This is a genomic window from Sphingomonas sp. ID0503, from assembly GCF_048565625.1.
Lineage (GTDB): Bacteria > Pseudomonadota > Alphaproteobacteria > Sphingomonadales > Sphingomonadaceae > JBLZUR01.
On the sequence record NZ_JBLZUR010000002.1, the window covers coordinates 2982489 to 3038881 of the forward strand.

The following is a 56393-nucleotide window of genomic DNA, read 5'->3' on the forward strand; positions in this document are numbered from 1 at the left end:
GCGCGCCGCCGCGCGTGACGCGGGTCGGCAACGCCTTCTACGTGCCGGGGGTGCTGCCGGGCGAGGGTGAGACGCAGATATTCCTGCAGACGGCGGACAACCGGCCGGTCTCGCTTTCGATCCTGCGGCGCCCGGACGAGCAGCCGCGCTGGGCGGTGGCCTTGGGCGAGATGGTCGACGAGGCGGCCGGGCCGCCGAAGCCGGAGACATTGCTGTGGTATCGGCTGGCCTGCACCCTGCCCGCCGCCCTCCCCGCCAGCAGCGCGGCGAGCCTGGGGGCCGAGGAGGCGGCGCTGGCGCGGCGCGATTACGGCGTGGTGATCGCGGGGCTGGGCGCCTGCGAGCGCAAGCGGGTGAAGTAGACGGTCAAAGCGTCGGTACTGGGCCGGCGAAAGAGGCCATCTCCACGCCGACGCCCTCGCAATCGGGATAGACATCGGGCTTGCTGGTCTTGATGCGGAGGGCGAGCACGCCTTCGCGCCCGGCGAGAAGGGCATAGATCTCCCGCACGAAAGTCTCCTGCAGGTTGAAACGGCGGCCGGCGGCGAGGCGGCCGATTTCCGTGCGGAGGAAGTCGTAGTTCCAGGCGGCGGCGCGGCTGTCCTCGGCGGCGAAAGCGTCTTCCGTCACCCACACCTCGACCGAGACGAGCAGGCGCTGGGGCGTGCCGATCTCGAAATCGTGGAAGCCGATGTCGACGGGCAGGTCGTAGTTTTCGAGGAAGATGCGGAAGCTGCCCGGGCGCAGCGTGTCCGGCAGCGGGCCGTCGATCGGACGGGGGTTGGTCATTCGGACTCCATGTACTGCACGTCGCGGGGCAAGCCGAGGAAGCGCTGGCCCGCGTCGAGCGTGAGCGTCTGGCCGGTCATCACCGGGCTGGCGATGATGGTGCGAAGGGCGGCGACGACATCGTCCACCGTCACGCCGCGACCCAGCGGGTTCATCTTGTGGACGGCGTCGAAGTTCTCGCGGGTCTGCTTGCCGGAGACGAGGGTGACGGCGGGCGCGATCCCGCAAACGCGGATGTTGCGGGCTGCGAGCGCGCGGGCTGAAAGCTCGGTCAGGCCGGCGAGGCCGATCTTCGAGATGGTGTAGGTGAAGAAGTCCGGGTTGAGCGCGCCGAGCTTCGCATCGAGAAGATTGACGATCAGGCCGTTCGCATCGGCGGGTAGATGACCGGCGAAGGCCTGGGTCAGGAGCGCGGGGCCGCGCAGATTGACGTCGAGATGCGCGGCCCAGCCGGCGGCGTCGAAGTCCTCCAGCCGGTCATAGGTGAAGCGCGAGGCGTTGTTGACGAGCAGGCCGAGCGGGGGGAGTCCGTCGAGTGCCGCAAAGATGCGGGCGGGTGCGTCGGGATCGGCGAGGTCCGCCTCGACCACGCCAGCCGCGCCGACCTCCGCCGCGAGCGCCTGCGCCTCATCCAGCGAGTCGTGGCAGTGGATCAGCACCGACCAGCCGTCTGCCGCGAGAGCGCGGGTGATCGCCGCACCGATGCGGCGGCCGCCGCCGGTGACGATCGCTGTGCGCGGGCTGCCGAATTCGGGCGTCATCGGGCGCGCGGTTAGCCTCAAGGCGGCGCGGCGTCCACAGGCGATCCCACGACTGCTCACCTACCTGTCCACTTAACTGTCCACAGGCGGTCACATTTGCGCTTCACAGGGGCGGCGCGCAGCCCCATGGGACGCGCCCGTGTTTCCGTCGTCCGGAAAGCCGGACCGACAGAAGGACAGGCGAAGACTTGATCAGAGTGACCCCGATCGACCAGGCGCCGCCGAAGGCGGTGGAGGCGCTGCTCGACGCGGCGTTCGGCAAGGACCGGCACCAGCGCACCGCCTATCGCCTGCGCGAGGGTGCGAACCCGGTGCCCGAACTGAGCCTCGCCGCCTTCGACAATGCCAGCGCGCTGGCCGGTGTGCTGCAGAGCTGGCCGGTGGCGCTGGTCGATGGTGAAGGCGGACGGCACCCGATGGTGCTGGTCGGGCCGGTGGCGGTGCGGCCGGACCTGCAGCGCGAGGGCCTGGGGCGGCGGATGATGGAGGCGATGCTGGCGAAGGCGGATGCGGCGGCCGAGCCGGCGCTGATGCTGATCGGCGACCCGGAATATTACGGGCGGTTCTTCGGCTTCTCGGCGGTGCCGACACAGGGGTGGAGCCTGCCGGGACCGTTCGAGCGCCATCGCCTGCTGGCACGGCTGGCACCGGGGGTGACCCTTCCGGCCGAAGGATCGGTTGAGCCGGCACGCGCGGTTTTGCCGGCGGGATGCTAATCGCCTAAACGGCGGCATGGACCGGATCGATCCGACAGGCTGGCAGGAGACAGCGGGCCTAGCGACGCTGCTCGACGCGCTCGGCGGCGATAGCGGAGACACGCGGTTCGTGGGCGGGTTCGTGCGCGACACCCTGCTGGGCGTCGGCAGCAAGGACATCGACCTTGCCGCCCGATTTGCGCCCGAGGAGACGGCGCGGCGGATCACGGCGGCGGGGTTCAAGGCGGTCCCGACGGGCATGGCACATGGCACGGTAACGGCGGTGCTGCCGGGCGGACCGGTGGAGGTGACGACGCTACGCCGCGACGTGTCTACGGACGGCCGGCATGCCGAGGTGGCGTTCACCGACGACTGGCGCGAGGATGCGGCGCGGCGCGATTTCACCATCAATGCGCTGTCGGCTGAGCCGGCGGGCGCGGTGTTCGACTATTTCGGCGGGCTGGATGATCTGCGCGCGGGGCTGGTGCGGTTCATCGGCGACCCGCTGACCCGCATCGCCGAGGATCACCTGCGCATCATGCGGTTCTTCCGTTTCCACGCCCGCTTCGGACGGGGCGAGCCGGATGCGGCGGCGATCGCGGCCTGCACGGCGCGCGCGAAGGACCTGATGGCGCTGTCGCGTGAGCGGATCGCGGATGAGCTGCTGAAGCTGCTGGCGCTGCCCGATCCGGTGGCGGCGGTGCGGTTGATGCTGAGGAGCGGCGTGCTCGCGGCGGTGATCCCGGAGATCACCGCCGCCGACGGCCTTGCCGGTCTGGTCGGGCGCGAGGGGGAGATTGCGCCCGATCCGCTGCGGCGGCTGGCGGCACTTCTGCCGCGCGACCCGGAGAAGGCAGGGGCGGTCGCCGCGCGGTTGAAGTTGTCGAACGCCGCGCGCAAGCGGCTGACCGAGGCGGCGGCAGTGCGGGATGAACCTGCGCGGGCGCTTGCCTACCGGCTGGGAATGGACGGGGCGGTGGACCAACTGCTGCTGGCGGGCCGCGATGTGAGCGTTCTGGTCGGCTGGGAGCGGCCCCGCTTCGATCTGTCGGGCGGCACGCTGATCGGCATGGGCCTGACGCGCGGGCCGGGGGTGGCGGCGACGTTGCAGGCGATCGAGCGGCGGTGGATCGCCGAGGATTTTCCCGGCGAGGGCCGACTGGCGGAGATCACCGCCGAGGAAGTGGCTCAGGCCTCTCGGGCGAGCATATAGGCGAGCGCCTCGGCCGCCGGCAGCGGCTTGGCGAAATAATAGCCCTGCCCCTTGTTGCAGCCGAGCGCGGCGAGCTTCTCCGCGAGTTCCGCCGTTTCGATGCCCTCCGCCGTCGTCTCCATGCCGAGCGCCTCGGCCAGGCCGAGCACGGCGCGGACGATCGCCACCGAATCCTTGTCGGCGAGCATCCCCATGACGAAGCTGCGGTCGATCTTCAGCACGTCGATGGGGAGACGCTGGAGATAGGCAAGAGACGAATAGCCGGTGCCGAAATCGTCCATCGCGACCTTGCAGGACAGCGCCTTCATTGCCTCCAGCACGCGGGTCGCGCGTTCGGGATCGCTGACGATGACGCTTTCGGTGAGTTCGAGGGTGAGGCGGTTGCCGGGCAGGCCGGTCTCACGCAGCACCTCTTCGATCGAGGAGACCACGTCGTCGCGCGCGATCTGGATAGCGGAGACGTTGACCGCCACCGAGAGCGGCAGTTCGCGGCCGACCTGCGCATCCCATTGCTTCAGCGTGCGCGCGGCTGCGGCCGTTGCCCAGCGGCCGAGCGGGAGGATGAGGCCGGATTCCTCGGCCACAGGAATGAACTCGGCGGGGGAGACGAAGCCGAATTCGGGATGGGTCCAGCGGGCCAGCGCCTCGAAGCCGGAGACCTTGCCCGAAGCGAGATCGATCAGCGGCTGGAAGGCGAGGGTCAGCTCCTCGCGCTCGATCGCACGGCGGAGTTCGGTTTCCAGAGTGAAGCGGCGGCGGGCGAGCATGGCCTCGGCCGGCTGGTAGATCTCGATATGGCCGGTGGACTTGGCGTATTTGCAGGCGAACTGCGCATTGCGGATCAGCTCTTCCGACTGGCCCGAGCCTGCGCCACGCAAGGCGCAGCCGGCGACGCCGTCGATGCGGATCTCCAGGTCGGAGATGCGGAACGGGGCGGCGAGCGCGCTCTGGAGCCGTTGCGCGGCGCGGATCGCGTCGTCGCCCGATTCGCAGCCGCGCAGCAGCACGCCGAACTCGTTGCCGCCGAGGCGGGCCAGCAGGTCGCCCGAGCGGAGTGCGGAGACGAGGCGGCGCGCGACCGTGATGAGAAGCTCGTCACCGGCCATCGATCCGAGCGATTCGTTGATCCGGCTGAAGCGCGAGAGGTTGAGGATGAGCACGCCGAAGCAGCTGCCCGGCGCGTCGCCTTGCGCGGCCTCCAATGCCGAGTCGACCGCCTCGTCGAAGGCGACGCGGTTCGGCAGTCCGGTCAGGCTGTCGTGCATCATCTCGGCACGCAGTGAGCGGGCGGTCTCGACCTCCGCCGTGCGGTCGATGAGGGTCACCATGCAGCGCGCAGTCTGGCCGACGAAGGGACCCATGGGCGCCAGGCGGACGGTGAAGTGGCGGGCACCGATACCGTCGCCGTCGGACCAGGCGAACTGGCGCGGGCTGTCGCATTCGCCGAGGAAGCGCTTGATCTTATGGGCAAGCGAGGTGCGGCCGAGGACGGGCAGGCCGGCGAGCGAGGTGTCGGCGAGCGCGTCCTTGGACGTCTCGCAGAGGCGCGCGAAGATGCCGTTCACGCCCGAGATGACGTCGCCGGAGAGCGTCCGCGTGACGATCGCCGCGGCGATCGGCAGCGCTTCGAGATAGCCGTCCTGCACGGAAAGAAGGGGAACGATCGCCGGTACCGGCGTGATCGCGATCGCCTCCGCCGCAGCCTTGATCGGCAGCGACGCGGGTTCAGGAACCGGCTGGGGCTTCGATGAGCGCATGACTCTGCCCTAGGGGTAAAGGGTTAAGTCAATGTTGAGGAGGGAATCGGTTGTCTCTGGGGAAGCCGGTCGGCGGCATGCGCCCTCCCGCACCACGCGCGGTGCGCCAGGCGGACAGATCGGTTTCGGTTCGGGTCCGACCCGAATCGCCTCCCATTGGCCAGCTGAGACCCGCATCGAATCGGAAGGCGATGGCGTCGGAGAGACCGCCATCGCGGTAGCGCTGGATCTGAGCCCCCTGCCCGCGCGTCATCTCCGGCATCTCGGCCAGGGGGAAGACGACGAGCTTGCGGTTGTCGCCGATGGCGGCGACGTAGTCGGCGTCGGCGGGCACGGGCCGCACGATCTTCAGCTTCGCACCGCTGCGGACGTTAACGACCTGCCGGCCTTTGCGCGTCTCGGCGGTGATCTCCTCCGCCTTGACCACGAAGCCCTTGCCGTCGTCGGCGGCGAGGAGGAGGCGCTGGCCGGGGATGACCGGGATGAGCCCGGTGATCGGCACCTCCCCCTCCAGATCGATCATCAGGCGGACGGGTTCGCCGAAGCCGCGCGCGCCGGGCAGCTTGTCGGCGCCAAGCGTGTAGAAGCGACCGTTCTCGGCGGCGAGGAGGAGCTTGTCGGTGGTCTGGGCGTGGAACGAGAGCTGAAGGCCGTCGCCCTCCTTGAACTTGACTCCGGCAACCGTTGCCTCGTCGGCATGGCCCTTCATCGCGCGGATCCAGCCGCGTTGGGAGAGAATGACGGTGACCGGCTCGCGCTCGATCATCGCGGACCAGTCGATCTCCCGCGCGACGGTCGCCTCGGCAATGGTCGTGCGGCGGCGGCCGAGCGGGGTGGTCGCGGCATAACGCTGACCGAGCTTGTCGAGTTCGGCGCGGAGATGGCTGCGCTGCTTGGCGGGCGAGGCGACGAGGGCCTGGAGACGCTTCAACTCCTTGTCGAGCGAATCGCGTTCCTTCCTGATCTCCATCTCCTCCAGCCGGCGGAGCGAGCGGAGGCGCATGTTGAGGATCGCCTCCCCCTGCCGGTCCGTCAGGCCGAATTCGGCCATGAGGACGGGCTTGGGCTCATCCTCCTCGCGGATGATCTGGATGACGCGATCCAGGTTGAGATAGGCGATGAGATAGCCATCGAGCAGCTCGACCCGGTCCTCGATCTTGGCGATGCGGTGGTTCGAGCGGCGGACCAGCACCTCGATCTGGTGTTCGAGCCAGGCGACCAGCGCCTCCTTGAGGCTCATCACGCGGGGGGTGCGGGCGGCGTCGAGGACGTTGAGGTTGAGCGGCACGCGCACTTCGAGGTCGGTCAGCCGGAACAGGCTGTCCATCAGCATCTGCGGATCGACGGTGCGGGCGCGGGGTTCGAGGACGAGGCGGATCACCTCGTCCGATTCGTCGCGGATGTCGGCGAGGATGGGGAGCTTCTTCTCGTCGATGAGCGCCGCAACCTGCTCGATCAGCTTGGCCTTCTGCACGCCATAGGGGATCTCGCTGACGACGATGCGCCAGACGCCGCCCTTCTCCTTCTCCTCCTCCCAGCGGGCGCGGACTCGGAAGGCACCCCGGCCGGTGGCATAGGCCTCGGCGATGGCCGAGGGCGAGTCGATGATGACGCCCCCGGTGGGGAGGTCCGGCCCCTTTACATGCGCCATCAGCATGGCGTTGTCCGCCTCGGGCTGGTCGATCAGCAGGCCGGCGGCGGCGACCAGCTCGGCGACATTGTGCGGCGGGATCGATGTCGCCATGCCGACGGCGATGCCCGACGCGCCATTGGCTAGGAGATTCGGGAAGAGGCCGGGCATGACCTCCGGCTCCTCATCCTCTCCGTTGTAGGTGGGGCGGTAGTCGACGGTGCCTTCGTCGAGGCCGGCCATCAGCTCGATCGCCGTCTGCGTCAGCCGCGCCTCGGTATAGCGGTAAGCGGCGGCGTTATCCCCGTCGATATTGCCGAAATTGCCCTGCCCGTCGACCAGCGGGTAGCGGAGCGCGAAATCCTGAGCGAGGCGGACCATCGCGTCATAGACCGACTGGTCGCCATGCGGATGGTACTTGCCGATCACGTCGCCGACGACGCGGGCGCATTTCTTGTACCCGGAGGCGGGATCGAGACGGAGGAGGCGCATCGCCCAGAGGAGGCGGCGGTGCACCGGCTTCAACCCATCGCGCACGTCCGGCAGCGAGCGGGCCGTGATCGTGGACAACGCGTAGACGAGGTAACGCTCGCTGAGCGCACTGTCGAAGGGAGCGTCGACGATCTGGTCGAAGGGATCAGCGGTGGCGGCCATCAGGGGGGATTAGCAAGGGGGAGCGGAGAAAGTCACGCACGCAGCCTGAACCCATCCCTGTCCCGCCCGTTCTGGCGACCTTGGCGCCCGAGGCGTCGTGTTCTCCCGAGGAGTGGTGTGATGGAGTTCGATGGGCCTTCGCGGCGGATGGTTTTGGGTGGAGCGACGATCGGGATGGCGGCGGCGGCTGCACCCGGTTTTGCCGAGGCAGCGGGCGCGGGCGGCGGTGGCGGCGCGCCGGTGCTGCGCGATCCGCGGACCAAGTACACGACCGAGCCGTTCAAGGAGCAGCCGCAGCCCTGGCCGGCGCTGCAGGGCAAGATGGATCCGAAGCCCGACAGCGGCGAGACAAGTTACACGGGATCGGGCCGGCTGGCGGGGCGCAAGGCGCTGATCACCGGCGGCGACAGCGGCATCGGACGGGCGGCGGCGATTGCCTATGCGCGCGAGGGCGCGGACGTTGCGATCAACTATTATCCGACCGAAGAGCCGGATGCTCAGGAGGTCGCGGAGTATATTCGCAAGGCCGGGCGCAAGGCGGTGCTGATCCCCGCCGATTTGCGCACCCTGCCCGCCTGCGAGAAGATCGTGGCGGATGCGGTGAAGGGGCTCGGCGGGCTCGATATCCTAGTCAACAACGCCGCCTATCAGCAGAGCAAGGCCGACATCTCGGAGATCAGCGACGAGCAGTTCGTTCGCACCTTCGAGACCAACATCTTCGCGATGTTCCGCATCTCCAAGGCGGCGATCCCGCAGATGCCGGCCGGATCGGTCATCATCAATACGGGGTCGGTGAACTCCTATGACCCAGGCGAGGAACTGCTCGACTACGCCTCCACCAAGGGTGCGATCCTGATCTTCACCAAGGGGCTCGCCAAGCAGCTGGCGAAGAAGGGCATCCGCGTGAACATGGTGGCACCGGGTCCGTTCTGGACGCCGCTGCAGGTGGCGGGCGGACAGCTGCCCGGCACGCTGGGCGAGTTCGGGCAGGATACGCCGCTCGGCCGGGCGGGGCAGCCGGCCGAGCTGGCCGCGCTCTATGTGGCGCTGGCGTCGGACGAGACGAGCTTCACCACCGGCGGCGCATTCGGCGCGAACGGGGGCAAGGGCAACCCGTAAGCGGGTTCAGCGGCTCCACCGCGCGAAGATCGCGGTGGGGAGGAGGAGGCCGCGTGCCTCCTCCCGCACCGCCATCTCTCCGACCTCGACCTGTCCGCCGAGATGGGCGGTGGCCTGTTTCAGGAGTTCGCCGATGGCGAGCGCCGACATGCGCACGGCGTAGACGGTGAGGACGAGGAACTTCGACTTGTCGTCGAGGAGCGCCACGCAATCGGCGATCAGGCCGGGGAGCCCCTCCTCCAGCCGCCAGACTTCTCCATTCGGACCGCGTCCGAATTTCGGCGGGTCGAGCATGATGCCGTCGTAGCGGCGGCCGCGGCGGACCTCGCGCGCGGCGAACTTGGTGGCGTCGTCCACCATCCAGCGGATCGGTCGATCGGCCATATCGGAAAGGAAGGCGTTGGCCTTGCCGGCGTCCACCGACTTCTTGGACGCGTCGACATGGGTGACGCGCGCGCCCTTCGCCGCCAGCGCGAGGCTGCCGACGCCGGTATAGCCGAAGAGGTTCATCGCTTCGTCCCCCTCGGCGACCCTCTCCCGCATCCACGCCCATTGCGGGGCCATGTCGGGAAAGAAGGCGAGGTGGCGGAAGGGCGTGTTCTGGGCGAGGAAGCGGACATCCTCCCACTTCAGATGCCAGCCGCCATGCGGCACGTCGCGGGAGAGGTGCCATTTGCCGCCGCCCTCCTCATCCGACGCTCCGATGAAGTCGCCGTCTGCCTCCCAGTTCGGCGAAGCGGGTGTCCACATGGCTTGCGGTTCGGGGCGGATGAAGCGGAAGCGGCCGTAGCGTTCGAGCTTGCGGCCGTGGCCGGAGTCGATGAGGCCGTAGTCGGGCCAGGGTTCGGTGACGAGGGTGAGGAGGTTCACCTGCATCCTCCCCAAGCCTGCTTGGGGAGGGGGACCAGCCGAAGGCTGGTGGAGGGGGCGCCGCAGGCGCTGCGCGCCTCCCCTCCACCACTCGGCGGCGCCGAGCGGTCCCCCTCCCCATGTGCGATGGGGAGGATGGTCACGCCGCCGCCATCAGCTTGCCGCCGACGCTGGCCAGCGCCTCGCCGCCGGTGATGGCGCGAGTGCCGGCGGCACGGGCCTGGGCCAGGGTAACGGCGTCGATGTTGGCGACGATCTCGGCGGGGCGGACGATGCGACCGTGGATCTGGAGCTGGCGGGCGAGGTGGTCGCAGCGGGACTGGACGGATTCGAGACCCATGAGGAGCCCGGCCTTAGATTGGGCTTTGGCGCGGTCGAGTTCGGCCTGGGTGAAGTCCTCGGTGGTGCGGGCCATGACCTCTCGGGCGAGCGTCAGGGCGCGGGCGGCATCTCCGCGCGCGGCGGCGAGGTAGAGGCCGAGGACGCCGGCATCGTCATGCGACTGGCTCCAGGCGTAGACGGAATAGGCGAGGCCGCGCTGTTCGCGCAGCTCCTGGAACAGGCGCGAGGACATGCCGCCACCCGCCGCGCTGGCGAAGAGCGACAGGGCGTAGACGTCTGCGTCCAAGTGGCCGAGGCCGGGATAGCCGAGCGCGAGGTGGATCTGGTCGAAACGGCGGGTGTCGTAATGAACGCCGGGCGTGAAGGCGGCGGTGGCGGTCGCCGGGCGCGTGCCGGGCGTGAGATCGCCGAAGCGCGCCTCGGCGAGCCGCTGCAGCGCGTCCTCGTCCACCGCGCCCGCTGCCGCCAGGACGAGGCCGTCGGGGCGATAGTGGGTGGTAAGCCAGTCGTGCAGATCGAGTGCGGTGATGGCGGCAATGCTGGTCTCGTTGCCGAGCACGGGGCGACCGACCGGCTGGTCGCGGAAGGCGGCGGCCTGGAGGTGGTCGAAGACGATATCGTCGGGGGTGTCGCGCGCCTCGCCGAGTTCGGAGAGAACGACCTGCTTCTCCCGCTCCAGCTCATCCGCGTCGAAGCGGGGCGCGCGGATCAGATCGGCGATCATGTCGACAGCGAGGGTAAGGTCGGCAGGAAGGACGCGGGCGTGGAAGACGGTCGCGTCGCGCGAGGTCCAGGCGTTGAGGCTACCGCCGACATCCTCGATATCCTCGGCAATGGCGCGGGCGTCGCGGGGGCCTGCGCCCTTGAACACCATATGCTCGACCATATGAGCGAGGCCGGAGACGGGTTCAGCCTCGGAGCGGCTGCCGACATCGGCGTAAAGGCCGACGGCGACGGTTTCGACCGAGGCCATTGGCTCGACGGCGACCGTCAGCCCGTTGGCCAGCCGGTGAACGCGGGCGCTCACGGCTTCGGGGTCGCCCGCTGCGCGATGTAGTTGGACACGTCGCGGAGGGTCGCCGGCAACGTGACGTAGCGCTCCTCCTTGTCGAACAGGTCGGCGAGGCGGGCTGGGAGCGTGGGACGGATGCCCGTAGCGGCCTCCACCGCGTCGGGGAATTTGGCCGGGTGCGCGGTGGCGAGGGTGACGCAAGGTGCGCCGCCCTTCTCGATCAGCTGGTATCCCGCCATCAGGCCGATGGCGGTGTGGGGATCGATGATCTCGTCGGCGCGCTTGGCGGCCCATTTCATGCCGGCCGCCATCGTCTTGGCGTCGATTGCCTTGCTGACGAACAGGCTGGCGGCGTCGCCGCGCATCGACTGGCTGAGGGTCAGGGTCTTGTCCGCCTCGAACCCCTGCATCGCCTTTGCCAAAGCCACGCCGTCCCGACCGTGCAGGTCGAAGAGCAGGCGCTCGAAATTGGAGCTGACCTGGATGTCCATCGAAGGCGCATCGGTGGGTGTCACCGAGCCAACCGAATAGTCGCCGGCGGAAAGGGCGCGGTGAAGGATATCATTGGTGTTGGTGGCGACGACCAGCCGATCGACGGGTAGGCCCATCTTCGACGCCGCGTATCCTGCGAAGACGTCGCCGAAATTGCCGGTAGGCACCGCGAAGGCGACACTGCGCCAGGGCGCGCCGAGGCGGGAGGCGGCGTAGAAGTAATAGACGATCTGGGCCATCAGCCGTGCCCAGTTGATCGAGTTCACCGCCGACACCGCATAGCGGCCGGCGAAGGCCTGATCGGCGAAGAGCGCCTTCACCATCGCCTGCGCGTCGTCGAAGCTGCCCTCGATCGCGATGTTGTGGATGTTGTCGGCGAGGACGGTGGTCATCTGCCGGCGCTGCACCTCCGACACGCGGCCGGCGGGGTGGAGCATGAAGACATCGACCTTGGCCTTGCCCGCCAGCGCCTCGATCGCGGCGGAGCCGGTGTCGCCGGAAGTGGCACCGACGACGGTGAGATGGGTATCGCGGTTGGACAGGAAACGTTCGAACAGCAGGCCGAGAAGCTGGAGCGCTACGTCCTTGAACGCGAGGGTCGGGCCGTGGAACAGCTCCAGCAGCCAGTGCTGCGGATCGAGCTGGACGAGTGGGGTCACGGCGTCGGAGGCGAAGCTGCCATAGGCCTTGGCACAGAGGTCGCGGAGCGCCTCGTCATCCAGCGCACCGGCGACGAAGGGGCGCATGACGGTGACCGCGACATCGACATAGGGCTGCGTGGCCATCGCCGCGATCTCGTCGGCGCCGATCTGCGGCCAGCTTTCGGGCACATAGAGGCCGCCGTCGCTGGCTAGGCCGGCGAGGGTCACCGCCTCGAAATTAAGGGCGGGCGCCTGGCCACGGGTGCTGATGTAACGCATGGGCGCGCGCTTAGCCTTGGGGGCGAGAGCGGGCAAGGAATGACTCCTCGTACACACACCACCTCCGTTCGGGCTGAGCTTGTCGAAGCCCTGGTGCGACGGTTGATGCTGGCCCTTCGACAGGCTCAGGGCGAACGGCGTTGAGGGATGCGAGCGGTGTGGGACGTGTCTCTTGCCTTCGCCCGCGAAAACCCCGATCTCTCCCCGCGATGATGACGCCGACCCGTCGTGAGGCCCTGATCGCGCTTGGCGCGGCGGGTATCCTCCCCGCCGCCGCGCTCGCCGCGCCTCGCAAGGGCGCTGTCGCCTTCTCCTTTGACGCGTTGAAGCAGGACGCGATCCGACGCGCGACGCAGGCCTACAAGCCGGTGAAGCCGGTGCCGGGCGCCCACGCCATCGACTTCGATGCGGTGGGGGCGATCCAGTTCCGCGAGGCCAAGCAGATCGTGCTGTCGCCGGACACGCCGCCGATCCGTCTGTTCCCGATCAGCCGCACCGCCCCCAAGGCGGTTCGCCTGTTCACGGTCAAGGACGGGCGGGCAAGCGAGATCGTCTTCCACGCCGACTATTTCGACGTGCCGGCCGGCAATCCGGCGCGCAGCCTGGGCGACCGTAGCGGCTTCACCGGGTTTCGGGTGATGAACACCGATGCCGAGGGTGACTGGCTGGCGTTTCTCGGCGCGTCCTATTTCCGCACCGCGGGGGCGCTCAACCAATATGGTCTCTCCGCGCGGGGCATCTGCATCGACACCGGCGCGCCGCATCCCGAAGAGTTCCCGGAGTTCACCGCCTTCTACCTGGAGGCGGGCAAAATGGGCGAGGTAATCGTCAACGCCGTGCTTGACGGGCCGAGCGTCACGGGCGCCTATCGCTTCACCTGCCGCAAGGGGCCGGAGGGTGTGGTTCAGGACGTCGAGGCGTTCGTCGTGATGCGCAAGCCGGTCGAGCGGATCGGATTCGGGGTGCTCACCTCCATGTTCTGGTATGGCGAGGGGCATCGCGACAAGGCGATCGACTGGCGGCCGGAACTGCACGATTCGGACGGGCTTGCGCTCGCCACCGGCGCGGGTGAGCGGATCTGGCGGCCGCTCGGCAACCAGCCGAGCCTCAGCCTGTCCAGCTTCATCGACGAAAATCCGAAGGGCTACGGCCTTCTCCAGCGCGACCGGCGCTTTGACCATTATCAGGACGACGGGGCGTTCTACGAGAAGCGGCCGAGCCTGTGGGTCGAACCGCTGGGAGACTGGGGTGCGGGCGCGGTGATGCTTTTCGAGATCCCGACCAATCGCGAGACCGACGACAACATCGTCTCCTTCTGGACGCCGGCGGGACAGACCGTGGCGGGGCAGCGTTTCGACCTCAAGTACCGGCTGCATTGGGCGAAGAAGGAGCCCGATCCCGTCGTGGCGCGGGTGGTGGACACCTGGACCGGCGTCGGCGGGCGGCCGGGGGATGAGCCGGTCGCGACATCGCAGAAGGTCGTGGTCGACTTCGAAGGGCCGTCCCTCGCCGGTCTTACGCGGCAGAGCGATGTGAAGGCGGTGATTGATACGGGTGCTGCCAAGCTGGCCGCGTCGGCGGCCTATCCGGTCGTCGGCCTGACTAATCACTGGCGGCTCGTCATGGATTTGGAACTGCCCAAGGGCGAGGCGGTGGACATCCGCGCCTATCTGCGGCGCGGGGACGGTGCATTGACCGAAACCTTTCTCCACCACATCGCACCATCGGCGGTCAGAAGCGGTTAACGCCGGAACCGGTATCTTCGCTCACGGGTTAGCGCCCGAGCGCCTCGTGCGCACAGGGGTTCAGTTTTGAGATGACGGTAGAGCCACAGCACGCGGACACGGCCAAGAAGGCAGCGCCTTTCGCCGTCGCCGACCTGCCGCCTGAAGCGCCGATCGCGATGCCGGAACAGGCGCTCGATCGCGGGCCGGAGCATGTGCGCGGGGTGACGACCTCGCCCGCCGACATTTTGGAGCGGCGGGTTCTGCTGATCCTCGGCACCGGCCTTCTTGCCGTCGCCGCCAGCACGGAGATGCGGGTGTCGCTCGTCGGTCATGGCGGCATGAACCTGTGGGAGGGCGCGCTGCTGGTGCTTTTCTTCCCGCTGTTCGCGTGGATCGCCTTCGGCTTTCTCGGTTCGGCGATCGGCTTCTACCAGTTGATGCGCCAGCCGCGCCTGCTGCCGTCTGAGGTCAAGTCGCCGCCGCGCCCGCGCGAACCGACCGCCATCCTCGTCCCCGTCTACAACGAGGATATCGAGGCGGTGGCCGACCGCATCGAGGAGATGGCGCGATCGATCGATCGGCTTGGCCTGTCCGATCTCTTCGCCTTCTTCGTACTGAGCGACTCGAATGCGGCGGCCGAGGCAACCGAGCGCGCGGCTGTGCTCGCGCGGCGCGGGCGGACGGGGACGAGCATCTTCTACCGCCGTCGTCCGGTGAACCTGGCGCGGAAGCCGGGCAATATCGCCGATTGGGTGCGGCGTTTCGGCGGCGCTTACCCGAAGATGCTGGTGCTGGATGCCGACAGCCTGATGGGCGGGCAGACAATCGCGCATATGGCGGGCATGCTGGAGGCGAGCCCCGGCGTCGGCCTGATCCAGACGGTGCCGCTGATCCATTCCGCCCGCACCCTGTTTGCGCGCTGGCAGCAGTTCGCCAATCGCTGTTACGGGCCGATGGCGTCGGCGGGGCTCGCCTGGTGGGTGGGGTCCGAGGCGACCTTCTGGGGTCATAACGCGATCATTCGCACCGCCGCCTTCGCCGAATGCTGCGGTCTGCCGGAGCTATCCGGCCCCCCACCTTTCGGTGGTGCGATCCAGAGCCACGACATGTTCGAGGCGGCGCTGCTCCGCCGTCGCGGCTGGGCGGTGCATCTCGTAGAACTGCCCGACAGCTTCGAGGAGTACCCGCCAAGCCTGGTCGATCACGCCATCCGCGACCGCCGCTGGGCGCAGGGCAATCTGCAGCATATGCGCGTGCTCGACACTGCGGGCGTGCATTGGGTCAACCGGCTGCAGCTGGTGATCGGCGCGTCGGCCTTCATCACCTCACCGCTCTGGCTGCTCCTGCTGCTGATCGGCGTCGGATCGCAGTTCACGCCCGATCCGCTGCCGGTGACGCCGCCGGGCTGGATCCTGCCGCTGACCGTCATGCTGCTGTTCGGGCCGAAGATCATGGCGACGATCCTGACCCTGTCCGACGCGCGTCGCTGCGCCGGCTTCGGCGGCGCGCGGTCTGTGATCCTGAGCGTGCTGGCGGAAATCCCGCTTTCAATCCTGATGGCGCCGGCGACGATGCTGACGCAGACGATGGACATCATCGACATCCTGCGGGGGCGTCCGTCCGGCTGGCATTCGCAGCGGCGCGATGTCGAGCGGCTGGAGATGAAGGAGGCGGTGGCGATGTACCGGCCGCACCTGATCCTCGGCACGGTGTTCATGCTCTGCACGCTTGCGGCACCGGCGGGGACCTGGTGGACGCTCCCGGTCAGCCTCGGCCTGCTTGCGGCTCCCCTCCTCGCATCCTGGACGGCGCGCACCGACCTCGGCGAGCGGGCGCGGGCGCATGGCATCTTCCTGGTGCCGACCGAGGTGGATGTGCCGCCCGTCTTGCCGACCGCAGCCGCGCAGCGGGCGATCGCCTAGGCGCGGGTGCGGAACGGCGAGAAGTCGGTGCCCTGATCAAAAACGTCGAGACCCTCGCGGCGTTTCAGCCAGCCGACCACCACATAGGTGAGCGGGGTCAGCAGCACCTCCCAGCTGACCTTCAGCACCCATTGGGTGACGAGCACCCAGCCGACCTGTGCCGGCGTCCAGCCCTCCACACCCCAGAAGGCGAGCGGGTAAAATATCAGGCTATCGACGCCCTGTCCGAAGATGGTCGAGCCGATCGTCCGCGCCCAGAGCATCCGCCCGCCGGTCCATACCTTCATGCGGGCGAGGACGTAGGAGTTGACGAACTCCCCCGCCCAGAACGCGCAGACAGAGGCGAGGACGATGCGCGGCACCTGCCCGAACACCGCCTCATAGGCGGCCTGGCCGGTCCAGCCCGCATCGGGCGGCAGGGCCACGACCACCCAGGACATGAACACCATGAACAGCATCGCCCCGAAGCCCGCCCAGATGCAGCGCCGGGCGCGGGCGTAGCCGTAGACCTCCGTCAGCACGTCTCCGATTACATAGCTGACCGGGAAGAAGAGGATGCCCGCGCCGAAGGGCCAAGGGCCGAGCAGCGGCAGATCGATCACCGCCCGCTTGCCCGCGCCGAGGACGTTCGAGAGGAGCAAAATGGTGACGAACGCGGCCATGACGAAGTCGAAATAGCGCATCGGCCGATCGGCGATCGCCGCAGCATCGACCGCCCGCAGCCCGTCCTTGTCCCGATGCCCGCTCACGCGCCCAAGACTATCGCGGTTTCCGGCCCGCGCAATCCGCGCTATCGCGTCGCCTTGGGCGCCCGTAGCTCAGTTGGATAGAGCACGTGCCTTCTAAGCTCGTGGTCGCTGGTTCGAATCCAGCCGGGCGCGCCATACGTTCAAACCACCGCGAGACTCGTCATGCGGTAAGCAGACCCTTGGACATCGAGTACAGCCGACTTGATGCCGGCTGTACCCATGCTGCATCACGCGGTTCGGATCGTGCCCGTGCGCAAGCGCAGCCTGCCGCCGATCAGGCCGAAGCCGGCGATCAGCATCGCCCAGCTGGCGGGTTCGGGGACGGCCGGCGCGTCGATGGCGCGGACGTCGAAGGTGAGCTTGTCGAGGCCGACATCGTAGGAGTCCGGTCCCCAGGTGAGAACGAGGCCGTTTGACGAATAGAGCGTGTCGAGCGCAACCGTCGCATGGCCCGGATAGGCCGTCGATTGAGTGCCGTTGGTCACGGCGGCACCGGCGCCGTCCGTGACGGAGTAGCTGACCGTCTGGCAGCTTGCGCGGTTCTGATAGCAACCCGCCTCGAAGCTGATCAGCGAGATTTCGTAGCCGGCGATCGGCGTGAAGGTCCACTGACCACGGTAGTTCGCCTGATCGGCCCCGCCCCAGGCGATCCCGGTCAGATCGCCATAGCCGACATTCCAGTACTTCAGGCTCTGCTCGTACACCGCACCGCCGAGGGTCAGCGAGCGGTGCGAGACGTCGACGATCGCGCTGTCCCCCAGGCTCTGGCTGAGCGCTTCGTAGTCGCTGCAAGTGCCGTCGTCGCAGCTGCCCGAATTGATGTCGATGACCGTTGTCACCGCGCCGGCCGAGGCCGTAACGCCGAGCGCGAGCGCCGCCGCTAGGCCAAACAACACGAAATTCCGCATCACACTATCTCCCTCTTTTGGTTTGGCGGATGCGCGATCTCCCCACGCTCCATGGTCGTAAGCGATATCCCGTCCAAAAAAGGGTCAACGGGTCGTACATTTTGTTGGGAGGAAGTGGGTGGACTCGCATGAGCGAGAGCGGCACCACGCCTGCGTGGCGGCTGGCGAACCTCAGACCGAGGAACTGCTACTCGGATGGCGTGAGGGGCGCATCGCCTCGCGCGATCGCATCGTGGCGCGCATCCTGCCGGAGCTGAAGGCGATCGCCGCCGCCCGGTTGCGTGCCGAACCGCATGCATCGATGTCGACGCAGGACCTGATCAACGACGCCGTCCTGCGGATCACCGCCGCAGACGACCTGTCGATTGTCGATCGCGCGCACATCCTCGCGCTGTCGTCGCGGATCATGCGCAACATCCTGATCGATCATGCGCGCGCCAAGCGGACCGACAAGCGCCGTCACGAGCGGGTGGAACTGCACACGCGCATCGACGGGGACCAGCGGCTTGATCTGGTTTCGCTGGATGTCGCGCTGATCCGCTTGAAGGCGCTGGACGATGCGCTCGCGGAGTTGGTGGAGATGCGGTATTTCGGGGGGATGTCGGTGACCGACGTCGCGCTGGTCACGGGATTGTCAGAGCCGACAGTGAAGCGTCGCTGGCAGGTTGCCCGCGCCTGGCTGCTCGATGCGCTGGCGAACCCCATCGATGACTGACGCCACGGTCGATCGCGAAGCGATCCGGCTGTTCGAGGCGGTACTGGCCCTGCCGGAGGACGCGCGCGAGGCCTGGCTGGACGAGCACACCGCCGAACGGCCGGAACTGCGCGCGCGAGTCGAGGCGATGCGGGCGGCCGACCAAGCGGCGTCGCTGCGCACGGGCGGTGCGATCGGCGATGTCGAAGACGACGCGCCACCGCCCGAGCGGCTGGGTGGATATCGCCTGCTGGAGCGGATCGGCCGAGGCGGGATGGGATCGGTCTACCGCGCGGCGCGCGACATCGGCGACTTCGATCATGTCGCGGCGATCAAGATCGTCAAGCCGGGCCTCCTGTCGGAGGCTCTGGTCGATCGGTTCCGGCGGGAGCGGCAGACGCTCGCGCGGCTCTCGCATCCCGGCATCGCCCGCCTGTTCGGCGGCGGCGAGACAGACGAGGGCGCGCCCTACATCATCATGGAGCTGGTCGACGGCGTTTCCCTGCCCGTGTGGATAGAGACGACGTCGCCCGACCTGGCGACCCGCCTGACGCTGTTCCGCGAGGCTTGCGCCGCCGTCGCCTTCGCCCACGCCAATCTCGTCGCGCATCGCGACATCACGCCATCGAACATCCTGGTGACGGCGGATGGGCATGCCAAGCTGATCGACTTCGGCATCGCGCGCGGGCTGGACGAGCGCACCGCCGAAGGGGCTGGCGGTTCCGGATCGTTGAAAAGCCTGGCGCTGACCCCTGGCTTCGCCGCGCCGGAACGGCAGAGCGGCGAAGCGATCTCAACAGCGGCGGACATCTATTCGCTCGGCCGCGTGCTGAACCGGATCGTCGGGGCGGATGGCCAGGATGGCGAGCTGCGCGCGATCATCGCGCGGGCGACCGCGCCCGAGCCGGCTGATCGTTACCCGACGGCGGATGCGCTCGCCGCCGATGTCGCCGCCTATCAGGCGGGGGAGCCCGTCGCCGCTTACCCGGCCGGACGCGGCTATGCCCTTGGCAAGTTCGTGCGGCGGCACCGGCTGGCGGTCGGGTCGGCGGCGGCGGGCCTGCTACTGATCCTCGCGGCGCTGGCGCTCTCGCTGGCCCTCTACGTCCGCGCCGAGGATGCGCGGCGAACCGAGGCGGCGCGCTTCCAGCAGTTGCGGAGCCTTGCTCGCTTCATGGTGTTCGACCTCAACCCCCGGCTGGAACGGGTGGCGGGGACGGTGGACGCGCGGCTCGCACTTGCGGACCGGGCGCAGTCCTATCTGACCGCGCTCGCCGCCACGCCACGGTCTGATCCGACGCTGCGGCTGGAGGCGGCGCAGGGCCTGATTGCACTGGCCAAGGCGCAGGGTGTGCCCTCCCAGCCCCACCTCGCCCGGCAGGATGACGCGCGCAGGAACCTGACCCGCGCGATCGGCATGCTCCGCGCGAGTGAACTTCCCCCGAGCGAAAAGGCACCCGCGCTTGCGGACGGGCTCGCCGCGCTGGCGATGATGCAACTGCATGTCGACACCAAGCCGGAGGGTGCGCGGGGCACACTGAAGGAAGCGTCGGCTATGCTCGACACCGTGCCGGCGGCGGAGCGCGGCTGGCCCTGGTATGATGCGCGCAGCGGACTGCGCGCGGCGCAACTTGATGTCGCGCTGCTTGACCAGAAGCCCGACGAGATCGGGCAGCTGGCGGATCGGCTGGAACGGGAGATCGACGAATGGCCGGCGGAACGCCGCCACGGCGCGCGAGCGGCGTTCGACCGCGCCACGGCGGATTACAACCGCGGGCTGCGTGGCTACCTGACCGACGATCTGCAGGCGGGCGTTGCGGCATTCGAGCGCGCCGAGCGGCGGTTAGCAGCCATCGACGCGGTGCGACCGAACGATCCGCGCGTGCTCTACCTGCTCGCCTGGGTGCGATATACCGGCTACGGTACGGCTGACGGCATCGACCAGCCGCGCGCGAGCCGCTTCCTCGCCGATGCGGAAGCGACGATCGGCCGGTTGCTGGCCATCGAGCCGCGCGACAGTGCGCTGCTCGCCTTTTCCGGCAATATAGGCGGCGCCCGCGCGCAGTCGCTGAGCACCCAAGGCCAGCATGAACTGGCCGTCGCTACCCAGCAGCAGGTCGTGCGGCGGTACGCCGCCTCGCTCGCCGCCAAGCCGGCCCCGGCCACCCGCAACCGCCTGGCCTTGGCGCAGTTCGTGCTCGGCAACATAACGCTCCGGGCAGGAAGACAGGCAGAGTCATGCGCGGCGTATTCCGCCGCTCAGGCGACGGCCGCAACCCTGAAGTCGCGAGGCGAATTGCTCGGCTTCGTCGAGGAGGGCATGCCCGGCCTGACCGACAAGGTCGAGCGGTGCCGCGCTGACGCAAACCTGCGATAAGTCAAACAGGATCAACTATTTTCGGCTGCCGGTGATCCGTAACGGGCGGTCTCCGCGCTTTCATCCTTGCCGGCAGAGTGCCGGTGAGGTTGGGTGGGATAATCGACATGGCCGAGATCGCAGGCGGAACGGGTACGAGCGGCAATGACCTTCTTGTCGTGAATGCCTCGGCAGGGTTCGGGTCGATCGATGGAAAGGCCGGCGACGACACCCTCCGCCTCGATCTTTCCGGTGCCGCCGGCAACATCTACAACTTCAACAGCGGCGGCGTGATAGCCAACGACCTGCCCTCGAATGATCCCCTCTGGCTGAGCATCGGTCTGAGCGTAGAGCATCTGGATCTGAAAACCGGCGGCGGCAATGAAGACCTGTTCATGACCGCGACCGGCAACGACACCGTCTCGACCGGCGGTGGCGACGACGTGATCAACACGCGCGCGGGCAAGGCCGTGGTCAACGGCGGAACGGGCACCGATCGCTGGATCGCGGACTTCTCCACCGCGACCAGCAGCGCCAAGCTCGACCTCGCATTGGCGGGCAAGCAGTCGTTCCTCGGCGGTTCAGTGGTGAACATCGAAGCGATCGAACTGAAGCTTGGCTCCGGCAACGATCGCATCACCACGCTGGGCGGCAAGGTGGGACTCGGGATCGGCGACTGGATCGATGGCGGCGCTGGCAACGACACGATAAGCGTGGGTGGCGGTCTCGATACGATCTTCGGGGGAGCGGGCGACGATCTAGCGGTCGTCGACCTCTCACTGGAGGCGGGGGATTTCACCACCAGTCATAGCGGCGGCGTGATCAGCAACAACCTGGCGGGCGCGGGACAGCGCGGCGTGTTCCTCGGCGGCGTGGAGCATGTCAGCATCAAGACCGGCGGCGGGAACGACGCCTTCTTCCTTTTCGACGGGAACGATACCGTGTCAGCAGGTGCCGGGAACGACGTCATTGATACGCGCGCAGGCAAGGCCGTGGTGGATGGCGGCGCAGGTGTAGACCGGTGGATCGCCGACTTCTCCACGGCAACAAAGGCGGGCAAGCTGGATCTCAATTCGAACCGCACGCAGAGCTTCCTTGGCGGCACGGTTGTCCGCGTCGAAGCCGTCGAGCTTAAACTCGGCTCCGCGAACGACAGCATCCTGACGCTGACCGGCAAGGCCGGCCTTGGCGTGAACGACTATATCGATGGGGGCGCGGGCGACGACACGATCCGGGCGGGCGGCGGCCGGGATACCATTTCCGGAGGGCTGGGCAACGATCTCGCGATCGTCGACCTCTCACTCGAAGCCGGCGATTTCACGACCAGCCATAGCGGCGGGGTGATCAGCAACAACCTGGGCGGCGACGCGGATCGCGGCGTCTTCCTTGGCGGTATCGAGCGGGTCAACATCAAGACAGGCGGCGGCAACGACCAGCTGTTCCTGTTCGACGGCAGTGACACCGTCTCGACCGGGTCAGGCAACGACGTGTTCGACACGCGGACGGGCAAGGCTGTGGTCGACGGCGGTGCGGGGACCGACCAATGGGTCGCCGACCTTTCCGCCTTTCGCAGCGATGGCAGGCTGGATCTGACCTCCTCCACGAAGCAGAGCTTTCTTGGCGGCTCGGTTGTGAGGGTAGAGTCGGTCTCTCTGCAGCTCGGCTCCGGTGACGACCGCATCGTGACGCTGACCGGCAGCAAAGGCAGAGGGATCAACGACACCATCCACGGCGGCGCCGGCGACGACACCATCCAGGTCGGCGGCGGGCGCGATGTCGTGAACGGCGGCGAGGGTAAGGACACCCTCATCGTCGATTTCGCGTCGCAGGCAGGCGCCTTCACGACCGGCAACAGCGGAGGATGGGTTTCGAATGGCCTTGCCGGCAAGGAGCTGGCGGAGGTGTTCATCGGCGGGTTCGAACGGGTCTCGATGAAGTCGGGCAAGGGCGCGGACTATCTCTACGTCGCCAGCGGCAGCGATACGCTTGACGGTGGAGCGGGTGCGGACACGTTGTACGGGCGGGGCGGAAACGACCGGTACTATGTCGACAATGCCGGTGACGTGGTGAACGAATATGCGGACGAAGGAACGGATACGGTGTTCGCGTCCACCGGCTACACGCTGACGAACAATGTCGAGAACCTGACGCTTGCCGGCGGTCGCAAGATCAACGGCACCGGCAACGGTTTGAACAACGTCCTAACCGGCAATGGTGCGGCCAACCTGCTGAAGGGGCTGGACGGCAACGATACGCTTTCGGGTGGCGGCGGCAACGATCGCCTCGACGGCGGGGCGGGCGCGGATCGGATGACAGGCGGGCGCGGTGACGACACATACGTCGTCGATCATTCGCGGGATAAGGTCATCGAGACGTCGGGCCAGGGCACCGACACCGTTCTCGCCTCGGTCAGCTACTCGCTGGCCGGACAAAGCATCGAGCGCCTGACGCTCACCGGAGGCGCAGACATTTCCGCAACCGGCAACGGCGTCGGCAATGTGGTGATCGGCAATGGCGGCCGGAACACCCTGGTCGGTGGAGGCGGTGAGGACCGCCTCACCGGGGGCAAGGGCGCGGATACGTTCCGTTACGACGCGGTCAGCGACAGCAAGGCAAGCGCCGCCGATCGGATCACCGACTTCTCGTTGAAGGGGCAGGATCGCATCGACCTCAGCCGCATCGATGCGAGCACCAAGACGAAGGGCAACCAGAGCTTCGATTTCATCGGCAACGACGCGTTCCACAAGGAAGCGGGCGAGTTGCGGGTGATAACGAAGGGAGATCTGACGAGCATCTACGGGGACGTGAACGGTGACGGAAAGGCCGACTTCCGCATCGATCTCACCGGCAGGATCCAACTTGCGAGCGACGACTTCCTGCTCTGAAGGGCCGGAGGCCGACCAGACCACAGCCCTGGGAGCGAAGTCGATCGAGACTGTCGGCTCGCCATGAAACGTGACGGGGCGGACGCCGCTTCCGATCCGAAGTCAGTGCGTCGCCTTTGAGTACAGGTTGATTACCACCGTTCCGATCAGGATGAGCGCGATCCCGATCAAAGCCGGGAGGTCGAGCCGCTGCTTGTAGGCAAACAGCCCCACGACGGAGATCACCACGATGCCGATGCCGGACCATATGGCGTAGGCGACTCCCATGGGGATCGTGCGCAAGGCGACCGACAGGCAATAGAATGCACCGACATAGGCGAGGATCACGATCGTCGTGGGCAGCGGCCTCGAGAAGCCCTCGGCCGCCTTCAGCGCGGATGTGGCGATGATCTCGAGAGAGATGGCACCGCCAAGATACAACCAACTGTTCACGGGACGCCCTTCGATCCTTCCAGGATCGGTAGTCGAGGTCTTCGGTCCCGGCAAACGCAGATCTTCATGCAGGGTCGCAGTCTTCGGACGCGGCGGGTGCGCGGATAAGGGTGACTTGTTATAGCGAGCCATGACGTTCCTGCGTGCGCTGCTCCTCTCCCTTTGTCTCGCTCTCTCCTTTGCGCTGCCTGCCGCGGCGCAAGAGACGCATATTCGAGCCCGCCTTGTCGCGGAAAGCGAGCGCCCCGCACCGGGGCGGACGGTGATGCTTGCCTTCGAGATGTCGCCGGCTGCGGGCTGGCATGGATACTGGAAGAACCCGGGCGACTCAGGAGTCGAGACGCGCGCGGAATGGACGCTTCCGGAAGGCCTGACAGTCGGCGACATCGCCTATCCGGTGCCGCATAGATTGGTCGTCTCGGGCCTGATGAACTATGTCTACGAAGGACCGTACGCGCTGCTCGTGCCGCTGAAGGTGCCGGCGGGGATGTTCCCAGGGACCAGATTGCCGATCCGGGTAAAGCTCGATTGGCTGGCTTGCACGACCGAGGTCTGCGTGCCGGAAAGCGCCGTTCTTCCCCTCACCCTGGTGGTCGGAGACGGTGCGCCACGTGCCCGCGAAGCGTTCGATCGGTTCCGCGCCGCTCTGCCGCATCCGCTGGAAAGCGAGGGGCGCTTTGCCGTTGCGGGGGACAGGCTGCGGCTGGCGATCCCCTATCCTGCGGCGGGTGATGTGGAAGACGTCTACTTCTTTCCGCTTGTCGACGGTGCGCTGGACTATGCCGCGCCTCAGACAGTCGGACGGAGCGGCGACATGCTCGTCATCGAGACCAAGGCCGGGGCCGACGCCGGCGCGCTCGGTTCCATCGGAGGCGTCTTGCGGATCAACGAGGGCGACGGGCTGGCGGTCACCTTAAGGAAAGGAACCGTACCCGCCGCCGCTGTCCCGATCACCCCCGATGAGCCGGGGGACGGCGGCACGTTGTTGCTGGCGTTCGGCGGAGCGGTGCTCGGCGGGCTGATCCTCAACATCATGCCCTGCGTCTTTCCGATCCTGAGCCTGAAGGCCTTAAGCCTCGCCCGCTCCGGTGGGACCGAGGCCCAGGCACGCCGTGAAGCTCTCGCCTATACCGCGGGCGTCGTGCTGGTCTGCGCAGGTCTCGGGGCGGCCCTGCTGGTGCTGCGCGCGGCTGGCGCGGGCGCGGGCTGGGCATTCCAGCTGCAGGATCCGCGCGTGATCCTGATCCTCTTTCTGCTCGTCACCGTAATCGGATTCAACCTGGCCGGGCTGTTCGAGCTCGGCAGCCTTGCCGTTGGCGATCGGCTGACGCGGAGCGGCGGCTCGGCCGGCGCATTCTGGACGGGCGCGCTTGCCGCCTTCATCGCCACGCCGTGCACCGGACCGTTCATGGGCGCGGCTTTGGGCGCGGCGGTGCTGCTGCCCGGATGGGCGGCGATCGCGGTGTTCGTCGGCCTTGGGCTTGGACTGGGGCTTCCTTTTCTCATGCTCGGCTTCATCCCGGCTTTGCGACGCATGCTGCCGAGGCCGGGTGCGTGGATGGACGTCTTGCGGCGGATCCTCTCCCTTCCGATGTTCGTCACGGCCTTGGGCCTGGCCTGGGTGCTGGGCCGCCAAGCGGGGGTGAACGCGATGGTGACGGGATTGTTTGCGGCGCTTCTGCTTGCGGCAGCGCTCTGGTGGGTGGGCGTGCGCCAAGCGAGTGGCAAGCCCGCCGCCTGGGCACCGCTGCTCCCGGCGCTTGCGCTCGCCCTGGTGATCACCGCCGCCTTGCCGCGCGACGCGGCCGGAGCGGCGCCTGCCTCTGCCGGCGTGCTGAAGGCGGAGCCTTTCAGCGAGACGCGCCTTGCCGCCTTGCGGAAGGAGGGTCGCCCGGTCTTCGCTTACTTCACTGCAGATTGGTGCCTGAGCTGCAAGGTCAACGAGAAGGTGGCACTGGAGCGGGAGGAGGTCGCCAAGGCCTTCGCGGCGAAGAAGGTGGCTGTTCTGGTCGGCGACTGGACACGGGGTGACGCGGCGATCGGGCGTTTCCTGGCCGCGAACGGGCGGTCGGGAGTGCCGTTGTACCTGTACTATCCGCCGGGCAAGGCGGGGCAGGCCTTGCCGCAGGTGCTGACGCCATCGATGCTGACGGCGCTCTGATCGGCGCGAGACCTGTACCAACCGGCTGGGTTAAGCTGCTGATCTGACGACTGCCGCCGCGACGGAACTCACCTTTATCGCGGTCGATCGGCCGCGATGGAAGCGCTGCCGAAGCTGCGTGATAGCAGGACCTCCACCAACCTGAACCATGGTCGGTTACCAGACATAAAAAAGGGGAGAGCTTTCGCCCTCCCCCAGAGTCTGTCGATGCTTGCCTTGTTTAGAAACGCAGCGTCGCGTTCACGAAGAAGCTGCGACCCAGCACGTCGTAGACGTTCGGGTAGGTGTTGGACTGCTCACCGTTGCCGCCGTTCTGCGCGGAGGCCATCAGCGGCGGCTTCTTGTCGAACACGTTGTTCATGCCGCCCGAGAGGGTGAAGTTGTCGTTGGCTTCGAACGACGCCGCGAGATCGAAGTAGTTCTTCGCCTTACGCTTCTCCGACCAGTAGTCGATCGAGTCATCGTCGTCGCGCACCTTGCCGATGTAGCGCCACGTACCTTGGAGGGTGATCGCATCCATGGTGAAGCCGATCTTGCCCACATGCTTCCACTTCGGCGTCGGCTGACCGCAGTTGTTGCCGAAGCGACCGGCACACTCGTTGACGATCGGAATGCCGACGATCGGCGTGAAGTCATACTTCAGCAGACGGCTGCCGTTGAACGAGAAGAACACCTTGCTCTCCTCCGCACCGAACAGGCCGAAGTTCAGCGGCACGTTGTAGGAAACGCCCACGTCGATGCCGTTGGTCTTCAGACCGCCCGAGTTGAGGGAGGTGTCCAAGATCGAGTCGACCAGACCATCGGGAGTACGACCGATGCCGCCGCAATACTCCTGCAGGCCAGCATCGAAGCATGCCGCAAAGAGGTTGGCCTGACCCAGACGCGAGATGTAGCCGTCGATCTTGATGTTATAGTAGTCGACGGTCGCGCTGAACCGCGGGATGAAGCTGGGCGAGAGCACGGCGCCGACCGTCCAGGTCTTCGACTTCTCTTCGCGCAGGTTCTGATTGCCACGGATCGTCGTCGGCGGATTCACCAGATCCGGGTTGTTGAGGAGTTCGTTGCCAAGCTGAGCCAGGGGCACACCGTTGGCGAGACACTGATCACGCAGAGTGCCTGCGGCCGTTGCAGCGGCCGTACCGCACGGATCCGACGCGCCATCGAAGCTGACGGTCTGACCCAGGAAAAGCTCGTTCACGCTCGGCCCGCGGATCGCACGCTGGTACTGACCCCGGAACCCAATACCCTGAACCGGCTCCCACTGGCCGCCGGCGGCCCAGGTGAACACGTTGCCGACCGCATTCGAATAGTTCGAATAACGTGCCGCGCCGTTCAGTTCGAGGAGGTGAGCGAAGGGCTGATCCCGCAGAAGCGGAACGTTCACTTCGCCGAAGAACTCCAGAACGTCGTAGCTGCCGCCGGTCGGCGCGCCTGGGTTGAAGCCCGCGACGTTGCCCGAGGAAAGGTTCTGGTCAGGATCGGTGCGACCGCTCTCCTTGCGCCACTCCACACCGAGGGAGACGCCGACGCCGCCGGCGCCCAGATCGAACAGTTCCGAGTTGGTGATCGCGAAGCTCGCGACCTGGGTCGTGTACTCCTCGATGTTGGTCGCACCGAGCGCCAGGAAGTTCGCCTGATCAGACGTCAGGTTGCCGATGCCGAACAGGTTCGTCGGCACGCAGCCCGCGGCGCCGCTGGCGCAGACAAGGTCCCCACCGTTGGGCAACCCGCTGATATCGCCGGTGACCGGATCACGGAAACCCGTCGAAACGCCATTCAGGAAGTTCGTCAGGTTCACGTTGCCCGTCTGGCGCTGCGTATTCTTGGTCCGGGCATACATGTAGTAGCCGTCATAGTTCCAGCCGGACCCGATATCGCCCGACATACCGCCCAACAGGCGGAAGGCGTTACGCTCGTCCTGCTGACGACGCGGGCCGACGCCGACCGTGCGGAAACCGTAGGAGCTCACCGGAACGTAGCCGTCGCCATCCGCGTCCAGCCCAGCCAGGAACGACTGCGTGTCAGCGTTGAAGAACGGCGAGTAGACGTGAAGGTTGAACGCGCCGAGCGCGCGCTGGTTCGCGCCCGTGCCGAACGGCGTGCTGTTGCCGATCGGCGTGGCGGCCAGAACGCCGGTTACGCGGTTGTTGATGAACTGGCCCTCCAAATAGGGCTTGAACGCCGACGAGATCTCGTACTGCGCACGGGTGCTGATCAGGAAGCGCTCCTGCGGCACCTGCAGGTAATTGACGGGCGCGTAGTTGTACGCATCCGTCGGACCATAGGGGCTGATGCTACCGTCGGAACCGAAGTTGTAGTTGGCGCCGTTCAGGAACACGCGGCCCTGCGGGACCGAGCCCGAGCCGCCGAAGAACACGCCGCCCTCGCCGTCCTCCTGGAGGGCGTTGCGCGCGAACTTACGCGACTGGGCGAAGGTGCCGCGACGCTTGGTGTAGCCGACATGAGTGGTGACGTTGCCGCGATTGTCGGCGAAGTTCGCGCCGATGGTGCCGTTCACGTCCCAGTACTGGCTGTCGCCACGATCGGTGAGGCCATACTGGCTGTTCAGCTCCACACCCTCGAAGTCGTTCTTCAGAACGAAGTTCACGACGCCCGCGATCGCGTCCGAACCGTAGACGGCGGAACGACCGCCGGTCAGCACTTCGACGCGGTCGACGAGCGCGGACGGGATCGTGTTGAGGTCGACCACCTGCGAGGTGTCGAACGACACGTAACGGCGACCGTTTACGAGGACCAGGGTACGCTGCGTACCGAGGTTGCGCAGGTTGACTGTCGCGATGCCGCCACCCGGGTTGTTGTCAGTGCCGCTGGTCGAACCGGTGACCTGCGGGAGATCGTTCAGGACGTTCTCGATGTTCGCGGAGGCCGCCTGCAGGCGAATGTCCTGCTGGCTGACGACGGCGATCGGGCTTGCGCTTTCCAGATCCGGGCGGGCAATGCGCGAACCGGTGACGACAATGGCCTCGACTTCGTCGCCTGCGGTGTCCGCCGTCTGCGCCTGAGCCGGAGAGCCGAGTGCGATGCAGATCGCGAGCGGCGCAGCGCCGCCGAGGAAAATGCGACTACGCGTTTTCAAGTTAGTCTTCACGATAAGTCCCTTTTCGGAAATGGCTCTCGAGGCCAGTGTCCCACCCTCCCGGGCTTCGGTCGCGTTGCGCCTTAATGCACCGTTCAGGTATGCATAGGGGATGCACCATGCCTTACAGCGCTGTAAAGCTGGGGTTCATCAGGGAGCGATCTTGTTCGCCCCCTGTCACCAAAAGGCAACACGCGTGACCTTGAACCGCACCACAACGCCCACTTCCCTCTTCATCGCCGGCATCATCGTGGCAACCGGCGTCAGCGCGGCGCCGGCGCGTGCGCAAGGTTCGGGCGGCACACCCCCCGTCGCGCAGGCACTATTCGAGTGCCGAGGCATCGCCGATGATGCGGCGCGACTCCGCTGCTTCGACGAGGCCGCCGGCCGAATGGCCGAGGCCGAGAAGAAGAAGGACTTGGTGATGGTCGATCGCAGCCAAATCAGGGAGGCGCGCAGATCCCTGTTCGGACTGACACTTCCCGACCTGAAGATATTCGGCGGCGGGGAGAAAGACGAAAAGGAGGAGGGCGTCAGCGAACTGACCGCAACGGTGCGATCGGCCCAGCTCGGCTCGGACGGCAAGTGGCTCATCATTCTGGAAGATGGCGCCAGATGGAAGCAGACCGATGGCAAGCAACTCGCCGGAGATCCCCGTCCGGGCTCGACCATCCGGATCCGGAAGGCGGCGATGGGCAGCTATCTGGCCAACGTCGGGAAGCAGACCGCGATACGCGTTCGCCGGATGAACTAGACGGCGTTGGCGACGCGAATGACGGTCAGCCGAGGCGATAAGGCGTAAAGGACAGGGATACGATGAGGCGCCGCGCGGAACCCTGGAAGCGGCGCATGTCGACTCTCACCCAAGCCGGCAGCAACAGCAGCTTGCCGCTCGCCGGCCGCAGCACGGCTTCCTCAGCATAGCTTCTCGGCTGCGCTCCAAGACGCGTGCGCAGCCGCAGTTCGGCCGTTTCCATGAGCGGAACCGGCGAGCGGGGATCGAGCACCGCGAACTCGCCACCAGCGGAGGGGTCGAGTGCCCCCGCATAGCCATTCGCCACGGTATACAAGCCGCTCCAGAATGCGCTCGGTTCCATTCGAAAGGTCAGCTGCTCCCCCGGGTCGGCCAGATGGGCAGTCGCCTTGACCCGCCAGTGTACGGATGCAGCGACTTCGCCCGACGCGGTTCGCGTCAAGGATCTGACGCGTGCCAGCGCATCCTGAATCAGCTGCGTCGCGGGTTCGCCACCCCAGGTCTCGAACGATGTCTCGCTCCACCCTTCTCCAGCCACTCGGCGAGATAAGGATCGTTTCCACCGTTCTTCGATAACGGCCCTGAGCGCCGGCTGCACGGCAATCTCGTCAACGATCAGCGGCGTGGAGAACAGCAGGGTGACATCGGGTTCGGCAGACGTGATCACGGTGCGCGCTCCGTCACCACCATGTTGATCGCGATCGAGACGCGTTGGCCGGATCCGGCATATGGCCGGACGGAGTGGCCGAGGAACGAAGGGAAGGCGATCAGCAGGCCACTATAGGGCCGCACCCATGTTTCCTGCTCCTCCACACTGCCGTCTGCCTGGGCATGGCGCAGCTCCGGCATGCGCATGCGCAGATAGGGCATTCGGGGGTCGACGAAGACCAGTTCACCTCCGAGCGCACGGTCCTGAGAGCCGCCATAACCATCGTCCACATAATAGACGAGCGACAGGAAGGAGCCGGGATGCCAGTGGGTTTGGTTGGAGTGGCCGGGTTCGTTGATGTTCGCCCACATCTCGGGTTGCCACGCGAGCCTGCCGTCCGTGCGATCGAGGCCTGAAATCACGCGCCGGCACAAGGCACCGGCATGGTCGAGGAGCGTGCGCGCCGCCTCTCCGCCCCAGTCCATCATGCCCTTGTCGGACTGCCAGCCGCCGAGATTGGATAGCGCGACGCTCTGGCGATCGTGACGGCGGGCGAGGATCGCGGTTTGGAGCGCGCGCCCCAGGGTAGCGGCATCGGGCACAGGCATCGTGTAGACCGGCGTAGGGAAAAGAGCCGCGAACTGCCTCATTTCGCCATGGGCGGCACCAGCCGCTCCGGGTCCACCCGCTGGTCCTGCCACATCATCGCCCAGTGGAGGTGCGGACCGGTGGCGCGGCCGGTCATGCCGATCGCGCCGACGGGCTGGCCCTGGCGGACGCGGTCCCCCGGCTTCACGTCGATGCGCGACAGATGGAGGAAGGCGGAGTTCAGGCCCATGCCGTGGTCGATGATGAGGAGGTTGCCCTCCAGCGTGAAGGGTGATGCGGCGGCGAGGACGACGACGCCGTCGGCAGGAGCCGCGACCGGGGTGCCGCTCGGGCGGGCGATGTCGACGCCGGAATGGGGCGCCCCCGGCTCCCCAGCGTAGATGCGCTGGGAGCCGTAGACACCGCTGATGCGGCCGGTGGCGGGCCAGACGAAGCGTTGACGCCAGCCTTCGACGTCCGAGCGCTTGGCGCGGGCGGCGGCGATCTGTTCGAGTTCCACCTTGCGACGGGCGAGGAACTCGGGCGTGGGGGTGGTGCCCTTGGCGAGCGTCGGCAGCGACTGGATGTCCCAGCTGCGCGCCGCGACCGACACGTCGAGCGCGACCGAGCGGCCATCGCGCGCCCGCCCCTCGAGCCGCGCGGCGGCGGGCGCGTCACGGCCGAAGCCGATCATGAAGCGGCCATCCGGTGCGATCGGCACCGACCTGCCGTCGAGCGTGAGGCTGACGACACCGGCGGGTGCCTGACCGAGGATCAGGGCACCCTGCGCGGGCGTGCCGTCCAGCCGGAACGTACCGAGTGGCTCTACTGCCAGGGCGACGGGATCGACAGAAGCCGGCTTGGGGGGCGCAGCCGGCTGTGCGGCGCAGGCACCGAGCGACAGCGCCGCCGCCAGACCGCAAGCCGCCCTCACTGGCGCGGGTTGGCCTTGGTCGCGATCTCGGCGGAGGCATAGGCCTCCTGCTTGGCGGCGTTCCAGTAGCGGAGTTCGTCCAAGGGGATCGCCTCGCCCGTTACTGCGCAGAGGACGTGGTCGCCGGGGCTGAGCATGCGGAAGCTGCCGCTGAGATAGTGGAGGCGGGCCAGGCGGCCCTTGGAGAAGTTCAGCATCGGATTCGTCCTGTCAGAGCAGCCGCGGCTGCTCGGCCTTGGGGTCGACATATGGCCTGGTGCCGGGCTTCTCAACCCGCGCGTCGACCATGCCGTCGGCGAAGTGAAGCGTAAAGGCGACGGCACTCCGCGCTGCATCCGCCGTCATCAGCGTCGCCTTGCCGTCGCGCGTACCGACGCGGGCATAGCCGCGTTCGAGCGGCTTGTCGGGGTGAAGCTGGCTGGCGAGACGCCAGAGACCGGCCAGCCGGGCGCGATCGTCGGTGATGCGGCGGAGGAGGCGATCGGGGCGGAGCCGGGCATGATCGAGGCGAAGGCGGCACTGAAGGACACGGTTGGCGAGCAGGCGCGGGCGGAGTGCTGCCGAGGCCTCGGCAAGGTCGCGGCGACCCTCGGCAAGGCGGTGCCGGAGTGCGCGGGGGAGCCGGTCGGCAAGGTCGTCAAGCCGCTGGCGTTGCGGCGCGAGGACCGAATCCGGCGTCGGCAGGCGCGCGGCGATCTGGTCGAGGCGTTCGCGGCTGCGTTCGCGGGCGCGGTTGGTGCAGCGCGCGGTGCGGAGCGCCAGGCTATTGATATTGGCGAGGAGTTCGGCGCGGACCGGCACGGCGATCTCGGCGGCGGCAGTCGGCGTCGGGGCGCGCAGGTCGGCCGCGAAGTCGCAGAGCGAGGTGTCGGTTTCGTGGCCGACGGCGGAGATCACCGGGATGCCCGAGCCGGCGACGGCGCGGACCACGACCTCCTCGTTGAAGGCCCAGAGATCCTCGATCGAGCCGCCGCCGCGCGCGACGATCAGGAGGTCGGGGCGTGGCACCGGGCCGGTCCCGTCGAGACGATTGAAGCCGTTCACCGCCGCCGCGACCTGCGCCGCCGCCGTGTCGCCCTGCACCTGGACCGGCCAGACGATCACATGGGTGGGGCAGCGATCGGCGAGACGATGGAGGATGTCGCGGATCACCGCGCCGGTGGGAGAGGTGACGACTCCGATGACGCGCGGCAGGAACGGCAGCGGCCGCTTGCGCGCCTGATCGAACAGCCCCTCGGCCGCAAGCGCGCGGCGGCGCTGGTCGAGGAGCTGCATCAGGGCGCCGGCGCCCGCGATCTCCATGCGATCGATGACGATCTGGTACTTCGACCGCCCGGGATAGGTGGTGAGCTTGCCGGTCGCGACGACCTCGATCCCATCCTCGGGCCGGAAGCGCAGGGCGGAGGCCGCCCCCTTCCAGACCACGCCGTCGATCACCGCCGCCTCATCCTTCAGGCAGAGATAGCAATGGCCGGACGCGGCGCGCTTGAACCCGGAAATCTCCCCCCTCACCCGGACATGGCCGAAGCGGTCCTCCACCGTCCGCTTGAGCGCGCCCGAAAGCTCGGAAACGGACAAGGGCGGTGCGTTGTCGCCGGGGGCGACCTCGGCTAACAGCCGCGCTTCTGCGGGTGGAGTCGAAGACAAATGAACGTCCTGCTGCTGGGTTCGGGCGGCCGTGAACATGCGCTCGCCTGGCGCCTGGTGCAATCGCCGGGGCTGACGCGCCTCTTCGCCGCCCCCGGCAATCCGGGCATCGCAGCCGAGGGCGCAAGCTGCCTCAACCTCGACGTGACCGACCATAATGCGGTGCTGTCGTTCTGCGGCGGCAAGCAGATCAAGCTGGTGGTGATCGGCCCGGAAGCGCCGCTGGTCGACGGGCTCGCCGACACGCTGCGCGAGGGCGGCATCGCGGTTTTCGGACCCGATCGGGCAGCGGCGCAGCTGGAGGGATCGAAGGGCTTCACCAAGGACCTGTGCGCGCGGCATGGCATTCCGACCGCACCCTATAAGCGGTTCGCATCGGAGGCGGAGGCGCTGGCGGGGCTCACCTCATTCTCGCTGCCGGTCGTCATCAAGGCGGACGGGCTGGCGGCAGGCAAGGGCGTCATCATCGCCGGCACGGTGACCGAGGCCGAGGAGGCGATCCGCGACATGTTCGGCGGCGGCTTCGGCGCGGCGGGGGCCGAGGTGGTGATCGAAAGCTTCCTGACCGGTGAGGAAGCGAGCTTCTTCGCGATCACAGACGGACGGACGGTGGTGCCGTTCGGATCGGCGCAGGACCATAAGCGGGTCGGCGACGGCGACACCGGGCCGAATACCGGCGGCATGGGTGCCTATTCCCCCGCTCCGGTGCTGACGCCCGAGCTGGAGGCGCGGGTGATGGCCGAGATCGTCCAGCCGACGGTGCAGGCGATGCGCGACGAGGGGATGCCCTATTCGGGCGTGCTCTACGCCGGGTTGATGCTGACGGCGCGCGGGCCGATGCTGATCGAGTACAATGCGCGGTTCGGCGATCCGGAGTGCCAGGTGCTGATGACGCGCTTCACCGGCGACCTGCTGGAGCTGATGCTCGCCACGGCGGAGGGGCGTCTGAAGGGAGCGGCCAAGCCGGCATTCTCGGAGGATTATGCGCTGACCGTGGTGATGGCGGCGAACGGCTATCCGGCGGTGCCGGAGCGCGGCGGGACGATCGAGGGGATCGACCGGGCCGAGGCGACCGGGGCCAAGGTCTTCCATGCCGGAACGGCAAGGAACGGCAAGCTGACCGCCAATGGCGGGCGGGTCCTGAACGTCACGGCGCGGGGTGCGAGCGTGACCGAGGCGCAGGCGGCGGCCTATGCGGCGGTCGACCGGATCGACTTTCCCAGCGGGTTCTGTCGGCGCGACATCGGCTGGCGCGAGGTGGCGCGGGAGGCAGAGGAGTAGGGCGCGAGCGTCGGCTACGCCGCCCCTCCACCACCGCCTTCGGCGGCGGTCCCCCTCCCCATCTGCGATGGGAGGATGAGAGAAGAAGGAACTCGCCGGTCGTTCCGGCGTCATCATGGTTGAAGTGTTCGGAGACGTTGAGTTGGACAATACCCTGCTGATCGCCGTCATCGCGATCGTCGTGCTCGCCTTGGTGGTCTTCCTGTTCGTGCGGCGGAAGCCGGGAACGCGAGTGGATGCCCCCGAGACGCATGAGAGCACCGTCGGCCAGGGTGGCGCGATCGCGATCGAGGATGTCGCGGGCGAGTTCCTGGGCGTGGACGTCACGCCGGAGCTGAAGGTCGTCGAGGAAGGCGAGCCGGACGACCTGACCGTTCTCAAGGGCCTGGGGCCCAAGGCGGCGGCGCGGCTCAACGCGCTGGGCATCACCCGCTATTCGCAGCTGGCGGCGCTGAGCGGCAGCGATCTCGACGTGCTCGACGCCAAGATGGAGACGTTCAAGGGCCGGCTGGTGCGCGACCGCTGGGTCGAGCAGGCCGGGCACCTCGCCTCGGGTGATCGCGTGGGGTTCGAGGAGAAGTTCGGGAAGCTGGGTTGAGGCTCCGTCCCGTCCGTCCTGAGTAGCCTCTGCTCAGCACGGACGGGATCGGTTTATTACGCCGTCGCCGCAGCCTTCAGCCGCGCCGCGTAGCTCTTCCTGAACTTCTGCAGCTTGGGCGCGACGACGGCCATGCAGTAGCCGTTCTTGGAGCCTTCGCGGGCGAAGTATTCCTGATGGTAGTCCTCGGCCGGATACCATTCGCCGAGCGCCTCGATGGTGGTAACGATCGGCTTGTCGGTTTCCTCCTGCGCGCGGGCGATGGCGGCGCGGGCCTCTTCATCCTGCTCCAGGTCATGCGGGAAGATCGCCGAGCGGTACTGCGTGCCGACGTCGTTGCCCTGGCGGTTCAGCTGGGTGCCGTCATGGACATGGAAGAAGATGTCGAGCAGGTCGCCATAGGAGATGACCTCCGGATCGAAGCCGATGCGGATCGCCTCGGCATGGCCTGTGCGACCGGAGCAGACCTGTTCGTAGGTGGGGTTCGGCACCGTGCCGCCGATATAGCCGCTTTCGACCGTGTTCACGCCGGTGACATCGTCGAACACCGCCTCGACACACCAGAAGCAGCCGCCGGCGAGGGTTGCGAATTGCTCGGGCACTGAGGGTCCTTTCGATTGGGTTGAGCGGGATATGGGGAATGCCATGCGTTTTCACATCCCCACGCCGTTCGCCCTGAGCTTGTCGAAGCCTGTCCTGAGCGACTGCCGCAGGCAGGCAGTCGAAGGGGGCCAGAGATGAGGTTGGCGCTGGCGCTTCGACAGGCTCAGCGCGAACGGGGGGGTGGGTGCGGTACGAGGGAGGTGTGCGGGACGGGGGGGTGTCAGCCCGAGACCCGTAGGCCCAACCACAGCGTCCTCGGCGTCGCCCGTTCGATTACGCCGGTGCCGGAGACCGTCGCCTCCACCGTCTTGTCGAAGACGTTCTCCGCCCTTGCCTCCACCACGACACCGCGACGGAGCGGCATCGCGATGACGGCGTCGGCGGTCAGCGCGTCATCGAGGCTGCGGCTGTTCTGGTCGTCCTCGAACTGGCTGCCGATGTAGCGCAACGTCACCGCCGCGCGCGCCTCGGGCTGTGGCGTCCAGGCGATTGTGGCCGATGCCTGGTGCTTGGGGGTCTGGGCGGGGCGGAGGCCGTCGAGTGCGGCTGAGGCTCCGGTCGCCGACACGCGGGCGTCGGCATAGGCGTAAGAGGCCGACAGATCCCAGCGGGCATAGGTCCACTGACCGTCCAGCTCCACGCCGCGCGAGCGGACGGCGTCGAGGTTGCGGCGGATGCGGCAGGCACCGGTCGCCGCGACGAAGCCGATGCCACGGCAGTTGCCGAGCGCGTCGCGCGGATTGGTGACGTTGGCGATGCCATCCTCCAGCCGGTTGGCGAAGACGGTCGCGGACAGGCGCAGCCGGGCGAAAGGCTGCAAGTCGATACCGGCATCGACGCCCTTGAGGCGTTCCGGTTCGAGACCCGCATTGGCGGCGGTCGCGTCGGCACCCGCGCGGAACGGGCGGTAGAGCTCGTTCAGGGTGGGCAGCCGCCAGCCGAGATACGCCGCGCTCCGGAGGGTGATCGCCCCGGTCGGGCGGAAGGCGATGCCGGCGCGGCCGGTCGGACGCCAGCCGGAGCGGTCGGCCGTGTCATTGTCAGTGATCGCCGCGCCACCGATGAGGGTTTCACGGAGAAAGCCGTCGCGGATGCGCCAGCGATCGACGCGCGCGCCGCCGGTCAGGGTGAGGCGGTCGCCGAGTTTCGCGCTGCCGTCGGCGAAGGCGCCTGCCGTGAGCGTCTCGCCCCCTGCCTCGCGCCGCCGCGTCGGGCTGCCGGCGACGAAGCTGTAGCGCTCCTTGGTCTGGCCGCTGAGCGCGCGGAGATCCGCACCGAGGCGAAGTTCCAGCCCTTCGGCGAGCGGAGGCCGCAGTTCGACGCGGCCACCCTTGCCGGTGGCGGGGACGGCGTACTGATCGAGCGACTGGGTCACGGTGTTGCGATCGGCGGGGATGCTGGCGAAGTCGCTGGCGAAGCGGCGGTCCTGAAAATAGGCGAGCGCCTCGAAGCCCCAGCGTCCCCGGCCGACGAGGCGGAGGCTCGCGTCGAAGCCGTCGCTGACGTTCGTGGTGAAGTCGGTGCCGCGATCGCGCGCGTCGTGGAAGGCGGATGCCGCCGCCTGCAGCTCTATATCGGGTGCGAGCGGGGCGACGGCGCGGGCGGCGGCGCTGTATTGTTTGTAGCGCGCGGGGCGATCGATTGCGCCGCGCTGCCCGGCGATGGTCGGGGTGAAGCCGTCACCCCGTGCATAGGCGCCGGACAGCGAAGCGAAACCTCCGCCCAGACGCGCGCTGACGCCCGCATCGGCATCCACGCTGTCGCGGCTGCCAAAGGCGGCACCTGCCCAATATGCCGGGAGATCGGCGGGGCCGGCGCTGCTCAACTCCACCGTGCCGGCGAGCGCGCCGGGGCCGAACGCCCCCGTGCCGCCGCCGCGCGTGACGCGGGCAAGGCCGATGCGCACGGGATCGAGCGCGGGAAAGTTCACCCAGCCGCCGAACGGATCGATCTGCGGCACGCCGTCCAGGAGGACGAGCGCGCGGCTGGACGCATTGCCACCAAGCCCGCGCAGGGTCGCCCCCTGGCTGGTCGGATGGGCGGAGCGCGAATCGGAACGGCGGAACTGCTGGAAGCCGGCGGCGTCGCGCAGCACATCCTCGATCCGCCCGCTGGCCGAGCCGGTCAGGCGGTCGCGACCGATCGTCACCACGTCGTAGGCGATGTCGCCCGCCGCCTGCGGCAGGCTCATGCCGGTGACGACGATCTCTGGCTCCTGGGCGAGAACGGATGTGGAGGCGAGGAGCGCCGGCAGGATCAGGAAACGCAACCGGCACCTCGCACATAGAGAAAGGGCTCGGCCTTTCGGCCGAGCCCTTCCGCTGCGATCAGGCAAGCTGTCAATAGGTGCCCGAGAAGCTGCGGTTCAGGTTACGCGAGCCGGCGTTGTCGCTGTTGCCGCGATCGTTGTTGCCGAACATGGCGCTGTTACGTTCCTCGTCCTTCCAGGCCTGCTTGGCCTCGTCCGCGGTCTTGGACAGGGTCACCTGATTACCCTCGACCGACTTCAACCAGGACGAGGGGATCGAGTGGTGATGGCCGCCGGCATCCTGATCGTTCTTGGTCAGGATGATGCGGTCGCCACGGACCTTGTCGACCTTGCCGACATGCGCGCCATCGGAGCCGACCACGTCCTGATGCTCCTGCACCTGCGAGAGCGAGGCGCGCTGCGTCTGGCGGCTCTGGCGCCAGGTGCCGAACTCGCTTTCGAAGCGGCTCTGGTTCTCGCGGCGGTACTCGTCATAGTCGCGGTCGAGATCCTGCATCTGACGGTCGCGCCAACTGCGGTAGCTTTCGTCATGATGCGAGCCGTGCTGAGGACCCTGCTGCGAGCGGTAGTTCTCACGCTCGCGATCGCTGTAGCGGCCAAAATCGGAGTTGCGGTCCTGGCCCTGCCAGCGATCCTGGCCCTGGAAGTGATCCTCGCCACGCCACCAATCGGCGCGCGCATCGCGATCGCCGCTGAAAGTGCCGCCACCGAAGCCACCGCCGCCATAGCGCGAGGTGTCGGCGAAGCGGCCGCCATCGCCGTAGTTCGAGCTGCCGCGGTAGCCGGATTCACGATTGTAGCCGTAGCGACCGCCTTCGTTCCGTTCGTCGTAACGTTCGTCCTGACGGCGGCGACGCTCGGCCTCTTCATCGCCGAACCAGGAGCGGACCTCGTCGCCCGCACGATCGAAGAAGCCGCGATCGTCGTCGCGGTAGCCACGATCGTTGCGATCATAGCCGCGGCCGTAATTCGACGCGCGGTAATCGTCCCGCCCATATCGGCGGTCGTTGCGCTCATAGCCCATGGGAAAGATCCTCTTGCTGCATTATCAGTCGTTCGTCGGCGCACAGCTGTCGGCCCGACGGTGGTGGTGAAACGATCGCGAGGAGGCGACGTTCCGGCGGCGCGACGAAGCGCCCGGCAGCAGGGATCGAAAAGCGGCGTTGCGTCGGAAGGTGTCGGACGCTAAGGGGGCCGCCGACAGGTGCGGGGCTGTAGCTCAGATGGGAGAGCGCTGCAATCGCACTGCAGAGGTCAGGGGTTCGATTCCCCTCAGCTCCACCATCCGCCCTGTCGCCTGAACCCGCCTTATGAACGATCCCCTTTCCATCCGCCGGCTCTACGGTCGCCGCCAGGGCCATAAGCTGCGCGCCGGGCAGGCGGCGCTGGTCGAGGACCTGCTGCCCCGCATCTCCGTGCCCGACGAGGGTCCGCTGGATGCGGCACGGCTGTTCGGCGATGACCGGCCGCTGGAGCTGGAGATCGGCTTCGGGCGCGGCGAGCATCTGGCGGGGCAGGCCGCGATGCGACAGGAGCACGGCTTCATCGGCTGTGAGCCGTTCCTCGACGGTGTCGTCGGCGCGCTGGTGCATGTCGAGGAGAAGAGTCTCGGCAACATCCGCTTGCACATGGGGGATGCGATCGAGGTGCTGGAGCGGTTGCCTGATGCGAGCCTCGATCGCGCCTACCTCCTCCATCCTGATCCCTGGCCGAAGGCGCGCCACGCCAAGCGGCGGTTCATGAACGACGGCCCGATCGGCCTGATCGCCGCCAAGCTGAAGCCCGGTGCCGAGTTCCGCTTCGGCACCGACCACCCGGTCTATGTCCGCTGGGCGATGATGGTGATGGGGCGGTCGCCCGATTTCGACTGGCTGGTGGAGGGACCGCAAGACTTCCTGACCCGCCCCGCCGATTGGCCGGAGACCCGGTACGAGGCCAAAGCGCGGCGGATCGGACATGAGGTCTGGTACTTCCGATATCGGCGTCGGTGATTCCCACCGGCCTCAAGCTGGCGTGAGCTTGAGGAGGCGACCGGGGCCTTTGCCGTTGCCATCCTCGATCAGCCAGATCGCCCCGTCCGGGCCCTCTTCCACATCGCGAATGCGTTCGCCCATGTCCCATTGGTCGCCCTTGGCGGCATCGGTACCGTTCAGGTCGACGCGGACCAGCGCCTTGGACGAGAGGCCGCCGATGAAGGCGTCGCCCTTCCACTGCGGGAAGAGCTCGCCGGAATAGATCATAAGTCCGCCCGGCGAGATCACAGGGTTCCACGAGACCTTGGGCGCCTCGTAGCCGTCGCCGGACCTGTGGTCGGGGATGTCGCGGCCGTCATAATGGGTGCCGTTCGACGCCTCGGGCCATCCGTAGTTGCGACCCGGCAGGATCAGGTTGACCTCGTCACCGCCCTTCGGGCCCATCTCCTGCTCCCAGAGATTGCCCTGCGCGTCGAAGGCGATGCCGAGCAGGTTACGGTGGCCATAGGACCAGACCGCCGGATGGAAGCCCTTGGTCGCGAGCGGATTGCCGGGTGCGGGCTTGCCGTCCAGGGTGAGACGCAGGACCTTGCCGAGGGTGGATTTCGGATCCTGCGCGGGATCGAACTTCTGCCGCTCGCCATTGGTGAAGAAGAGGTACTGTCCGTCGGGCGAGAAGGCGATGCGGCCGGAATAGTGACCGTTGCCGGTGACATAGGGCGTGGCGCGGAAGATGACCTGCAGGTCATCGATCCGCGCTTCGCCGCCATCCTCCACGAAGCGGCCCCGCGCCAGCGCCACGCCTTTGCCGCCGGCGCCCGCCTCCGAGAAGCTGATGTAGACGAGTCGGTTCTCCGCGAATTGCGGGTGCGGCACGATGTCCATCAGGGCGCCCTGCCCCGCGCGGTCGACCTCCGGCGCGCCGCCGACCTCGCGCTTCGCCCCATCCTGCGTGACCAGGGTGATCTTGCCGAACTTGTCGGTGACCAGCATCCGGCCGTCGGGCAGGAAGGTCATAGCCCAGGGCGAACCGAGATCCGCCACCGCCGTCACCTTGAACGGCTTGGCCGCGGGTTCCTGTGACTGCCCTACAGACGCGGAGCCGCAGCCGGCGAGAACGAGGGCGGCGCTGGCGAGCGCGGTAGCGAGACGCATACTGGGTTCCTTAGATGACATGGCTGTCATCCCGAACGCGGCCGACGCCGGTCCGTTGCGCGCGGGAACCACAGCCATAGACGAGGCATTTGGGCCGGCGTCTTTGCCACGGGATTCCTGATGCCGGCCTTGTTGCTCACGTCTGTTGCCGCAAGCGCGATGCTGGTTGCGGCACCGTCGTCGTTCGAAGATGGCGGCACCTCCGGACCAGTCTCGGCTGCGATCGAAGGCGAGGCGGCGGACGAGAGCGAGCGTTATCTGCTGCCGGACATTGCCCCCCAATACGAGCAGCGGGACAAGCCCCGCTTCCGCTGGCGGTTCAGGAAGGTGAAGCTGCGCGTGCCGCTCGGCTAAAGCCATCGACTCGGCTTGCCGCATCCTCCGGCTTCGACTATATCGCTGCCCTATCTCGACATCGGTACCTTGCCGAGGTCGGTCCCGAGGCGGGGCCGGCAGCAAGGGCGCTTGTCGATTCGAAGGATATTCATGGCCGATATCGCCGCGCTGACCAGCCTGATCGAACCCGAAGCGAAGAAGCTCGGGCTCGATCTTGTGCGCGTGGCGATGTTCGGCGGCAAGAGCGACCCGACGCTGCAGGTCATGGCGGAGCGGCCGGACACCCGGCAACTGACGCTGGAGGACTGCGCCGAATTGTCGCGGGCTTTGTCCGACGTGCTGGACGAAGCGGACCCGATCGAGGAGGCGTACCGGCTGGAGGTGTCCTCCCCCGGGATCGATCGGCCGCTGACGCGCGCCCAGGACTTCGACGACTTCAAGGGCTTCGACGCGCGGGTGAAGGTCGCGACCCCGATCGACAAGCGCAAGCAGTTCGAGGGGCGTTTGGTCGGCCTGGCCGGTCAGGACGTGGTGATCGCCGATCCCAAGCTGGGCGAGATCGCCATCCCCTTTGCCGGCATCGCGTCTGCCAAGCTGCTTCTTACCGACGACCTCATCAAGGCAACCGCGCCGCTTTCGAGCGAAGGTGCCGACAGCATTCAAACGGAAGGATAATCGACCGATGGCAACCTCTGCCGTTTCCGCCAACAAGGCCGAGCTTCTCGCCATTGCCGACGCCGTCGCGCGGGAGAAGCTGATCGATCGCGAGATCGTGATCGAGGCGATGGAGGACGCCATTCAGCGCGCCGCCCGCGCGCGTTATGGCCAGGAAAACGACATCCGCGCCAAGATCGACACCAATGGCGGCGACCTCCGCCTGTGGCGTGTCGTCGAGGTGGTCGAAGACGTCGAGGACTATTACAAGCAGGTCTCCGTCACCGACGCGCAGAAGCTGAAGAAGGGCGCCGAGATCGGCGACTTCATCGTCGATCCGCTGCCCCCGATCGAGTTCGGCCGCATCGCCGCGCAGGCCGCCAAGCAGGTCATCTTCCAGAAGGTTCGCGATGCCGAGCGCGACCGCCAGTATGACGAGTTCAAGGACCGCGCGGGCGAGCTGATCACCGGCGTCGTCAAGCGCGTCGAGTTCGGCCATGTCGTGGTCGATCTCGGCCGTGCCGAGGGCGTCATCCGCCGCGACCAGCAGATCCCGCGCGAAGTCGTCCGCGTCGGCGACCGCATCCGCAGCCTGATCCTGCGCGTGGTGCGCGAGACGCGTGGGCCGCAGATTTTCCTGAGCCGCGCGCATCCCGACTTCATGAAGAAGCTGTTCGCGCAGGAGGTGCCGGAGATCTACGACGGCGTGATCGAGATCAAGGCCGCCGCCCGCGACCCGGGCAGCCGCGCCAAGATCGGCGTGATCAGCCGCGACGGGTCGATCGATCCGGTCGGCGCCTGCGTCGGCATGAAGGGCAGCCGCGTCCAGGCCGTCGTGCAGGAGATGCAGGGCGAGAAGATCGACATCATCCCGTGGAGCGAGGATGTCGCGACCTTCGTCGTCAATGCGCTGCAGCCCGCCCATGTCGCCCGCGTCCTCATCGACGAGGAGGAAGAGCGGATCGAGGTGGTGGTGCCGGACGACCAGCTGTCGCTCGCCATCGGCCGCCGCGGCCAGAACGTGCGCCTCGCCAGCCAGCTGACCGGCAAGGCCATCGACATCCTCACCGAGGCCGATGCCAGCGAGAAGCGCCAGAAGGAATTCGTCCAGAATTCCGAGATGTTCCAGAACGAGCTGGATGTCGACGAGACGCTGGCTCAGCTGCTCGTCGCCGAGGGCTTCTCGAACCTCGAAGAAGTGGCTTACGTCGAACTGGACGAGATCGCCGCGATCGAGGGGCTGGACGAGGAGATCGGCCAGGAGCTGCAGAGCCGCGCTCAGGAAGCGCTGGAGCGCCGCGAGACTGCCAACCGCGAGGAGCGTACCGCCCTCGGCGTCGAAGACGCGCTGGTCGAGCTGCCCTATCTGACCGAGGCCATGCTGGTCACGCTCGGCAAGGCTGGCATCAAGACGCTGGACGACTTGGGCGACCTCGCCACCGACGAACTGGTCGAGAAGAAGCGCGCCGAGCCGCGCCGCCGCAAGGAAGGCGCGCCGGCTCCTAAGGAGGACAAGGGCGGCGTGCTTGCCGTTTACGGCCTCAGCATGGAGCAGGGCAACGAGATCATCATGGCCGCGCGCCAGGCCGCCGGCTGGTTCGGCGATGAGGAGACCGCCGCCTGATGCCGTTCGTCGACATCCGTCTGGCCGGTTCGGCAAGCCGCGAGCAGAAAGCGGGGATCGTCGCCGACGTGACCCGCTCGCTCGTCGAGCGGCTGGGCAAGAACCCGGCGGCGGTGCAGGTGAACATCACCGAACTCTCCACCGAGAACTATGGTGCGGGGGGTCAGCTGATCGCCGACCGCGACGCGCCTCCTACCAAGGAGGTCGCGGCAGCGGATGGCGGACAATGATCAAAATACGGAACCGCTAGAACTCCGTTCGTCTCGAGCGAAGTCGAGAGACGGGCACCAAGGCGACAAGCCTGTTGCACGCACCTCGACTTCGCTCGGCACGAACGGTGATCTGGAAGATCGCCACGACCCAGAACGCCGCTGCATCATCAGCGGCGAGAAGGGGTCGCGTGATGATCTGATCCGCCTGGCACTCGGGCCGGACGGCACTGTCGCGCCGGATGTGCGCGCCAAGGCACCCGGTCGTGGCGCGTGGATCGGCTGCGACATCAACACGCTTCAGAAGGCGCTTGATAAGGGCAAGCTGAAGTCGGCCTTGCAGCGGGCTTTCAAGACGAGCGCGGTGATCGTGCCGGAAGATCTGCCGCAGAGGATCGCCGCCGCGCTGGAACGCGCGACGCTCGATCGGCTGGGCCTCGAGGCCAAGGCGGGGCAGTTGCTGACCGGGGCTGACAAGATCGCCGATCAGGCACGCAAAGGCGCGGTCCACCTCCTCCTCCACGCCGCCGATGCTGCAGAGGACGGGTCGCGGCGGCTGGACCAGGCCTTGCGCGTCGGGCTCGACCAAATGGGCGTATCGGACGTGAAGGGGCTGGCAATGCCGGTGACGCGCTCCATATTGTCAATGGCGCTTGGACGCGAAAATGTGGTACATGTCGCGCTGATCGCACCCGCCGCCGCTGCCCGCGTCTCCCAGGCGCTATCCCGCTGGCGGGGCTTTATTGGACTGAGTGAGGGCGCACGGCCTTGCGATACTTCGTCGCAAGGTTCATCGGCGCTTCGGAATTGAAGGGTTCGGGTTACTAGATGAGCGATAGCGACAAGCCGAAGCTGGGCACCCGCCCGCCATTGGGCGTCAAGCGCACGGTGGAGACGGGCAAGGTGAAGCAGAGCTTCAGCCACGGCCGTTCGAACACCGTGGTCGTCGAGGTGAAGCGCCGCCGCATCCTGGGCAAGCCGGGAGAAGCGGGGGCGCCCGAACCGCAGGTCGTCGAGACGCCGGCAGCGCCCGAGCCTGCCGCCGCCGCCCCGGTCCCCGCACCTGCGCCGGTTCAGCCGCCGCGCCCGGCCGCTCCTGCACCGCGTGCCGCGGGCAACGACCTCCTGTCCCGCCAGGAACTGCAGGCCAAGCTGCTGCGCGAGGCGGAAGAGGCGCGAATGGCCGCGCTCGAGGAAGCGCGCCGTCGCGAGGACCGCGCCAAGCAGGACGCGAGCGAGGAGGAGCGCCGCCGCGCCGAAGAGAATCGCCGCGCCGAAGAGGAGGCCGCGCAGCGCGCCGCCGAGGAGCCTGCGCCGACACCTGCACCGGCCGTCGAGGCACCTGCGCCTGCCGCAGCCGCGCCCGCTGCGCCGCCCGCAACGGAAGAGAATCGCGGCATCACGTCCGCCGTGCGCCGTCCTGTCGCACCCGCGCCTGCTCGACGGCCGGAGCCTGCGCGCCCGGCGCCGAGCCGTGGACGTCTCGGCGACGATCGCCGTCAATCGGGCAAGCTGACCGTCACCCGCGCGCTGGACGATGGTGATAGCGCGCGTTCCCGCTCGCTCGCCGCGTTGAAGCGGGCGCGCGAGAAGGATCGTCGCAGCCACATGTCGGGCGGCCCGTCCGCCAAGCAGGTCCGCGACGTCAACGTGCCGGAAGCGATCACCGTACAGGAGCTCGCCAACCGCATGGCGGAGCGTGGTGCCGATCTGGTGAAGGCACTGTTCAAGATGGGATCGCCGGTCACCCTGACCCAGACGATCGATCAGGACACCGCCGAGCTGCTGGTCACCGAGTTCGGCCACAACATCAAGCGCGTGTCAGACAGCGACGTGGACCTCGTCACGCATGAGGATGTCGATGCCGACGACACGCTGCAGCCGCGTGCTCCGGTCGTGACCATCATGGGCCATGTCGACCACGGCAAGACCAGCCTGCTCGACGCGCTGCGCGGCACCGACGTGGTATCGGGCGAGGCGGGCGGCATCACCCAGCATATCGGTGCCTATCAGGTGCAGGTGAAGTCGGGCGACAAGATCACCTTCCTCGACACGCCGGGCCATGAGGCGTTCAGCGACATGCGCGCGCGTGGTGCCGACGTCACCGACATCGTCATCATCGTGGTGGCGGGCGACGACGCGATCCGGCCGCAGACGATCGAGGCGATCAACCATACCAAGGCGGCCAACAAGCCGATGATCGTGGCGATCAACAAGATGGACAAGCCGGGATCGAACGCTCAGCGCGTCCGCGAACAGCTCCTCCAGTACGACGTTCAGGTCGAAAGCATGGGCGGCGACGTGCAGGAGGTCGAGATTTCGGCGGTCAAGAAGACCGGCCTCGACGAGCTGGTCGAGAAGATCCTGCTCCAGGCCGAGCTTCTCGAACTCACCGCCAATCCGGATCGCGATGCCGAAGGTGTCGTGATCGAGGCGCAGCTCGACAAGGGCCGTGGTCCGGTCGCGACCGTGCTCGTCCGCCGCGGCACTTTGCGCACGGGCGACATCTTCGTCGTCGGGCAGGAAAGCGGCAAGGTCCGCGCGATGGTCAACGACAAGGGTCAGCAGGTTAAGCTTGCCGGCCCCTCGCTGCCGGTTGAGGTGCTCGGCCTGTCGGGCGTACCGATGGCGGGCGACCAACTCTCGGTCGTCGAGAACGAGGCCCGCGCCCGCGAGGTGGCGGAGTACCGCGCAGGCGTCGTGCAACAGAAGCGGACCACGCAGGCCCCGGCCAGCCTGGAATCGATGTTCTCGGCACTGCGCGACAAGCAGGCGCAGCAATATCCGGTGCTGGTGAAGGCGGACACGCAAGGGTCGGTGGAGGCCATTGTCGGGTCGCTGAACAAGATCTCGACCGACCTGATCCAGGTCCGAATCCTGCATTCGGGCGTCGGCGGCATCACCGAGAGCGACGTGAGCCTTGCGGCGGCATCGAAGGCGCCGATCATCGGCTTCAACGTCCGCGCCAACGCCAAGGCGCGCGAGATTGCCACCCGCGATCAGGTGGCGCTGAAATACTACGACATCATCTACGACCTGCTCGACGAGATCAGGGCGGCGATGGCGGGCCAGCTCGGCCCCGAGTATTTCGAGACGGTGGTCGGCCGCGCGGAGGTCCGCGAGGTGTTCTCCGCCGGCAAGCACGGCAAGGCGGCGGGTCTCCTCGTTACGGAGGGCTTCATCAAGAAGGACCTGCGTGCGCGCCTCACCCGCGACGATGTCATCATCTACAATGGCAAGATCGCGTCGCTCCGTCGCTTCAAGGACGACGTGGCGGAGGTCCGCGCCGGCCTCGAATGCGGTATCACGCTGGAAGGATCGATCGACGTCAAGGCGGGCGACTACCTCGAAACCTTCGAGGTCGAGGAGCGCGCGCGGACGTTGTGACCGGTTAGCCCTCTCCCCTCATGGGAGAGGGAGAGGCTTTGATCATGCGCAAGAACGAGACACTCGAAGGCAAGTCGGTCCGCCTGCTGCGTGTCGGCGAGCAGGTGCGCCATGCGCTGGCCGAGATCCTGATGCGCGGGGACGTGCATGACGAGGTGCTGGCGAGCCATCCGGTGTCGGTGACGGAGGTGCGCATGTCGCCGGACCTGCGCCACGCCACCGCCTTCGTGAAGCCGCTGCTGGGCAAGGATGAGGAGGTGGTGCTGAAGGCCTTGCGCACCAACACCGCCTATCTGCAGAGCGAAGTGGCCCGGCGGGTGAACACCAAATACGCGGCGAAGCTGAAGTTCATCGCCGATGAGAGCTTCGAGGAGGGGAGCCATATCGACGCACTCCTCCGCCGCGAGGACGTGGCACGCGATCTCGGCGACGAATAGCGCCAGCGTGAACGGCTGGATCATTATCGACAAGCCCGTGGGGCCGGGTTCGACGGACGTCGTCTCCAAGGTGAAGCGCGCGTTACGGGCGGGCGGCTATCCGAAGATGAAGGTCGGGCACGGCGGGACGCTCGATCCGCTCGCCTCCGGCGTGCTGCCGGTCGCTCTGGGCGAGGCGACCAAGCTCGCCGGGCGGATGCTCGACAGCGACAAGGTCTATGCGTTCACCGTTTCGTTCGGGGTCGAGACCGACACGCTGGATGCCGAGGGGGTGGCGGTCGAGACATCCGACGTGCGGCCGACGCTGGCAGAGGTGGAGGCAGTGTTGCCGCGGTTCACCGGGCCGATCGAGCAGGTGCCGCCGGTGTATTCGGCGCTGAAGGTGGACGGCAAGCGCGCCTATGATCGCGCGCGGGCGGGTGAGACCGTCGAGATGAAGACGCGGGCGGTGGTGGTGCGGTCTCTCGGTATCCTCCCCATCACAGATGAGGAGGGGGACCAGCCGCAGGCTGGTGGAGGGGCGGTCCGGAGCACCGGCTGCGCCGGCCCCTCCACCAGCTTCGCTGGTCCCCCTCCCCCCGCTTCGCGCGGGGAGGATGTAGAGAGTGTCACCCTCACCGCCCATGTCTCGAAGGGCACCTACATCCGCAGCCTCGCGCGGGACATCGCGCGGGCGCTCGGCACGGTGGGGCATGTCACCCTGCTCCGCCGCGTGAAGGCGGGGCCCTTCACGCTTGGCGTGGCCATTTCACTGGACAAGCTCAGCGAACTCGGCCATGGGGCCGCGCTTGAACAGGCGCTCTTGCCGATCGAGGCAGGGCTGGACGACATCCCGGCCCTGAACCTCACGCCCGACCAGGCAAGGCTGCTCCGCATGGGGCAGGTATTGGCCGGGATTGCCGCACAGCCCGGCCTCCATCTCGCGCGCGACGGTGCCGTTCCCGTCGCCCTCGTGGAGGTCACGGACCGAGAGGTCCGAGTGGTTCGCGGCTTCAATCTATAAGGTGTCGAAGGAAAAGACATGACCGTTACCGTTGAGCGCAAGGCCGAGATCATCAAGGAACACGCCCGGGCCGAGGGCGACACCGGCTCCCCCGAGGTGCAGATCGCGATCCTCACCGAACGCATTTCGAACCTGACCGAGCACTTCAAGGGCCACGCCAAGGACAACCATTCGCGTCGCGGCCTGTTGATGATGGTCAACAACCGTCGCAGCCTTCTCGACTATCTGAAGAAGAAGGATGCAGGCCGGTACAGCGCATTGATCGCGAAGCTCGGCCTTCGCAAGTAACGCGAAGGGGCGCCCACCGGCGCCCCTTTTCGCATGAAGACCACGGGACGCCCGGCAATTCGGCCGGAGTCCGAGGGACACACAGTCCCGAACCGCCGCGGGCCGGTTAGCCCGCGAAAAGAGGCCCCCGGCGCATAGGGCGACGGGTCCGAAGGAAATCACATGTTCGACATAAAGAAATCTGAAATCGAGTGGGGCGGCCAGAAGCTGACCCTCGAAACGGGGCGCGTTGCGCGCCAGGCCGACGGCGCGGTGCTCGCGACCCTCGGCGAGACCGTCGTCCTCTGCGCCGTCACGGCCGCGAAGACGGTCAAGGATGGGCAGGACTTCTTCCCGCTGACCGTCCACTATCAGGAAAAGTATTCGGCGGCCGGCCGCATCCCCGGCGGCTTCTTCAAGCGTGAGCGTGGCGCGACCGAGAAGGAGACGCTGACCAGCCGTCTCATCGACCGCCCGATCCGCCCGCTGTTCCCGGAAGGGTTCTACAACGAGATCAACGTCATCGCCCAAGTGCTGAGCTATGACGGCGTGAACGAGCCGGACATCCTCGCGATGGTCGCAGCCTCTGCCGCTCTCACCATCTCCGGCGTGCCGTTCATGGGCCCGATCGGTGCTGCGCGCGTCGGCTATGTCGATGGCGAGTACGTGCTGAACCCGACCAACGACCAGGTGAAGGAAGGCGACCTCGACCTCGTCGTCGCCGCCACGCAAGATGCGGTGATGATGGTCGAATCGGAAGCCAAGGAGCTTTCGGAAGAGGTCATGCTGGGTGCCGTCATGTTCGCGCACAAGGCGTCGGCCAAGGTGATCGAGGCGATCATCAGCCTTGCCGAAAAGGCCGCCAAGGAGCCGTGGGAACTGCCTACGATCGACGACAGCGAGCTGAAGGCCACCGTCAAGGGCCTGCTCGGCAACGGCCTGACGGAAGCCTATAAGAACATCAAGAAGGCCGACCGCGTCGCCGCCATTTCGGAGGCGAAGAAGGCGCTGCACGAGCACTTCAAGGACGCCGATGCCGAGACCCGGCTGAAGGCCAACAAGCTCGGCAAGAAGGTCGAGGCGGAGATCGTCCGCATCGCGATCCTGAAGGACGGTCGCCGCATCGACGGCCGCGACACGAAGACGGTCCGCCCGATCGAGGCGATGGTCCACTTCCTGCCGCGCACCCACGGCTCGGCGCTGTTCACGCGTGGCGAGACGCAGGCGATCTGCACCACCACGCTCGGCACCAAGGACGCCGAGCAGATGATCGATGGCCTGACCGGTCTGTCGTACGAGCGGTTCATGCTGCACTACAACTTCCCGCCCTATTCGGTCGGTGAAGTCGGCCGCTTCGGTGCGCCGGGCCGTCGTGAAGTCGGCCACGGCAAGCTCGCCTGGCGCGCGCTGCACCCGGTGCTCCCGTCGAACGAGGAGTTCCCGTACACCATCCGCGTCCTCTCCGACATCACCGAGTCGAACGGCTCGTCCTCGATGGCGACGGTCTGCGGCGGTTCGCTGTCGATGATGGATGCGGGCGTGCCGCTGAAGCGCCCGGTCTCCGGCATCGCGATGGGCCTCATCCTGGAGGGCAAGGACTTCGCGGTCCTCAGCGACATCCTCGGCGACGAGGATCACCTCGGCGACATGGACTTCAAGGTCGCGGGCACGTCGGAGGGCATCACCAGCCTTCAGATGGACATCAAGATCGCCGGCATCACCGAGGAGATCATGAAGGTCGCGTTGGCGCAGGCGAAGGAAGGCCGCGCGCATATCCTCGGCGAGATGGCGAAGGCGCTGGGGTCGGTGGGTGAGCTTTCCGCTCATGCGCCGCGCATCGAGACGATGTCTGTCCCCAAGGACAAGATCCGCGACGTGATCGGCACCGGCGGCAAGGTGATCCGCGAGATCGTCGCCACCACCGGCGCCAAGGTGGACATCGACGACGACGGCACGGTCAAGATCAGCTCATCCGACCCGTCGCAGATCGAGGCGGCGCGCAAGTGGATCGAGGGCATCACGCTAGAGGCCGAGCCGGGCAAGATCTACACCGGCAAGGTGGCGAGCCTGGTCGATTTCGGCGCGTTCGTGACGTTCATGCCGGGCAAGGACGGGCTGGTCCACGTTTCCGAGATCAAGAACGAGCGGGTCGCCAATGTCCGCGACGTCCTGACCGAGGGTCAGGAGGTCAAGGTCAAGGTGCTGGAGATCGACCAACGCGGCAAGGTGCGCCTGTCGATGCGCGTCGTCGATCAGGAGACCGGCGCCGAGCTGGAGGACACCCGTCCGCCGCGCGAACCGCGTGAAGGCGGCGACCGTGGTCCGCGCGGTGATCGTGGCGATCGTGGCGGTGGAGACCGCCGCCGCGAGGGGGGAGATCGTGGTCCGCGCCGTGATCGCGGCGACCGTGGCCCGCGTCGCGAGAAGAGCGAGGACGAAGCTCCGGGCGAGTTCGCCCCCGCCTTCCTGACGCGCAACGACGATTGATCTCGATCATTGATCGAGATGGAAAGGGCTCCTTCGGGAGCCCTTTTTATTTGTGAACAGCAGCTTAATTCTTTCCAAGCGTAGTCAGTCCGGAAAGTTGCTGTTACGTTCCCCTCAGCCAAGGAGTGAGAATGCCGGGACGGCCGCGTCGATTTCAGGAGCGGTTGCCGCTTGCGCGCGATGCGCCGGTGCTCGCCTTCGGAGCGTCCGCCGCGATCATCGCTTTGTCCGCGCTGGTCCGATACGCGCTGCTCCCGATCCTGCCGCCGGGCTTCCCGTACCTGATCTTCTTCCCCGGCATCATCCTCTCCGCGTTCCTCTTCGGACGAGGGCCGGGCATTCTGGCGCTAGGTCTGGCGGCGATCCTTGCCTGGCTCTTCTTCATCGCGCCGATTGACCATTATGCCCTGCCGCTGGGCAGCGCAGTGTCCCTCGTCCTGTTCGTTCTGGTAAACGCCTTCATCATTACGCTGGTGCACTGGATGCAGGTGGCGAACGCGCGTTTGTTGAAGGAGCGGGAGCGCAGCCATGGCCTGGCCGAGACGCGCACCGCATTGTTCAACGAGTTGCAGCATCGCGTCTCCAACAACCTGCAGGTCGTGGCCGCCCTGCTGGTGTTGCAGAAGCGCGAGATCGCCGATGAGGCAGCGCGCCGCGCGATCGACGAGGCATCCCGCCGGCTCGCCCTGATCGGAAAGATCCATCGGCAGCTCTATGACGGGACGGGTCGGCCCGCCGCCACCGACGCGTTTCTCCGCCAGCTGGTCGACGATGTTCTCGATGCCCTCGGCGCACGCGGTGTCGTCAGCACGGTAGAGGCAGAGGAGGACATCACGCTCGACAACGACTCGATCGTGCCGGTCGCCCTGATCGTCGCGGAAGCGGTAGCGAACGCGGTGGAGCACGGATTTGCCGGGCGGGATCGCGGCACCATCCACGTTCGCGTTGCACGGGGGAAGGCCGGACGTGGCGTCATCACTGTCAGCGACGATGGCTGTGGCGTGTCGCCGAGCTTCGATCCGGCGACGGCCGGCAGCCTCGGCCTCACCATCGCCACCGCCCTCGCCCAGCAGATCGGCGGGTGCTTCACGCTGACGGGTCAGGACGGCGCCTGCGCGCGGCTGGAACTGCCCCTCGCCTAGCGCCGACCCGATCCGCTAGAGCGGCGGCGAAAGGGGACCAATATGGCCTATTGGCTGCTGCGATCGGAACCGGATGCCTATAGCTGGGACGACCTTGTCCGCGACGGCGGCACCGAATGGAACGGGGTGCGCAACTACACCGCGCGCAACTTCCTGAAGGATATGCAGGTCGGCGATCGGGCGTTGTTCTATCATTCCAACACGGAGAAGGCGGCGGTCGGAGTGATGGAGATCACCCGCAGCTGGCAGCCGGATGGCGACGACGGCAAATGGGCGAGCGTCGCCGTGAAGCCGGTGCAGAAGCTTGCAAAGCCTGTTCCGCTTGCTGACATCAAAGCGGAGCCGAAGCTGAGGGACCTTGAGATGGTCCGGCAATCGCGCCTCTCCGTCACACCGGTGCGTGACGGCGAGTGGCAGGTGTTGCTCAAGATGGGTGCCTAAGGACCTCTACTCCACCACGAGCTTCACCAGCATGCCCGGGCGGAGCGCAGCGGCGTCCGAAAGGGCGTTCAGCGTCATGAAGCGCTCCCGCTGAAAGTTCGGATAGGCCATCTGGCGGGCGAGGCTGTCGATCGTATCACCCGCAGCAACCGTCACGATGCGGATGCGCTTTCCCTTGATCGCCGCCGCCTGCTGCCCTGTCAGCTGGGTCAGGCCGCTGACCATGCCGGCAAATGGCCCCAGGCCGCTGCCCGACGGCGTGACGATCAGGAACTGATAGGTCGCGCTTGGAAAGCGGTAGGCCACGATGGTCGCGTCCACCACGCGCCCGCCGCTGGATGCGCGCGCGGTCGCATAGGCGGCAGGAATACCGTTCGCGTTGAAGGACCGCAGTTCGCCCCGGCTCACCTGCCCGCTGGAACCGGCCAGCTTGGCGAAGGCGGCATCGATATAGCTGCCGAGGTCGGCGGTGGCGGAGCCCATGCCGAACTGCGCCTTGCCGCCGCTGCCCGACACGCTGACCGCATCAGCCGAATTGGCGATGGTGTATCCGGCAGGGGCGGTGAACCGGAGGCGTAGCTCCGGATGGCTGAAGGTCTGCCCGCTGACGATGCCCTGCGACGGGCTGTCGTCATAGGCCATGCCGTCGAGCATTCGGAGGAAGGCGGTGTCCTGTACGGCAGGCGCAGGCTGCCGGCCGGTCTTCTGCGCCAGCTTCTCGGCGCGCTTCACCCGCTCCACGCCGTTCGGGTGCGTGCTGGCCCAGCCGGGCGTCGCACTGGCGTCCCTCCCTTCGATACGCGCCTGCAGGCTGGTCTCCGCGTCTAGTGATGCCAGCATGTCGGCAGCGGCATAGGGATCGTAGCCGGCCTGCGTGATGTAGCGCACGCCAAGGCCATCGGCGGCATATTCCTGGCTGCGGCTGAAGCCCAAAGTGTAGAGTTGCGCACCATAGCCGGCGACCTGACCGACGATGTCGCTGCCGGTCAGCGCGCCTGCCGCCGCCGCGAGGATCGAGCCGAGCTGCGACCGGTTGTTGCGCTTGGCGGAATGGCGCGCGGCGACATGGCCGACCTCGTGACCCATTACCGAGGCAAGCTCCGCCTCGCTGTTCATCAGGGCTACCAGCTGCCGGGTGACGTAGACATAGCCGCCGGGGATCGCGAAGGCGTTCTCGACCGAGCTGTCCAGCAGCGTCACGGTGAAGTCGCCTTGTGCGTTCGACAGGCCGGATTGCGTCGCGACCCGCTTCCCGACCCGCTCCACATACGCCGCCTGCGGCCCTTTATAGGGCCCGCCATATTCCTTGAGCAGTTCAGGATGCGCCTGCGCACCCTGCTGCTTGTCCGACGCCGAGATCGATGATTGGGCGAGCGCCGGTGCGCCCGCCAGCGACAGCGCGACACAGAAGGCGGCAGCCTTGCGGATCATAGGACTCCTCTCCATGCCCCGACCGAACCGGCGACGGGTCAGGAGGGTTCCGGCGCTACTTGCCGTCGCTCTGGCGGTGCTTTCTCAGCTCGAGGACCATACCGACGCAGGCTAAGGCGGGGCTCCAGCCCAAGTCCTGTCGCGGGGACAACAGGCCGGTGGTCAATGTGGTATCTGCAACGGGCGAACACATGGGAGAGGACGCATGACATCTTTGAGAACCGACGGTCGGACCGTGCGGGAGCTGCTTGGGGGCGTCGATCTATCACAGCCCATCGGCATGCTGAACCTGCTGAAGTTTCGAGCCGAGGCGCAATATGACGAACCGAGCAGCAAAGAGCGGTGTAGCGGGGCGGATGCATATCGCCGCTATGCCGAAGGGGTGATGCCGCTGCTCGCCGGAAAGGGCATCACCCTGCATCTGCGCGGAGGCATCGAGCTGATCGGACCGCCGGACGAGTGGGACGCCGCCTTCGTCATACGCTATCCACGCGGCGAGATGCTGGTGGAGCTGGCGGAAAGCGCCGGCTATGTCAGCGTGGTCCATCACCGCGCGGCAGCCGTCGCCGACAGCCGGCTGCTGTTGATGGAGTTCGTCGCCGAAGAGGTAACGGAGCTGCTCCGCTGAGCCAGCGGGCGGTTACTTGCCCTTGCTCTGGCGGTGCTTTTCGAGGTCCAGCACCGTCGTGTCGCCCTCCGGAAGCAGGCCGAGCCGACGCGCGACTTCCTGATAGGCCTCCACCTCGCCGCCGAGATCGCGGCGGAAGCGGTCCTTGTCGAGCTTCTCGTTGGTGGTCATGTCCCAGAGACGGCAGCCGTCGGGGCTGATCTCGTCCGCGAGGATGACGCGGCTGTACTCATTCTCCCACAGCCGCCCGAACTCCAGCTTGAAGTCGACGAGGCGGATGTTGATGGCGGCGAACAGACCCGACAGGAAGTCGTTCACGCGGATCGCCATGTCGGCGATGTCGTGCATCTCCTCCTGGCTGGCCCAGCCGAAGCAGGCGATATGCTCGTCGGCGACCATCGGGTCGCCGAGCGCGTCGTCCTTGTAGTAATACTCGATGATCGTGCGGGGCAGCTGGGTCCCCTCCTCGATCCCCAGACGCTTGCTGATCGAGCCCGCGGCGACGTTGCGTACCACCACCTCGATCGGGATGATCTCGACCTGGCGGATCAGCTGCTCGCGCATGTTCAGGCGGCGGATGAAGTGGGTGGGCACGCCGATATTGCCGAGCAGTGTGAACACATGCTCGGAGATGCGGTTGTTGAGTACGCCCTTGCCGCTGATGGTGCCCTTCTTCTGGGCGTTGAACGCGGTCGCGTCGTCCTTGAAGTA

Annotated in this window: 49 protein-coding genes and 2 tRNA genes (2 of these 51 cut by a window edge); 29 read left to right on the forward strand and 22 right to left on the reverse strand. The window is 67.2% G+C overall.

The window, feature by feature from the left end; all coding sequences use genetic code 11:
- Positions 1-362, forward strand: the 3' end of a protein-coding gene (locus ACM608_RS15610) for a hypothetical protein (protein ID WP_419684419.1). 427 nt of this gene lie to the left of the window's left edge; the window shows 362 of its 789 coding nt (coding positions 428-789); its start codon lies beyond the left edge, outside the window; the stop codon is at positions 360-362.
- Positions 363-366: 4 nt separating this feature from the next.
- Here ACM608_RS15610 and ACM608_RS15615 read toward each other — a convergent pair whose 3' ends face one another.
- On the reverse strand, positions 367-789 hold the full coding sequence (locus tag ACM608_RS15615; protein ID WP_419684421.1) for a dihydroneopterin aldolase: 423 nt from the start codon (positions 787-789) through the stop codon (positions 367-369).
- On the reverse strand, positions 786-1550 hold the full coding sequence (locus ACM608_RS15620) for an SDR family oxidoreductase (protein ID WP_419684422.1): 765 nt from the start codon (positions 1548-1550) through the stop codon (positions 786-788). The genes ACM608_RS15615 and ACM608_RS15620 overlap by 4 nt, the downstream gene beginning before the upstream one ends.
- Positions 1551-1747: 197 nt before the next feature.
- On the opposite strand from ACM608_RS15620, the gene ACM608_RS15625 reads away from it, so the two are divergent.
- Positions 1748-2266, forward strand: coding sequence for a GNAT family N-acetyltransferase (locus ACM608_RS15625; RefSeq protein WP_419685245.1), 519 nt, complete (start codon positions 1748-1750; stop codon positions 2264-2266).
- Between the two features lie 16 nt (positions 2267-2282).
- The gene (locus tag ACM608_RS15630) at positions 2283-3458 is read left to right on the forward strand and encodes a CCA tRNA nucleotidyltransferase (RefSeq protein WP_419684423.1); all 1176 of its coding nucleotides are present in this window, start codon (positions 2283-2285) and stop codon (positions 3456-3458) included.
- Here ACM608_RS15630 and ACM608_RS15635 read toward each other — a convergent pair.
- Both ACM608_RS15635 and parC read right to left on the reverse strand, forming a co-directional pair.
- Positions 3434-5215 carry a putative bifunctional diguanylate cyclase/phosphodiesterase gene (locus ACM608_RS15635; RefSeq protein WP_419684424.1) on the reverse strand — a complete coding sequence of 594 codons (1782 nt, stop codon included), beginning with the start codon at positions 5213-5215 and terminating at the stop codon, positions 3434-3436. The two genes, ACM608_RS15630 and ACM608_RS15635, sit on opposite strands and share 25 nt — an antisense overlap.
- Before the next feature lie 28 nt (positions 5216-5243).
- Complete coding sequence (parC, locus tag ACM608_RS15640) at positions 5244-7499, reverse strand: DNA topoisomerase IV subunit A (RefSeq protein ID WP_419684425.1); 2256 nt, start codon at positions 7497-7499, stop codon at positions 5244-5246.
- A 120-nt stretch (positions 7500-7619) separates the two neighbouring features.
- Between parC and ACM608_RS15645 the strand changes: the two genes are divergently transcribed.
- Entirely contained in the window at positions 7620-8618 is a 999-nt protein-coding gene (locus tag ACM608_RS15645; protein WP_419684426.1) for an SDR family oxidoreductase, read from the forward strand.
- 6 nt (positions 8619-8624) lie between these two features.
- On the opposite strand, the gene ACM608_RS15650 is transcribed toward ACM608_RS15645, so the two are convergent.
- The 3 genes from ACM608_RS15650 to thrC form a co-directional block, all read right to left on the reverse strand.
- A complete protein-coding gene (locus ACM608_RS15650; protein WP_419684428.1) occupies positions 8625-9488 on the reverse strand; it encodes a class I SAM-dependent methyltransferase in 864 nt (287 codons plus the stop codon).
- Between the two features lie 139 nt (positions 9489-9627).
- Complete coding sequence (locus ACM608_RS15655) at positions 9628-10857, reverse strand: M16 family metallopeptidase (RefSeq protein ID WP_419684430.1); 1230 nt, start codon at positions 10855-10857, stop codon at positions 9628-9630.
- The gene (thrC, locus tag ACM608_RS15660) at positions 10854-12254 is read right to left on the reverse strand and encodes a threonine synthase (protein ID WP_419684432.1); all 1401 of its coding nucleotides are present in this window, start codon (positions 12252-12254) and stop codon (positions 10854-10856) included. The genes ACM608_RS15655 and thrC overlap by 4 nt, the downstream gene beginning before the upstream one ends.
- A 209-nt stretch (positions 12255-12463) precedes the next feature.
- Here thrC and ACM608_RS15665 point away from each other — a divergent pair, with 209 nt between their 5' ends.
- The gene (locus ACM608_RS15665) at positions 12464-13999 is read left to right on the forward strand and encodes a glucan biosynthesis protein (RefSeq protein ID WP_419684434.1); all 1536 of its coding nucleotides are present in this window, start codon (positions 12464-12466) and stop codon (positions 13997-13999) included.
- Positions 14000-14070: 71 nt separating this feature from the next.
- The gene (gene mdoH / locus ACM608_RS15670; RefSeq protein ID WP_419684435.1) at positions 14071-15903 is read left to right on the forward strand and encodes a glucans biosynthesis glucosyltransferase MdoH; all 1833 of its coding nucleotides are present in this window, start codon (positions 14071-14073) and stop codon (positions 15901-15903) included.
- On the opposite strand, the gene ACM608_RS15675 is transcribed toward mdoH, so the two are convergent.
- Positions 15900-16586, reverse strand: coding sequence for a queuosine precursor transporter (locus tag ACM608_RS15675; RefSeq protein WP_419685247.1), 687 nt, complete (start codon positions 16584-16586; stop codon positions 15900-15902). The genes mdoH and ACM608_RS15675 overlap by 4 nt on opposite strands.
- A gap of 124 nt (positions 16587-16710) precedes the next feature.
- On the opposite strand from ACM608_RS15675, the gene ACM608_RS15680 reads away from it, so the two are divergent.
- Positions 16711-16787: transfer RNA gene (locus ACM608_RS15680), tRNA-Arg, on the forward strand.
- Positions 16788-16879: 92 nt separating this feature from the next.
- On the opposite strand, the gene ACM608_RS15685 is transcribed toward ACM608_RS15680, so the two are convergent.
- Complete coding sequence (locus tag ACM608_RS15685) at positions 16880-17560, reverse strand: PEPxxWA-CTERM sorting domain-containing protein (RefSeq protein ID WP_419684436.1); 681 nt, start codon at positions 17558-17560, stop codon at positions 16880-16882.
- Positions 17561-17678: 118 nt separating this feature from the next.
- Between ACM608_RS15685 and ACM608_RS15690 the strand changes: the two genes are divergently transcribed.
- The 3 genes from ACM608_RS15690 (at position 17679) to ACM608_RS15700 (ending at position 23495) form a co-directional block, all read left to right on the forward strand.
- Entirely contained in the window at positions 17679-18275 is a 597-nt protein-coding gene (locus ACM608_RS15690; protein ID WP_419684438.1) for an ECF-type sigma factor, read from the forward strand.
- Positions 18268-20631, forward strand: a complete 2364-nt coding sequence (locus tag ACM608_RS15695) for a protein kinase domain-containing protein (RefSeq protein WP_419684440.1) — start codon at positions 18268-18270, stop codon at positions 20629-20631. Before ACM608_RS15690 ends, ACM608_RS15695 begins: the two co-directional genes overlap by 8 nt.
- A gap of 107 nt (positions 20632-20738) precedes the next feature.
- Positions 20739-23495, forward strand: a complete 2757-nt coding sequence (locus tag ACM608_RS15700; protein ID WP_419684441.1) for a M10 family metallopeptidase C-terminal domain-containing protein — start codon at positions 20739-20741, stop codon at positions 23493-23495.
- A 102-nt stretch (positions 23496-23597) separates the two neighbouring features.
- Here the strand turns inward: ACM608_RS15700 and ACM608_RS15705 are convergent, their stop codons facing one another.
- A complete protein-coding gene (locus tag ACM608_RS15705; RefSeq protein WP_419684443.1) occupies positions 23598-24059 on the reverse strand; it encodes a DMT family transporter in 462 nt (153 codons plus the stop codon).
- Between ACM608_RS15705 and ACM608_RS15710 the strand changes: the two genes are divergently transcribed.
- Positions 24058-26088 carry a protein-disulfide reductase DsbD family protein gene (locus ACM608_RS15710; RefSeq protein ID WP_419684444.1) on the forward strand — a complete coding sequence of 677 codons (2031 nt, stop codon included), beginning with the start codon at positions 24058-24060 and terminating at the stop codon, positions 26086-26088. The genes ACM608_RS15705 and ACM608_RS15710 overlap by 2 nt on opposite strands.
- 220 nt (positions 26089-26308) lie before the next feature.
- Here the strand turns inward: ACM608_RS15710 and ACM608_RS15715 are convergent, their stop codons facing one another.
- On the reverse strand, positions 26309-29185 hold the full coding sequence (locus tag ACM608_RS15715) for a TonB-dependent receptor domain-containing protein (RefSeq protein ID WP_419684445.1): 2877 nt from the start codon (positions 29183-29185) through the stop codon (positions 26309-26311).
- Positions 29186-29381: 196 nt separating this feature from the next.
- Here ACM608_RS15715 and ACM608_RS15720 point away from each other — a divergent pair, with 196 nt between their 5' ends.
- The gene (locus ACM608_RS15720) at positions 29382-29939 is read left to right on the forward strand and encodes a hypothetical protein (protein WP_419684446.1); all 558 of its coding nucleotides are present in this window, start codon (positions 29382-29384) and stop codon (positions 29937-29939) included.
- Between the two features lie 25 nt (positions 29940-29964).
- On the opposite strand, the gene ACM608_RS15725 is transcribed toward ACM608_RS15720, so the two are convergent.
- Genes ACM608_RS15725 through xseA form a run of 5 tightly spaced genes read right to left on the reverse strand, consistent with a single transcriptional unit; the run spans position 29965 to position 33757 of the window.
- Positions 29965-30606, reverse strand: coding sequence for a hypothetical protein (locus tag ACM608_RS15725; RefSeq protein WP_419684447.1), 642 nt, complete (start codon positions 30604-30606; stop codon positions 29965-29967).
- The gene (locus tag ACM608_RS15730) at positions 30603-31238 is read right to left on the reverse strand and encodes a TIGR02466 family protein (RefSeq protein WP_419684448.1); all 636 of its coding nucleotides are present in this window, start codon (positions 31236-31238) and stop codon (positions 30603-30605) included. The genes ACM608_RS15725 and ACM608_RS15730 overlap by 4 nt, the downstream gene beginning before the upstream one ends.
- Positions 31235-32110, reverse strand: a complete 876-nt coding sequence (locus ACM608_RS15735) for a M23 family metallopeptidase (RefSeq protein ID WP_419684449.1) — start codon at positions 32108-32110, stop codon at positions 31235-31237. The genes ACM608_RS15730 and ACM608_RS15735 overlap by 4 nt, the downstream gene beginning before the upstream one ends.
- Positions 32107-32307, reverse strand: coding sequence for a DUF2093 domain-containing protein (locus ACM608_RS15740; RefSeq protein WP_419684450.1), 201 nt, complete (start codon positions 32305-32307; stop codon positions 32107-32109). The genes ACM608_RS15735 and ACM608_RS15740 overlap by 4 nt, the downstream gene beginning before the upstream one ends.
- 13 nt (positions 32308-32320) lie before the next feature.
- Positions 32321-33757: an exodeoxyribonuclease VII large subunit gene (gene xseA / locus ACM608_RS15745; protein ID WP_419684451.1), complete on the reverse strand. Its 1437-nt coding sequence runs from the start codon at positions 33755-33757 to the stop codon at positions 32321-32323.
- Here xseA and purD point away from each other — a divergent pair, their 5' ends adjacent.
- Complete coding sequence (purD, locus tag ACM608_RS15750; protein ID WP_419684452.1) at positions 33758-35038, forward strand: phosphoribosylamine--glycine ligase; 1281 nt, start codon at positions 33758-33760, stop codon at positions 35036-35038.
- 115 nt (positions 35039-35153) lie between these two features.
- Positions 35154-35636: a hypothetical protein gene (locus ACM608_RS15755; protein ID WP_419684454.1), complete on the forward strand. Its 483-nt coding sequence runs from the start codon at positions 35154-35156 to the stop codon at positions 35634-35636.
- 56 nt (positions 35637-35692) lie between these two features.
- Here the strand turns inward: ACM608_RS15755 and msrA are convergent, their stop codons facing one another.
- From msrA to ACM608_RS15770, 3 genes are all read right to left on the reverse strand, one after another.
- On the reverse strand, positions 35693-36238 hold the full coding sequence (gene msrA, locus ACM608_RS15760; protein WP_419684455.1) for a peptide-methionine (S)-S-oxide reductase MsrA: 546 nt from the start codon (positions 36236-36238) through the stop codon (positions 35693-35695).
- A 221-nt stretch (positions 36239-36459) separates the two neighbouring features.
- Complete coding sequence (locus tag ACM608_RS15765) at positions 36460-38508, reverse strand: TonB-dependent receptor (RefSeq protein WP_419684457.1); 2049 nt, start codon at positions 38506-38508, stop codon at positions 36460-36462.
- A 70-nt stretch (positions 38509-38578) separates the two neighbouring features.
- Positions 38579-39532, reverse strand: a complete 954-nt coding sequence (locus ACM608_RS15770; RefSeq protein ID WP_419684459.1) for a DUF2171 domain-containing protein — start codon at positions 39530-39532, stop codon at positions 38579-38581.
- Positions 39533-39716: 184 nt separating this feature from the next.
- On the opposite strand from ACM608_RS15770, the gene ACM608_RS15775 reads away from it, so the two are divergent.
- Both ACM608_RS15775 and trmB read left to right on the forward strand, forming a co-directional pair.
- Positions 39717-39792, forward strand: a tRNA-Ala gene (locus tag ACM608_RS15775).
- 26 nt (positions 39793-39818) lie between these two features.
- Positions 39819-40499: a tRNA (guanine(46)-N(7))-methyltransferase TrmB gene (gene trmB / locus ACM608_RS15780; RefSeq protein WP_419684460.1), complete on the forward strand. Its 681-nt coding sequence runs from the start codon at positions 39819-39821 to the stop codon at positions 40497-40499.
- Positions 40500-40511: 12 nt separating this feature from the next.
- Here the strand turns inward: trmB and ACM608_RS15785 are convergent, their stop codons facing one another.
- Entirely contained in the window at positions 40512-41636 is a 1125-nt protein-coding gene (locus ACM608_RS15785; RefSeq protein ID WP_419684461.1) for a PQQ-dependent sugar dehydrogenase, read from the reverse strand.
- A 120-nt stretch (positions 41637-41756) separates the two neighbouring features.
- Between ACM608_RS15785 and ACM608_RS15790 the strand changes: the two genes are divergently transcribed.
- The 12 genes from ACM608_RS15790 to ACM608_RS15845 all read left to right on the forward strand — a co-directional run bounded on the left by ACM608_RS15790 (position 41757) and on the right by ACM608_RS15845 (position 53623).
- Positions 41757-41990, forward strand: coding sequence for a hypothetical protein (locus ACM608_RS15790; protein ID WP_419684463.1), 234 nt, complete (start codon positions 41757-41759; stop codon positions 41988-41990).
- Positions 41991-42122: 132 nt separating this feature from the next.
- Positions 42123-42647: a ribosome maturation protein RimP gene (gene rimP / locus ACM608_RS15795; RefSeq protein ID WP_419684464.1), complete on the forward strand. Its 525-nt coding sequence runs from the start codon at positions 42123-42125 to the stop codon at positions 42645-42647.
- A 7-nt stretch (positions 42648-42654) separates the two neighbouring features.
- Positions 42655-44250, forward strand: a complete 1596-nt coding sequence (gene nusA, locus ACM608_RS15800) for a transcription termination factor NusA (RefSeq protein WP_419684466.1) — start codon at positions 42655-42657, stop codon at positions 44248-44250.
- Positions 44250-44480, forward strand: a complete 231-nt coding sequence (locus ACM608_RS15805) for a tautomerase family protein (protein WP_419684467.1) — start codon at positions 44250-44252, stop codon at positions 44478-44480. Before nusA ends, ACM608_RS15805 begins: the two co-directional genes overlap by 1 nt.
- Complete coding sequence (locus ACM608_RS15810; protein ID WP_419684469.1) at positions 44467-45270, forward strand: DUF448 domain-containing protein; 804 nt, start codon at positions 44467-44469, stop codon at positions 45268-45270. Before ACM608_RS15805 ends, ACM608_RS15810 begins: the two co-directional genes overlap by 14 nt.
- A gap of 17 nt (positions 45271-45287) precedes the next feature.
- A complete protein-coding gene (infB, locus tag ACM608_RS15815) occupies positions 45288-47846 on the forward strand; it encodes a translation initiation factor IF-2 (RefSeq protein WP_419684470.1) in 2559 nt (852 codons plus the stop codon).
- A 44-nt stretch (positions 47847-47890) separates the two neighbouring features.
- Positions 47891-48283, forward strand: coding sequence for a 30S ribosome-binding factor RbfA (gene rbfA, locus ACM608_RS15820; protein WP_419684471.1), 393 nt, complete (start codon positions 47891-47893; stop codon positions 48281-48283).
- Positions 48284-48290: 7 nt separating this feature from the next.
- A complete protein-coding gene (gene truB, locus ACM608_RS15825) occupies positions 48291-49286 on the forward strand; it encodes a tRNA pseudouridine(55) synthase TruB (RefSeq protein WP_419684473.1) in 996 nt (331 codons plus the stop codon).
- 18 nt (positions 49287-49304) lie between these two features.
- Positions 49305-49574: a 30S ribosomal protein S15 gene (rpsO, locus tag ACM608_RS15830; protein WP_419684475.1), complete on the forward strand. Its 270-nt coding sequence runs from the start codon at positions 49305-49307 to the stop codon at positions 49572-49574.
- A gap of 162 nt (positions 49575-49736) precedes the next feature.
- Positions 49737-52040, forward strand: coding sequence for a polyribonucleotide nucleotidyltransferase (gene pnp / locus ACM608_RS15835; protein ID WP_419684477.1), 2304 nt, complete (start codon positions 49737-49739; stop codon positions 52038-52040).
- A 131-nt stretch (positions 52041-52171) separates the two neighbouring features.
- A complete protein-coding gene (locus ACM608_RS15840; RefSeq protein WP_419684479.1) occupies positions 52172-53182 on the forward strand; it encodes a sensor histidine kinase in 1011 nt (336 codons plus the stop codon).
- A 42-nt stretch (positions 53183-53224) separates the two neighbouring features.
- Positions 53225-53623: an EVE domain-containing protein gene (locus ACM608_RS15845; RefSeq protein WP_419684481.1), complete on the forward strand. Its 399-nt coding sequence runs from the start codon at positions 53225-53227 to the stop codon at positions 53621-53623.
- A 6-nt stretch (positions 53624-53629) separates the two neighbouring features.
- On the opposite strand, the gene ACM608_RS15850 is transcribed toward ACM608_RS15845, so the two are convergent.
- The gene (locus ACM608_RS15850) at positions 53630-55054 is read right to left on the reverse strand and encodes a M48 family metalloprotease (protein WP_419684483.1); all 1425 of its coding nucleotides are present in this window, start codon (positions 55052-55054) and stop codon (positions 53630-53632) included.
- Positions 55055-55259: 205 nt separating this feature from the next.
- Between ACM608_RS15850 and ACM608_RS15855 the strand changes: the two genes are divergently transcribed.
- A complete protein-coding gene (locus ACM608_RS15855) occupies positions 55260-55682 on the forward strand; it encodes a hypothetical protein (RefSeq protein ID WP_419684485.1) in 423 nt (140 codons plus the stop codon).
- A gap of 12 nt (positions 55683-55694) precedes the next feature.
- Here the strand turns inward: ACM608_RS15855 and purC are convergent, their stop codons facing one another.
- Positions 55695-56393 carry the 3' portion of a phosphoribosylaminoimidazolesuccinocarboxamide synthase gene (purC, locus tag ACM608_RS15860; protein WP_419684487.1) on the reverse strand. The gene runs 78 nt beyond the window's last position, so only the last 699 of its 777 coding nucleotides appear in the window; the start codon falls outside the window, past its right edge; the stop codon is at positions 55695-55697.

What these genes read in the sequence shown, in the direction of transcription:
- ACM608_RS15730 (WP_419684448.1), bottom strand. Translation starts at nt 31,238, where the DNA reads ATGAGGCAGTTCGCGGCTCTTTTCCCTACGCCGGTCTACACGATGCCT.
- ACM608_RS15685 (WP_419684436.1), bottom strand. Translation starts at nt 17,560, where the DNA reads ATGCGGAATTTCGTGTTGTTTGGCCTAGCGGCGGCGCTCGCGCTCGGC.
- ACM608_RS15710 (WP_419684444.1), top strand. Translation starts at nt 24,058, where the DNA reads ATGACGTTCCTGCGTGCGCTGCTCCTCTCCCTTTGTCTCGCTCTCTCC.
- ACM608_RS15770 (WP_419684459.1), bottom strand. Translation starts at nt 39,532, where the DNA reads ATGGGCTATGAGCGCAACGACCGCCGATATGGGCGGGACGATTACCGC.
- rbfA (WP_419684471.1), top strand. Translation starts at nt 47,891, where the DNA reads ATGCGCAAGAACGAGACACTCGAAGGCAAGTCGGTCCGCCTGCTGCGT.
- rimP (WP_419684464.1), top strand. Translation starts at nt 42,123, where the DNA reads ATGGCCGATATCGCCGCGCTGACCAGCCTGATCGAACCCGAAGCGAAG.
- ACM608_RS15645 (WP_419684426.1), top strand. Translation starts at nt 7,620, where the DNA reads ATGGAGTTCGATGGGCCTTCGCGGCGGATGGTTTTGGGTGGAGCGACG.
- ACM608_RS15840 (WP_419684479.1), top strand. Translation starts at nt 52,172, where the DNA reads ATGCCGGGACGGCCGCGTCGATTTCAGGAGCGGTTGCCGCTTGCGCGC.
- ACM608_RS15790 (WP_419684463.1), top strand. Translation starts at nt 41,757, where the DNA reads ATGCCGGCCTTGTTGCTCACGTCTGTTGCCGCAAGCGCGATGCTGGTT.
- purD (WP_419684452.1), top strand. Translation starts at nt 33,758, where the DNA reads ATGAACGTCCTGCTGCTGGGTTCGGGCGGCCGTGAACATGCGCTCGCC.
- ACM608_RS15740 (WP_419684450.1), bottom strand. Translation starts at nt 32,307, where the DNA reads ATGCTGAACTTCTCCAAGGGCCGCCTGGCCCGCCTCCACTATCTCAGC.
- ACM608_RS15705 (WP_419684443.1), bottom strand. Translation starts at nt 24,059, where the DNA reads ATGGCTCGCTATAACAAGTCACCCTTATCCGCGCACCCGCCGCGTCCG.
- ACM608_RS15695 (WP_419684440.1), top strand. Translation starts at nt 18,268, where the DNA reads ATGACTGACGCCACGGTCGATCGCGAAGCGATCCGGCTGTTCGAGGCG.
- parC (WP_419684425.1), bottom strand. Translation starts at nt 7,499, where the DNA reads ATGGCCGCCACCGCTGATCCCTTCGACCAGATCGTCGACGCTCCCTTC.
- ACM608_RS15855 (WP_419684485.1), top strand. Translation starts at nt 55,260, where the DNA reads ATGACATCTTTGAGAACCGACGGTCGGACCGTGCGGGAGCTGCTTGGG.
- ACM608_RS15675 (WP_419685247.1), bottom strand. Translation starts at nt 16,586, where the DNA reads ATGCGCTATTTCGACTTCGTCATGGCCGCGTTCGTCACCATTTTGCTC.
- ACM608_RS15615 (WP_419684421.1), bottom strand. Translation starts at nt 789, where the DNA reads ATGACCAACCCCCGTCCGATCGACGGCCCGCTGCCGGACACGCTGCGC.
- rpsO (WP_419684475.1), top strand. Translation starts at nt 49,305, where the DNA reads ATGACCGTTACCGTTGAGCGCAAGGCCGAGATCATCAAGGAACACGCC.
- ACM608_RS15810 (WP_419684469.1), top strand. Translation starts at nt 44,467, where the DNA reads ATGGCGGACAATGATCAAAATACGGAACCGCTAGAACTCCGTTCGTCT.
- infB (WP_419684470.1), top strand. Translation starts at nt 45,288, where the DNA reads ATGAGCGATAGCGACAAGCCGAAGCTGGGCACCCGCCCGCCATTGGGC.
- ACM608_RS15700 (WP_419684441.1), top strand. Translation starts at nt 20,739, where the DNA reads ATGGCCGAGATCGCAGGCGGAACGGGTACGAGCGGCAATGACCTTCTT.
- ACM608_RS15620 (WP_419684422.1), bottom strand. Translation starts at nt 1,550, where the DNA reads ATGACGCCCGAATTCGGCAGCCCGCGCACAGCGATCGTCACCGGCGGC.
- ACM608_RS15630 (WP_419684423.1), top strand. Translation starts at nt 2,283, where the DNA reads ATGGACCGGATCGATCCGACAGGCTGGCAGGAGACAGCGGGCCTAGCG.
- nusA (WP_419684466.1), top strand. Translation starts at nt 42,655, where the DNA reads ATGGCAACCTCTGCCGTTTCCGCCAACAAGGCCGAGCTTCTCGCCATT.
- ACM608_RS15845 (WP_419684481.1), top strand. Translation starts at nt 53,225, where the DNA reads ATGGCCTATTGGCTGCTGCGATCGGAACCGGATGCCTATAGCTGGGAC.
- ACM608_RS15850 (WP_419684483.1), bottom strand. Translation starts at nt 55,054, where the DNA reads ATGATCCGCAAGGCTGCCGCCTTCTGTGTCGCGCTGTCGCTGGCGGGC.
- ACM608_RS15755 (WP_419684454.1), top strand. Translation starts at nt 35,154, where the DNA reads ATGGTTGAAGTGTTCGGAGACGTTGAGTTGGACAATACCCTGCTGATC.
- pnp (WP_419684477.1), top strand. Translation starts at nt 49,737, where the DNA reads ATGTTCGACATAAAGAAATCTGAAATCGAGTGGGGCGGCCAGAAGCTG.
- ACM608_RS15635 (WP_419684424.1), bottom strand. Translation starts at nt 5,215, where the DNA reads ATGCGCTCATCGAAGCCCCAGCCGGTTCCTGAACCCGCGTCGCTGCCG.
- ACM608_RS15665 (WP_419684434.1), top strand. Translation starts at nt 12,464, where the DNA reads ATGATGACGCCGACCCGTCGTGAGGCCCTGATCGCGCTTGGCGCGGCG.
- mdoH (WP_419684435.1), top strand. Translation starts at nt 14,071, where the DNA reads ATGACGGTAGAGCCACAGCACGCGGACACGGCCAAGAAGGCAGCGCCT.
- ACM608_RS15785 (WP_419684461.1), bottom strand. Translation starts at nt 41,636, where the DNA reads ATGCGTCTCGCTACCGCGCTCGCCAGCGCCGCCCTCGTTCTCGCCGGC.
- ACM608_RS15805 (WP_419684467.1), top strand. Translation starts at nt 44,250, where the DNA reads ATGCCGTTCGTCGACATCCGTCTGGCCGGTTCGGCAAGCCGCGAGCAG.
- thrC (WP_419684432.1), bottom strand. Translation starts at nt 12,254, where the DNA reads ATGCGTTACATCAGCACCCGTGGCCAGGCGCCCGCCCTTAATTTCGAG.
- trmB (WP_419684460.1), top strand. Translation starts at nt 39,819, where the DNA reads ATGAACGATCCCCTTTCCATCCGCCGGCTCTACGGTCGCCGCCAGGGC.